Source organism: Anaeromyxobacter sp. Red801, from assembly GCF_049201065.2.
Classification (GTDB): domain Bacteria; phylum Myxococcota; class Myxococcia; order Myxococcales; family Anaeromyxobacteraceae; genus Anaeromyxobacter.
The window spans coordinates 1,009,393-1,065,338 of the sequence record NZ_CM181236.1; the positions used below are offsets into that span (position 1 = coordinate 1,009,393).

Here is a 55,946-nt window from a genome sequence, read left to right on the forward strand (position 1 = left end):
CCTCGCAGGCCGCCTCCTCCCGGCGCACCGCGTCGATGGCGCGCAGCAGCGGCAGGCCGGCGCCCGGGACGATGCCCTCGGCCACCGCCGCCTTGGTGGCGCTGATGGCGTCCTCGAACGCCTCCTTGCGGCTCTTCAGCTCCGCCTCGGTCGGCGCGCCCACGTGGATGACCGCCACCCCGCCCGCGAGCTTCGCGAGCCGCTCCTGCAGCTTCTCGCGATCGTAGTCGCCCTTCGTCTCCCGGATCTGCCGGCGCAGCTCGTCGGTGCGCGCCTGGATGCGGGCGCGGTCGCCGCCGCCGCCGATGAGCGTGGTGGTCTCGCGCGCCACCACCACGCGGCGCGCGCGGCCCAGGTCGCCGATCGCCAGGCGCTCCAGCTTGGTCCCGAGGTCCTCCGACGCCACCTTGCCGCCGGTCAGGACGGCGAGGTCCTGCAGCAGCTCCTTGCGCCGGTCGCCGAAGCCCGGGGCCTTCACCGCGGCGCACGGCAGCGCGCCGCGCATCTTGTTCACCACCAGCGTGGCGAGCGCCTCGCCCTCGACCTCCTCCGCCACCACCAGCAGCGGCCGCCCCGCCTTGACCACCTCCTCGAGCAGCGGGAGCAGGTCCTTCATCAGGCTGATGCGCCGGTCGCAGAGGAGCACGAGCGCGTCCTCGAGCACGCACTCCATCCGGTCGGCGTCGGTCACGAAGTAGGGCGACAGGTAGCCGCGGTCGAGCTGCATGCCCTCGACCACCTCCAGCGTGGTCTCGGTGCCCTTCGCCTCCTCCACCGACACCACGCCCTCGCCCCCGACGCGCTCCACCGCGTCGGCCACCAGCTCGCCCATGGCCGCGTCGTTGTGCGCGGAGATGGTCGCGACCTGCGCCTTCTCGCGGCGGGTGGTCACCGGCCGCGACAGCGCCCGCAGGCTGGCCACCGCGGCGCGGAGCCCGCGGTCGAGCCCGTGCTTCAGGTCGATCGCGCTCGCGCCCGCGGCCACGTTGCGCACGCCCTCGGCGAGGATCGCGTGGGCGAGCAGCGTGGCGGTGGTGGTCCCGTCGCCCACCGCGTCGCCGGTGCGCTCGGCCGCCTCCCGCAGCATGCGGACGCCCAGGTTCTCGGTGGGATCGTCCACCTCCAGCTCCTTCGCGATGGTCACGCCGTCGTTGCAGACGATCGGCTCCCCCCATCGGCGGTCGATGAGCACGCACTTGGACTTCGGCCCCAGGGTCACCCGGACCGCGTCGGCGAGGAGCGTGGCACCACGGAGGACGCCCTCCCGCGCGCTGTCCGCGAAGCGCAGCGCCTTCTTCATGTGAACAGCTTAGGACCCCCGGGCGACGGGGGCGTCGGCGGCAACCGGGGACCCGCCTTCGCGTGCGCACCGGTGGCCCGGCCGTCCGGCCGGGCGAGCCGGCTCGCGCGTCTTCCGGAGTCCCCCGCACGCTCGGCGCCCCGGCCGCGGGGGGCGGTCCTACAATGGGCCGGCGGCGAGGTGCGACCGGCCCTCGCGCCGGAGGCGGCCGTGGACAACGGCGAGGTCGCGCGCGTCCTCGCGGAGATCGCGGATCTCCTGGAGCTCACCGGCGGCAACGCGTTCAAGGTGCGCGCCTACCGCCGGGCGGCCCAGGTCGTGGACCTGCACCCGGTGGCGGTCGCGCGGCTGGCCCGGGAGGGCGGGCTCGCGGAGCTGCCCGGCGTCGGCGAGCGCATCGCGGAGAAGATCGCGGAGCTGGTGGAGACCGGCGGGTGCCGGGAGCACGCGCGGCTCGCCGCGCTGGTGCCGGCGGGCGTGCTGGAGCTCCTGCGCCTCGAGGGCGTCGGGCCGAAGACGGTCGAGGCGGTGTGGCACCGGCTCGGGGTCGAGGACGTGGCGGGCCTCGAGGCGGCGTGCCGGTCCGGCCGCGTCCTCGAGGTGCCGCGGATGGGCCCGGCGCGCGCGGAGGCGATCCTCGGCGCGATCGGGCGGCACCGGGCGCGGGCGGGCCGGACCCTGCTGCACCGGGCCATCGGGCACGCGGAGCCCATCCTCGAGCGGCTCCGCGCGGTGCCCGGTGTGCGCGCCGCGGAGGTGGCGGGGAGCGTGCGGCGCCGGCGGGAGACGGTCGCCGACCTGGACGTGCTGGTCTCGGCGGGCGACGCGGCGCCCGCGGTGCGCGCCTTCACCGGGCTGTCCGGCGTGGTGGCGGTGCTCGCCGAGGGTCCGACCAAGGCCTCGGTGCGGCTGCGCTGCGGCATGCAGGCCGATCTGCGCGTCCTGCCGCCGGACGCCTGGGGCGCGGCGCTCCTGTACTTCACCGGGAGCAAGGCCCACAACATCGCGCTCCGCGCCCGGGCCCTGCGGCGCGGGCTGAAGATCTCGGAGTACGGCGTCTTCGATCGCGAGGGCCGCCGGCTGGGCGGCGCGACGGAGGCGGAGGTGTACCGCGCGGTCGGGCTGCCGTTCATCCCGCCCGAGCTGCGCGAGGCGCAGGGGGAGCTGGAGGCCGCCGAGGCGGGGACGCTCCCGCGGCTGGTCGAGGAGGGCGACCTGCTCGGCGACCTGCACGTCCACTCGCGGGCCTCCGGCGACGGGCGCTCGGACCTCGAGGCGCTCGCCGCGGCCGGGCGCGCGCTGGGCCGGCGCTACCTCGCCATCACCGATCACTCCCGCTCGCGCCCGCTCGGGCTCGACCCGCAGCGCCTGGCGGCGCACGCGGGCGCCATCCGGGCGCTGGACGGCCGCCTGCGCGGGAAGCCGCACCTGCTGGCCGGCGTGGAGGTGGACATCCTGCCGACCGGCGCGCTGGACCTGCCGGAGCACGACCTGGCGCGGCTGGACTGCGTGGTGGCCGGGGTCCACGCCCGCTTCGGCGACCCGGCCGCCCGGAACACCGACCGCATCGTGCGCGCGCTCCGGTCCGGCGTGGTCCACGTGCTGGCGCACCCCACCGGCCGGGAGCTGGGCACGCGCGACGGGTACGCGCTCGAGCTGGACCGGCTCCTGGAGGCCGCGCGCGAGGAGGGCGTCGCGCTGGAGGTGAACGCGATGCCGGAGCGGCTGGATCTCGGCGCCGAGGGCTGCCGCGCCGCGCGCGCAGCGGGGGTGCCGGTGGTGATCTCGACCGACGCGCACGACGCCGCGCAGCTCGCGAACCTCCGCTACGGGGTGTGGGTGGCGCGCCGGGGGTGGCTGGAGGCGAAGGACGTGCTGAACACGCTGCCGCTGCCGGAGCTGCGACGCCGCCTGGCGCGCCGCGTGCGCGCGCCGCGGCGCGCGCACGGGTGAGCCGGGCAGGAGGTGGAGCGCCATGGTGTTCGAGGACCGGAGGCAGGCGGGGCGGCTGCTGGCGGAGCGGCTGGAGCGGCTCCGGGCGCGGCACCCGGTGGTGCTGGGCCTGGCGCGCGGCGGCGTGCCGGTCGCGGCCGAGGTGGCCCGCGCGCTCGGCGCCGAGCTGGACGTGCTGGTGGTGCGCAAGCTGGGCGCGCCCGGGTGGCCCGAGTACGCCCTCGGCGCCGTCGCCGAGGGTGGCGCGGCCTGCGTGCGCCACGAGGCGCTGGGCGAGGCCGGCGTGTCCGAGGAGGACGTGGCGGCGATCGCCGAGCGCGAGGCGGCGGAGGTGGGGCGGCGGGTCCGCCTGTACCGCGGCGACCGGCCCGCGCTCGAGCTGGCCGGCCGGACGGTCATCGTGGTGGACGACGGGGTCGCGACCGGGGCCACCGCGCGCGCGGCGGCTCGGGCCGCGCGCCAGCGCGGGGCGGCGCGGGTCATCGTGGCGGCGCCGGTGATCGCCGCCGCGACGGCGCCGGAGCTGCGGGCGGACGCGGACGAGGTGGTGGCGGTGGACCTCCCGGAGCCGTTCATGGCGGTGGGGCTCTGGTACCGGCGGTTCCCGCAGGTCTCGGACGACGAGGTCGTCGCCTGCCTGCACCGCGCCGGCGAGGAGGTCGCGGCCGATCCATGGGGCGGGGACGACTGGCTCGCCGGCGACGCGGAGCCGGCCGACCCCGAGGAGGCGCGGACGGTGGTGATCCCGTTCGACGGCTCGTCCCGCGGCCCCGGGACCCTCGACGGCGAGCTGTCCATCCCGGAGGGCGCGACGGGGCTGGTGGCGCTCGTCCACGGGAGCGGCTCGAGCCGGCGCAGCCCGCGGAACCGGCTGGTCGCGGCGGCGCTGCGCCGCGCCGGGATCGGCACGCTCCTGTTCGACCTGCTCACGCCGGCGGAGGCGATCGAGGACGAGGTCACGGGGCGGCTCCGCTTCGACGTGGGCCTGCTCGCGGGACGGACCGCCGCCGCGCTGCGGTGGCTGGGCGCGCTGCCCGGCACCCGCGCGCTGCGCCTGGGCTGCTTCGGCGCGAGCACCGGCGCCGCGGCGGCGCTGGCGGCCGCGGCCGAGCTGCCGGAGCAGGTCGCGGCGGTGGTGTCGCGGGGCGGCCGGCCCGACCTGGTCCCGGCCGCCACGCTGGAGCGGGTCCGCGCCCCGGTGCTCCTGGTCGTGGGCGCGCGGGACGAGGAGGTCCTGCGCCTGAACCGGGCCGCGCTCCGGCACCTGTCCGGCGGGCGGCTGGCGGTGGTGCCCGGCGCGACGCACCTGTTCGAGGAGCCCGGCGCGCTCGACGCGGCGGCGCGGCTCGCGACCGGCTGGTTCGCGCGCTGGCTCGCGACGGCGGCCGCGCCGGAGGCGCGCGCACCGGCGTAGGCGGACGGACACGGGGCGAGGAGGGCGAAGATGAGGACGGGCGAGACGGTGGAGGTGGTGCGGAGGCGCCTCTCGGGCGAGGCGCGGCTCGACCTGGGGCGCCACCCGGTCGCGCTCGCGTTCGACGACGGCGTGCTCACCATGGAGGGCGAGCTGGGCGACGTCGGCGCGAAGAAGCTGGCGCTGGAGCGGGCCGCGGCGGTGGCGGGCGTGCGCCACATCGTGGACCGGCTCCGGGTCGCCCCGGCACGGCGGATGACCGACGCGGAGATCCGCGACCACCTGCGCGACCTGCTGCTCGAGGCCGCCGAGCTGCAGCCGGTGGCCCGCGCCGGCCCCGCGCCGGCCGGCGGACCGGCGCCCGGCGGGCCCGACCTCCGGCTCGGGTCGCTGGGCGCGTCGGTCCGCGAGGGCGTGGTGACGCTGGACGGGGCGGTCCCGAGCCTCGCGCACAAGCGGCTCGCGGGCGTGCTCGCCTGGTGGATCCCCGGCGTGCGCGACGTGGTGAACGGGCTGGAGGTCGTCCCCCCGGAGCAGGACGGCGACGACGAGATCACCGACGCGGTCCGGCTCGCGCTGGAGAAGGACCCGCTGGTGGACGCGGACGCCATCGCGGTGTCCACCCGCGGGGCGGTCGTGACGCTCCGCGGGGCGGTGCGCTGCGAGATCGAGCGCGCGGCGGCGGAGCGCGACGCCTGGTGCGTGTTCGGGGTGGACGGGGTGCGAAACCTCGTCGAGCGATGAGGGAGGCGGCCATGGCCGGGATCGAGTGGAGGCGGATCTGCTGTCCGGTGGACTTCTCGGAGCCGGCGCGCGCGGGGCTGGCGGTCGCGGCCGACCTGAGCCGCCGCCTCGGGTGCGAGCTGGTGCTGCTGCGGACCGACGCGGGCTCGAGGGTGTCGGACGAGCTGCCGCCGGCCGCGCTGCAGGGCGCGGCGCTGGGCTCGTGGCGCGACGAGGCGGCGCGGCTCGGGGCGGCGCGGGTCACCCTGGCGCACGCCGCCGGGCCGCCCGAGGTCGGGACCGTGGAGTTCGCCGCGGCCGAGGGCGTGGACCTGATCGTGATGGGGACGCACGGCCGGGTGGACCGCGAGCACATGCTCACCGGCTCGGTGGCGGAGAGCGTGGTGCGCACCGCGCCCTGCATGGTCCTGACGGTGCGGCCCGCGGCGCCGGCGGCCGCGCGCGCGGCCGCCGGCTGACGCGGCCTCAGGCGGTGAGCCCACCGTCGATCGCCAGCGAGACGCCGGTGACGAACGCGCTCTCGTCCGACGCGAGGTACGCCACCAGGCCGGCCACGTCGTCCCCGGTGCCGTAGCGCGGCAGCGCCAGCATCGGCAGCACGGTGGAGGCGAGCGGACCGTCGGCGGGGTTCATGTCGGTGTCGATCGGGCCCGGCGACACCAGCGTGACGCTGATGCCCCGCGGGCCGAGGTCGCGCGCCAGCCCCTTGGTCAGCCCGATGAGCGCGGACTTGCTGAGCGCGTACGCGGAGACGCCTGCGAACGGGACCCGCTCGTCGTTGGCGCTGCCGACCGTGATGATGCGCCCGCCCTCGCGCAGGTGGCGCGCCGCCGCGCGCGCGCCCGCGAACACCGCCCGGACGTTGATCGCGACGATCCGGTCGAACTCCTCCAGGGTCGTCTCCTCGACGGGCTTGAACGCCGCCACGCCCGCGTTGCTCACCAGGACGTCGAGGCGCCCGTGCTCGGCGGCGACCGCGTCCACGATCCGCTCGACCGCCACCGCGTCGGCGCTGTCCACGCGGTACGCGCGGGCGCGGCCGCCGGCGCGCTCCACCGCCTCCTCGACGCGGCGGGCCGGCTCCTCCGAGCTGACGTAGGTGAACGCGACGGTGGCGCCCTCCCGCGCCAGCCGCCGCACGATGGCGGCGCCGATGCCGCGGCTGCCTCCGGTGACCAGCGCCACCTTGCCCTTCAGGTTTCCCATGGCTGCTCCAGTTATGTAGTGAACGACACAGAAAGCCTACGAGGCTTGCCAGGGAGCCGCCCATCTTTTTATGCTGTACGACACAGAAAGGGGTCCGGCATGGCCACGCGCGGGCGACCCCGCTCGTTCGACCGGGGGGAGGCGCTGCGGAAGGCGATGGAGGTGTTCTGGGATCGCGGCTACGGCGGCGCGTCCATGGCGGACCTCACCCGCGCGATGGGGATCAACTCGCCCAGCCTCTACGCGGCGTTCGGGAGCAAGGCGGCGCTGTTCCGGGAAGCGGTGGACCTGTACGCGGCCACCGAGGGGGCGGCGGGCGGCCGGTGCGCGCCCGACGAGGCCACCGCGCGCGAGGCCGTCCGCGCCATGCTGCGGGGCACGGTGCAGGCGCTCACGGCCGCCGGGAAGCCGCGCGGCTGCCTGATCGTCCTGGGCGCATGCCAGGGTGGTGCCCCGGACGCCGGCGAGGCGGCGGAGGTGGACGGGCTGCTGCGCGCGCGCCGCGCCCGGGCGGTCGACGACGTGCGCCGGCGGCTGCGCCGCGGGATCGAGCAGGGCGACGTGCCGCCGGGCGCCGACGTGGAGGCGCTCACCGCGTTCTACGCCACGGTGCTGCACGGGCTGTCGCTGCGGGCGCGCGACGGCGCGTCGCGCGCCGAGCTCCTCGGCATCGTCGAGTCCGCCCTGGCGGCGTGGGACGCGCTGGTCCGTCCGCGGGCGGGGCGCGCGGGCGCCGCCCGCGGGCGCCGCAGGGACGGCGCCGGCTGAGCGGCGGGATCACGGCCGCGCGCCGGCGGCGGCTGCCGCGAGCTCGTCCGCGAGCGCCCGGACCGCGGCGCTCAGCGCCTCGACCGAGGCGGCGGTGCCGGCCGCCCGCGGACGCTCGCGGGCCCGGGTGACGCCCCGCTCGACCACCTCGGCACCCCGGCGCAGCGTCCAGCGGGCCTCGAGCACCCCGGCGCCGTCCGGCGCGCGCTCGAACCGCAGCACCTCCACCGACGCGACCCACTCCGGCGCCGCGCCCGCCGGCCACGGCCACGCCACCACCTCGCGCGCGGGCACGGCGGCGCGAAGGTCCTCGGCCAGCGCGGCGACGAACAAGGTCTCGAGCGGCGCGGCCCAGCGCTCGTCCCCGGCCACGTCCACGCGGGCGCCCTCGCCGCGCGTGACGAGCTCGGGACGGTCCAGGTACGCCGGCAGCCGGACGGGTCCGAGCCCGAGCACGCCGAGCGGCGCCGCGCCGGCCCGGGGCGGCGCCGTGCGCGCCTCGAGCGCGTAGTAGCGGGTCCGGTCCGGGCGCGGCCCGAGCGACATGCAGCCGGGGAGCAGCGCCAGCGCCGCCGCGATCGCGATCACGGGTCTCACCGGCGCACCTCCGCGCGGCCGCGCACCAGCGCGCTGGGGTCGCGGTCGAGGTCCTCGGCCAGGTGGCGCAGCGCGCGCGCGGCGCCCTGGAGCTCGGAGAGCGTCGCACCGAGCTGCCACGCGACCGGGGACGAGGGATCCACCAGCGCGCCCACGTCGCGCAGGGCGCCGTCGGCGCGCTCCAGGGTGGCGCGGAGCTGGACCGCGGCCGCCCGCGCGTCCGCGGCGAGCGGCGGCAGGTCCGCCTCGAACGTGCGCGCCGCGTCGCCGAGGGCCGCCCCCACCGACGCGATCGCGGCCTGGGCGGTGCCGAGCGCGGGCGGCACCGCGGCCGCGGCCGCGTCCACCCGCGCCGCCGCCCGGTCGATGGTCGAGGCCGCGCGGCGCAGGTCGGCCACCAGCCCCTCGAGGTCGAGCGCGTGCAGCTTGGTGAGCAGCTTCGAGACGTCGGCCTGCAGCGCGGCCCAGCCTGGCTCGGCGTAGACCGGGATCTCGGGGTAGGGGAGCTGCATGGGCGACGGCGTGGCCGGCGGGGCTGTCGGGAGGATGTCGAGGTCCACGTACCGCCGGTTGGAGAGGAAGCTCTCCAGCGCCAGGCGGGCCCGCAGCCCGTGGCGGATGAGCGTGCGCATCGCCTGGGGATCGGCGAGGTCGATCCGCCCGCCCATCTCCTGGATGCGGGTCTGGTTGAGCTCGATCACCACCGGCATGCGCAGCTCGCGCAGCGGCTCGGTGGCCGACTCCATCGACAGGTGGATGCTCGAGACCCGCCCCACCGGCACGCCGCGGAACTTGACCGGCGCGTCGGTCTCCAGCCCGGCCAGGTCCTCGGAGAACACCGCCACGAACCGCACCCGGTGCTGGAGCAGCCGGCCGGCGCCCAGGTAGATGGCGGCCACGACGCCGAGCGCGATCGCGGAGAGCACGAACGCGCCGACCACCCTCGGATCGAACCTGCGTGCCATGCGACCTCCCTCACGGCGGGACCGCGCCGCCCCCGAAGAACGCGCGCACCTCGGGTGGACCGGTGGTGCGCAGCTCCGCCGGCGGGCCCTCGGCGACGGCCCGCCCCCGCTCGGCGTCGAGGAACAGCGCCCGGGTGCCGATGCCCAGGATGGTCGCGACGTCGTGCGTGACCACCACCGCGGTGGTCCCGAGCGCGTCGCGGAGCTGCAGGATGAGCGCGTCGAGCCGCCGCGCGGTGGGCGGGTCGAGGCTGGCCGACGGCTCGTCGATGAGCAGGATCTCGGGGTCGAGCGCGATGGCGCGGGCCAGCCCGGCGCGCTTCTGCATGCCGCCCGACAGCTCCCAGGGGTAGAGCCCCTCGAACCCGCCCAGCCCGACCAGCGCGAGCTTGAGCCGGACCACCTCGCGGATCGCGTCCGGCGGGAGCGCCGTGAACTGCTCGAGGGGCAGCGCGACGTTCTCGGCGAGCGTCATCGAGGTCCACAGCGCGGCCCCCTGGAACAGCACGCCCACGCGCCGCAGCAGCCGCTCGCGGACCTCGGGCGGCGCGGCGGTGAACGGCTCGGCCCCGTAGCGCACCTCGCCGGCGGCGGGCTCCTGCAGGCCCAGCAGGTGGCGGAGCAGGGTGGTCTTCCCGCAGCCGCTCGGGCCCATGACGACGTACACGTCGCCGCGCCGGACGGTGAAGTCGAGGTCCCGGACCACCACCCGGTCGCCGAAGCCCATCGCCAGCCCGCGCACGCTGATGACCCCGTCGTCCACGCTCACCACCCGAACAGGAAGAACACGTACTGGTAGAGCCCGCAGGCCGCGATGATCGCCACGATCCCGGTGACCACCGCCTGCGTCGCCGCCTCGCCCACGCGCTCGGCGCTGCGCTCCGCCTGCATCCCCCGGAACGCGCCGGTGAGCGCGATGAGCAGCCCGTAGGTCGCGCCCTTCACCAGGCCGCCGGCGAGGTCGCCCGGGACCAGCGCGAGCGCGGTCTGGCGCAGGTAGCCGGCCAGCGGCTGGTTGAGCATGGTGGTGCCGACCACGGCGCCGCCCAGGATCCCGCTCGCGTCGGCGAACAGGGTGAGGAGCGGCATCATGGCGGTGAGGGCCAGGACGCGCGGCACGACCAGGTACTCCACCGGCGAGATCCCGAGCGTGCGCAGCGCGTCGATCTCCTGCGTCACGTTCATGGTGGCGAGCTGCGCCGCGAAGGCGCCGCCGCTCCGCCCCGCCAGCGTGACGCCGGTGATGAGCGCGGCCATGTCGCGGACGATGGCGATGCCGACGATGTCCGCCACGAACGCCTCGGCCCCGAAGAAGCGGAGCTGGGTGATCCCCACGAACGCGAGGATGATCCCGACCAGGAAGCTGACCAGCGCGACGATGGGCAGGGCCTCCGCCCCGGAGTGCTGCACGAGCAGCCAGAGGTCCTGCGGGCGGAGGCGGGCCCGGCGCACCGCGAACCGGGCGAACGCGATGGCGGTCTCCCCCACGAACGCGACCGCCGCGCGCAGCCGCTCCTCGCGCCGGAGCGCGCGCACCCCGAGCCGGGCGATGCCGCGCGCGGCGGGGGCGGCCCGGGACGCGGGCGCGGCCGGCTCCCGGACCAGCTCGAGCAGGCGCACCAGCCCGTCCGGCAGGGCGCGCGGGTCGAGCGGCACGCCGCGCGCGCGGCAGGCCTGCCCCACCGAGTGCACGAAGACCGCCAGGGCGCTGTCCCACGCGGCGACGCCGGCGGCGTCGATGGCCACGCGCGGCGCGGGCGCCCGGTCCAGCTCGCGCTCGACGTCCGCGGCCGGCGGCAGCCCGTCCGCGAGCCGCCAGGCCCCGGCCAGCTCGACCACCAGCGCGCCGTCGTCCTCGCGGCGCAGCTCGAGCGCGGCGGCGGCCGGCGCGCGATCGCGGCGGCGGCCGGCGAGCCAGCGCGGGCGCACGCGCCCGGCCTCGGGAGCTGGAAGCTGCTGCGAGATGGCCTGCTCCCCCGCGCCGGGCACACCGCCCCGGCGTCCCCGGTGCCCGCGATCGTAGTCACTCGTCGTCGGGGCACGCGCAGGCAGCAGGGGGACTCCCTATGGCCGCGTCCGGGCGACGCAGGGGCACCCGGCGCGCCGTCCGGCGCACGCCTGCGGGCCAGCCCGGAGGAGCCGGCTCGGACGGAGCGCCGTGCGGCGTACCGTCGAGCCGACGGCGCGCGCTGGGGGGCGAGCCGATGGAGGCGCGACTGCAGCCGCGGCGCGAGGCGCCCCGAGGACCGGCCGCGGCGCCCGAGCCGCCGTGGATGCTCGAGCCGGACGTCGTGCTCGCGCAGCTCGGCTCCGGGCCGGCGGGCCTGACCTCCGCGGAGGCGGCCGGGCGCCTCCGGGCGCACGGGCCGAACGTGGTGCGGGCGCACCGCCCGCTCTCGCGCCTCCGGGTGGCGGCGCGGCAGCTGAGCAGCCCGCTCATGCTGCTGCTGGTGTTCGCCGCGCTGGCCGCCGCCGCGAGCGGCGAGTGGCTCGACGCGCTCATCGTGCTCGCGATCCTCGCGGCGAGCACCGCCATCGGCTTCGCGCGCGAGTACCAGGCGGAGCGGGCCGCCGCCGCGCTGCGCGCGCGGCTGCGCGTCCACGCGAGCGTGGTGCGCGACGGGGCGCCGCGATCCGTCGCCGCGGAGGAGCTCGTGCCCGGCGACGTGGTGATCCTCTCGGCGGGCATGCTGGTCCCGGCCGACGCCGTGCTGCTCGAGGCGACCGATCTGTTCGTGAACCAGGCCGTCCTGACCGGCGAGAGCTTCCCGGTGGAGAAGCGGGTGGGCCGGGTCCCGGCCTCGGCGCCGATGCCCGCCCGCACCGGCTCGGTGTTCCTCGGTACGAACGTCCGGAGCGGCACCGGGCGCGGCGTGGTGGTGGCGACCGGGGGCGCCACCCAGCTCGGCGCCATCGCGCACCGCCTCACGGTGCGGCCCGCGGAGGCCGAGTTCGAGCGCGGGCTGCGGCGGTTCGGCTACCTGCTGACCATCGCCATGCTGGTGATGGTCCTGGTGGTGTTCGCGGCGCACGTCCTCCGCGGACGCCCCGCCGTGGAGACGCTGCTGTTCTCGGTCGCGCTGGCGGTCGGCCTGAGCCCCGAGCTGCTGCCCGCGATCCTGACCGTGAACCTGGCGCGCGGCGCGCAGGCGATGGCCCGGCACGGCGTGCTGGTCCGCCGCCTCGGGGCCATCGAGAACCTCGGGAGCATGGACGTCCTCTGCACCGACAAGACGGGCACGCTGACCGAGGGCGTGGTGGCGCTGGAGGGCGCCTGGGACGTGGCCGGTGCCCCGTCGCCCGGGGTGCTGGAGCTCGCCGCCCGGTGCGCCGCGCTGGAGACGGGCGTCGCCAGCCCGCTCGACGAGGCCATCCTGCGGGCGCGCCAGGCCGACGTCTCGGCGCTGCAGAAGCTCGGCGAGATCCCGTTCGACTTCGTCCGCAAGCGCGTGAGCGTGGTGGCGGGCGGGCCGGACGGCGTCAGGCTGATCACCAAGGGCGCGTTCCGGACCGTGCTCGCCGCCTGCGCGCGCCTCGAGGGCGGGGCGCCGCTGGACGGGCCGGCCCGGGCGGCGCTGGAGGCGCGCTTCGCGCGCTGGAGCGCGGACGGGGTGCGGGTGCTGGCGGTGGCCACCCGCGCGCTCGCGCCCGGGCGCGCCCACGGCCGCGAGGACGAGCGCGAGCTGGAGCTGGCCGGGTTCCTCACGTTCGGCGACCGGCCCAAGGCGGGCGCGGCGGAGGCGGTCGCGGACCTGGCCGCGCTGGGCGTCACCGTGAAGCTGATCACGGGCGACGCCGAGCTGGTCGCCCGCCACGTCGCGCCGAGGGTGGGCCTGCGCGCCGGCGGCGTCCTCACCGGTCAGCAGCTCGACGCGCTGCACGGCGACGCGCTCTGGCACGCCGCCGAGCGGACCGACCTGTTCGTCGAGGTCGACCCCAACCAGAAGGAGCGGATCATCCTCGCCCTGAAGCGCGCCGGGCACGTGGTGGGGTTCCTGGGGGACGGCGTGAACGACGCGCCGGCGATGCACGCCGCCGACACGAGCCTCTCGGTGGCGGACGCGGTGGACGTCGCGCGCGAGGCGGCCGACTTCGTGCTGCTCGAGCGCGAGCTGGACGTGATCCGCCGCGGCATCGAGGAGGGCCGCCGGACCTTCGCCAACACGCTCAAGTACCTGCTCACCACCATGAGCGCGAACCTCGGCAACATGGTGAGCATGGCCGCGGCCTCGCTGGTGCTGCCGTTCCTGCCCATGCTCGCCGGCCAGATCCTCCTCGACAACTTCCTCTCCGACGTGCCGGCGGTGGGCCTCGCGGGCGACGCGGTCGACCCCGAGCTGGTGGACCGGCCGCGCCGCTGGGACCTGCGCTTCGTCGCGCGCTTCATGGTCGAGTTCGGCCTGCTGAGCTCCGCGTTCGACCTGCTCACCTTCGCGGCGCTGCTCGGGCCGTTCCACGCGGTCCCGGAGCGCTTCCGGACCGCGTGGTTCGTGGAGTCGCTGCTCACCGAGCTGGCCATCGCGCTGGTGGTCCGCACCCGGCGCCGGTTCTTCCGCAGCCGGCCGGGGCCCCTGCTGCTGGGGACGACGATCGCGCTGGTCCCGCTCGCGCTCGCCATCCCGTACCTGCCGCACGCGGGGGTGCTCGGCTTCGTCCCGCTGCCCCCCGCGCTGCTCGCGTCGCTCTGCGCGATCACCGCCCTGTACGTGGCCGCGGCGGAGCTCGCCAAGGGCTGGTTCTACCGGACCGAGCCATGACCGTGCTCATCGGGCTCGCGAGCGGCTGGCGGCGCAGGCGGCGGTGGTGGGGTGACCGGCGCCCGTGCGCGCGCGGGGTGACCCGGCTCGACGCGGCGCCCCGGCGCAGCCCCGCGATGGCCGGGCCGCCGGGGTCCGTCCCGGCCACATACGCAGCAGGAGGGCTCGAGGATGGCGAGCGCGCGCGAGAGGCTGCACTCGGTGGCGGTGGACGCGGTGATGACGCGGTCGCCGGTGACGCTGGAGCTGGACGCCACGCTGTCGGACGCGGCGGAGGCGCTGCTCGAGGGGGGCTTCCGCCACCTGCCGGTGGTGACGGCGGAGGGCCGGCTGGCCGGCATGCTGTCCGAGCGCGACCTGCGCAGCCGGCTCGGGACCGACGCCGCGTCCTTCCTCGACGCGACGCTGGAGGCGCTGCAGGAACCGGTGTCCGAGGCGATGACCCCCGATCCCATCTACGTGCGCGCTGGGGCCCCGCTCGCGGACGTGCTCCCGATCTTCGCCGACGAGGGGGTGGGCGCGGTCCCGGTCCTCGACGCGGGCGATCGGGTGGTCGGGATCGTCTCCTACGTGGACCTGCTCCGCGCGCTCGCGCGCCGGGCCGTGGCCGGCCGCGGCGGGGCCGCCGCCGCTCACCCGCGCGGCTTGCCCTCGCCGTAGCCGCCGGCGGTCTGCACGCCCACCACTGCCTTGCGGTGGAACTCGGGCACCGACGCCGCGCCGGCGTACGTGAAGGCCGACTGCACGCCGGTGATCACGTCCACCAGGATGGCGCCCACGCTCTCGCGGCCCTCGCGGATGTAGATGCGCGACGTGGAGATGCCCTCGCGGAAGAAGCCCTTCTTCGCGCGCTCGAACGGGTCGATGCCGGCGGTGCGGTCGCTCACCGCGCGCGCGCTCGCCATCCCGTAGTTCTCCTTGTACGGCCGCCCCTCGCGATCCTCCTTCACGTCCCCGGGGCTCTCGTAGGTCCCGGCCAGCGCCGTGCCGATCATGACGCGCGACGCGCCGGCCGCGAGGTAGAGCGCCACGTCGCGCGGATCGCGCACGCCGCCGTCCGCCCAGACGTGGCGGCCGCGCCGGTGGGCCTCGCGGGCGCAGGCGAGCACCGAGGTGAACGTCGGCCGCCCGGCGCCGGTCTGCATGCGGGTGGTGCACATCGCGCCGGGGCCCACGTTCACCTTGACCACGTCCGCGCCCGCCTCGAGCAGGTCGCGCGTGCCCTCCGGCGTGCACACGTTGCCGGCCACCAGCGGCAGGCGGTCGCCGACGGCCCGCCGCACCTCGCGGATCGCCTCGATCATCCGGCGCTGGTGCCCGTGCGCCGTGTCGAGCACGATGGCCGCGACGCCCAGCTCGGCGAGGCGCGCGGCCGAGGTGGCGGCGTCGGCGGAGATCCCCACCGCGGCCGCGATCATGAGCCGGCCGGCCGGATCGAGCGCGGGGGCGAGCAGCTCGAGGCGCACGGCGTCGTCGCGGGTGAGGACCCCGACCAGCCGGCCCGCCGCGTCCACCACTGGCGCGGCCTTCACCCGCTGCTCCTCCATGCGGAGGAACGCCTCGCGGTTCGGCGTGCCCACCGGGATCGTCACGAGGCGCGACGACATGAACGATGCGGCCGGCGAGTACTGGTCCTGGTCGCGCAGGTCGGCGTGCGTGACGATGCCGACCGGGCGCCGCTCGTCGTCCACCACCACCACCATGTCGTGCGCGCGCTTCCGGATGATGCCCTGCACGTCGCGCAGCGTGGCGCGCGGCGAGACGGAGAGGGGCGTGTCGTGGCGCGGGTCCGCGGAGCGGATGTGCTGGATGATGCGCGCCGCCGTCTCGAGGCTCATGTCCTGCGGCAGGACGCCGATCCCGCCCAGCCGCGCCATGGTCTCGGCCATCCGCTTGCCGGTGACCGCGTTCATGTTCGCCGAGACGACCGGGTGCGAGCCGCCCGGGAAGTCCACCGGCCGGAGGTCCACCTCCAGCCGGGAGCCGCCGTCGAAGTAGCTGGGGACGAGGAACACGTCCTCGAGCGACAGCTCGAGCGTCTCGTCGTGCTCCGGGTGCAGGAAGCGCATGCCCACCGGATAAGCCGGACGGCCAGGACGTGCCCATCCCAGGAGGACGGGGCGGGGCGCCATCCGGTCGCACCCTCGCGCGTGGCCGCCGAGGCGCGCGGCGGGCTCGCGCGCCCGGCCGTCACGGGCCTGACGCGCCTCCTCCCGTCCGCAGGGGCCGGGCGGTCCCACGCCCGGCCGACGCGGCGCGGGACTCGCGAGTGCCGGCGGACCCGCCGCGCGCGGGGGCCGGCGGGGCGGCGTGCGACGGATCGCGAACTTCACGGCCGGCGCGGGTTTCCGCGTCGATGGGGGGGCGGGTGAGCCCGCACGCCGGGTGCAGCGCGCAGCGCGGGTGGGGCGCGGCGACCCGGGTGCGGCCGCGAAACCGGCGTCATTCCGGGCCCGGCGCGGCGGTGCGATCCGTGCTTCGGGGCGCGTCGATGACCGCACGATTCCTCGTCCTCGGGCCGGCGGCCGCCTGCCTGCTCGCCGGCCTGGCGGCCTGCTCGGCGCCGGGCGCCTCCGTCCGCGCCAGCGCCGTGGCGGCCCAGGGCGCCGAGGCCGAGCCCGAGCCCGCCGCCGACGTCGGCCGCCCGCGCGTGGAGCTGCTCGCGCCCTGCGAGGACGCCGCCCGCGCCGGCGTCCCCTGTCCCCACCGTCACCCTGTGCTGGAGGTGAGCTTCTGATGTCCGAGTCCATCGTCGTGAGCTTCGGCCACCTGCACGGCAACCGCGCCCGCGAGGTGATGGGCGCGCTGGCCACGCTGCTCTCGCTGGTGCGCGACGGGCTGGAGGGCTGCGAGGCGGGCTTCCGCCGCGACTCGCAGGGCCTGCTGGCCGTGGTGCGCCTCGGCCCGTCGGCGCCTGCCGCGCACGTGTCGCGCCTCGCGTTCTGGTGCGCGCGGGCCGGGGGCCTCGCGCTGCCGCTCTCGCACGCCACCGCCTCCACGCGCGCGAACGTGGCCGAGGCGCTCCGCGCCAGCGACGCGCGCACCTCCATCGCGCCGGACCGCATCCCCGAGGGCGTGGCGGCGCTCGCGGCGGCGGCCGGCCTGGAGGCGCCGCCCGAGCCGCCCGGGCCGCGGCCGGTGCTGGCGCTGGCGATGGGCGGTCCGGGGTGGGAGGCGACGACCTACGATCCCGTGAAGCGCCGCCTGTTCGTGCCGAGCCCGCTGTCGCCGCCGCCCGGCGATCGGTTCGCGCTGGCGCTGGAGGGCGAGCCGGGCGAGGGGGCGCCGGTCGCGGGCACCGTCCGTACCGTGGCGGTGCGCGATCCCTTCGATCCGTCGGCGCCGTCGCCGGCGGGGTTCGTCGTGGCGGTGGAGGAGGGCCGCGGGCTGCACGCGCTCCTGGCCGAGACGTGTGGCGCCGGCGGCCCGGCGAACGGCCGGACCGCCGCGCGCGCGAGGCCGCCCGCGCAGGCCGCCGCCGTCCACGGGGGCGCCGGCGGGGCGGAGGTCGCGCCCGGCGAGGGCAAAGCGGCCCGCGCCGAGCTGGACGCGGGCGCCGCCGCGGGGGCGGCCGCGCGCCGTCGCGTGCTGCTGGTGGACGACGACGCGCTCGCGCGCGCGCTCATCTCGGACGCGCTCGCCGGCCGCGGGTTCGGCGTGGTGGCGGAGCGCGACGCGCTGGCCGGCCTGCTCCGCCTCGCGGAGGAGATCTTCTCGCTGGACGTGCTCGTCACGGACGTGGTGATGCCCGAGGTGGACGGCGAGGAGCTGGTGCGGCGCGTCCGCGAGGTGGGCGGCGAGCGCGACCTGCCCATCGTCGCCGTCACCGCCAGCGAGGATCCTGCGCTCGCCGCGCGCCTCCGCGCGTGCGGCGTCGACGCGGTGCTCGCGAAGCGGCTCGGCCCGGAGGGGATCGCCGACGCGGTGGTGAAGGTGCACCGGGCTGCGCGCGCCGCGCCCGGGCGGCGGAGCCCGCCCGCGACCGCCGCGGAGCGGCGCGGCGCCCGGCCGCGCCCCTCGTGGTTGACGCCGGCCCGTGGCTGCGCCTAGAACTGCGTCGTGACCGATCGTGTCCTCTAGCCCGAGTCGTCGCGCGCCGCGCTCCCGCGAGCGCCCGCGCGACCCGTGCGCCGCCGACGCGTCCGCCCCTGCGGCGCGGCGCCGGCGCGTCCGTCCGCTCGTGCCTTCGAGGTCCACCCGTGTCCACCCTCGCAGATCTCGGCTGGGGTCCGTACTTCTCAGCGCAGCTCTCCTCCGAAGAAGCCTCCACCCTCCTCGTCGGCCGCGTCGTCGCGGACCGCGGCCGCCGGCTGCGCGTCCGCTTCGAGGCGGGCGATCGCCTGACGATCGTCCCCGGCCACCTCCTCGGCGCCGAGCCGGCCCCGGTCGCGGGAGACTTCGTCGTCGCCGTACCCGGCGAGCCGCCGGTGGTCGCGCGCGTGCTGGAGCGCCGCTCGGCGCTGTCGCGCAACGCCGCCGGCCGCGCGACCGTCGAGCAGGTGCTCGCGGCGAACGTCGATCTCGTGGTCCTGGTCCAGGGCCTGGACGAGGGCGCCCACCCGCGCCGCCTGGAGCGGACGCTCGCGGCCGTGTACGCGAGCGGCGCCGAGCCCGCGGTGGTCCTCACCAAGGCCGACCTGTTCCCCGACGTCGGGGCGGCGCTCGCCGAGGCGCGGTCGGCCGCCGCCGGCGCCCCGGTGCTGCTCGCGTCCGGCGTGAGCGGGGAGGGCGTGGACGGGCTGGCCGGCCTGGTGGGGCCGGGGCGGACGGCGGTGTTCGTCGGCCCCTCCGGCGCGGGGAAGTCCACCCTCGTGAACGCGCTGCTCGGGCGCGCCGAGCAGCCGGTCGCCGCGGTCCGGGCGCGCGACGCGCGCGGGCGCCACACCACCACCGCGCGGCGCCTGTTCGAGCTGCCCGGGGGCGGCTGCGTGATCGACGGTCCCGGGATCCGCGAGCTCCGGCTGTGGGACGCCGGAGGGCTCGCCGCGGCGTTCGACGACGTCGCCGCGCTCGCCGCCGGGTGCCGGTTCCGCGACTGCCGCCACGCCGGCGAGCCCGGCTGCGCGGTGGCCGAGGCGGTGGAGGCGGGCCGGCTCGACGCCGGGCGGCTCGAGAGCCTGCGCAAGCTGGAGCACGAGGCGGCGCTCCAGGAGGCCCGCCGCGGCGGCGCGGCCGCGCGCGCCGAGAAGCTGCGCTGGCGGCCCATCGCGAAGGCGCTGCGCCGCATGTACCGCGACCGCGATCGCGGGTGACCCGGGCGCCCCGGCCGGCCCGCGACGGGCGCGGCCGGGGCGCTCACTTCGTGAGGATGAGCTTGCCCTTGCTGGTGAGGCGGAGCCGGTAGACCTCCCCGGCGTGCTCGATGACGAGCTCGCGGGCGTCGCCCAGGAGCGCGGCGGTGCTGGTGCGCCGGGCCCCCGCCGGCGCGCGGGCGGCCGCGCCGCCACCCGGCGCGCCCGCGGGCGGCGCCGGGCGGCCGGCGTTTCCGCCGCCGATATTGCGAATCACTTTCAAGATACGCGGCACGCTAGCCGAGCCGGCGCGAGGCTGTCAACGGCGCCGGGCTAGATCAGCGGATGCCCCCCGTCCACCCGGAGGACGCTGCCCGTGGTGAAGCCGTTCTCCATCAGGAACGCCGCGGCGTGCGCGACGTCCTCGGGCCGCCCGATGCGGCGGGCGGGGAGCCGCTCGGCCATCGCGGCGAACGTCGCCGCCTTGCCCTCGCCCGCGACGGCGTCCCAGATCTCCGTGTCCACCCAGCCCGGCGAGAGCGCGTTCACGCGCAGCGGGGCGAGCTCGAGCGCCGCGGCCCGCACGAACGCCGCGAGCGCGCCGTTCACCGCGGCGATCATCGAGCCCCGCGGCATGGGGCGATCCGCGGCGATCCCGGTGGTGAACGTGAGCGAGCCGCCCGGCCGGAGCGCCGGCGCCCCGTGCTTCGCGAGCAGCAGCGCGCCGAGCAGCTTCGAGTCCACCACCGCGCGGGCCGCCTCGAGGTCGAAGGCGGCGATGGGCTGGTAGGCGGGGACCACCGCGGTCGCGACCACGTGGTCGGCGGCCGGGACCTCCCGGAACAGCCGCACCACCTCGTCCTCGCGCCGGACGTCGGCCGCGACCGCCCGCGCCCTCGGGCCGGCGCCGAGCCCTCCCAGCGCCCGCGCCAGGCGCTCCGGGGAGCGGCCCGCCAGCACCACCTCGGCGCCGCGCGCCAGCGCCTCCCGCGCGACGGCGAGCCCGATCCCCGAGCCGCCGCCCACCACCACCACCGTCCGGTCCTTCAGCCCAGCAGGTGTCGTCGTCATGCGCGCATCCATGCGCGCCGCCGCCGCCCGACGCAACGGGACGATCCGGTACGCTTCGTCCCATGGACGAGATGATCGATCCGGGGGACCTGCGGCTGTTCGTGGCGGTGGCCCGGCACGCGAGCTTCGTGGGGGCCTCCCGGCGCACCGGCGTCCCCACCAGCACGGTGAGCCGGGCGGTGGCGCGGCTGGAGGAACGGCTCGGGGTCCGCCTGCTGCACCGCACCTCGCGGCGGGTCTCCGCGACCGACGAGGGCGCGCGGCTGCTCGCGCGCGCGGCGCCGGTGCTGGATCAGCTCCGGGACGTGCTCGAGGACGCGGCCGGGCGCGACGAGGAGCCCTCCGGCCGGCTGCGGGTGACCGCGCCCGTGGTCACCGGCGCGGAGCGGGTCGGCCGGGCGCTCATCGCGTACGCGGCCGCCCACCCGCGCGTCACGGTGGACCTGCGGCTCACCAACTCGGTGCTGAGCCTGGTGGAGGAGGCGCTCGACCTCGCGTTCCGGGTCGGGCCGGTGGCCGAGGCCGACGTGGTGGCGCGGCGGCTCTGGGCGATCCCGTATGCGCTGGCCGCGTCGCCGGCGGTGGTCGCGCGCGCGCTCGGCGGCCGCCGGAGGGTGGACGCGGCGGCGCTGGCGCGGGCGCCGGCGGTGGTGACGCACCCGGGCCGGCCGTGGCGGTTCCGGGGCGCGGACGGGACGCAGCGCGAGCTGAGGCCGAACGAGCGCTTCGCGGCGAGCGACCCGCGCGTCGCGGTCGAGGCGGCGCTGGCGGGGCTCGGCGTGGTGCGCGCGCCGGCCGAGATGATCGCGCGCGCGGGCGGGCTGGTGCCGCTGGAGTGCGCGCTCGGGGAGCCGGAGGGGCGGGAGCTGTTCGCGGTCTACCCGTCGCGGCGCCTCGTGCCGCGGCGCGTGCGCGAGGCCATCGACTGGGTGCGGCGGGCGGAGCCCGGCGGGGCGGACGGGCCGCGGCGCCCGCGCCGGCACGGCTGACCGGCTCAGGCGTCGCGGCGCTGCTCGACCCGGCGCAGCTTGTCCGGGTTGAGCACCGCGTAGAACGCGGTCACGCGCCCGCCGTCGGTGGCGATCGAGGTGGTCGAGAACGGCCGTCCGTCGAGGTAGGTGAGCATGGCCGGCTCGCCGTTGATCCAGACCAGCTCGCGCCGCATCCGGCCGCCGGCCTTGCGCGCGACGTTCAGCAGGAAGCGCACGATGCGCGCGCTGCCGCGGAGCCCGCGGGCGACGTGGACCTTCCCGCCGCCGTCGGAGGTCCAGGTGGCGTCGTCCGACACGAGCGCGAGCAGGGCCTGCTCGTCCGCCGCCGCGAGCCGGTCCAGGAGGCGGGCCACGAGCTGGTGCCGGGCCTCGAGCGGCACCTCGAACCGCGGGCGCCCCTCGCGCACCCGCAGCCGCGCCCGGTGGAGCACCTGCCGGCAGGCCTCCTCGCTCCGGTCGAGCACCCGGGCGATCTCCCCGTAGCCGGCGCCGAAGACGTCGCGGAGCAGGAGCGCGGCGCGCTCGTCCGGCGAGAGCCGCTCGAGCAGCACCAGGAACGCCATGGACAGATCGGAGGCCAGCTCGGAGCGCGCGTCGGCGGGCGGCGCGGCGCCGGTGAGGAGCGGCTCCGGCAGCCAGTCGCCCACGTAGCGCTTCCGCTCGCCGCTCGCCTGTCGCAGCCGATCGACCGCGAGCCGGCTCGTCACCGAGACCAGCCAGGCCTCCGGGTTCTGGACGTCCGAGCCGCCCGCCTCGTGCCAGCGGAGGTAGGCGGTCTGCAGCACGTCCTCCGCGTCCGGGACGGTGCCGAGCATGCGGTAGGCGATGCCGAACAGGCGAGGGCGGAGGCGCTCGAACGCGGCGGCGCGGTCGCTCGGATCTGCGCCGGCGGGGGTGGAGGCGAAGGCGGTGGACATGCGTGGAAGACGATCGAGGGGAGGGTGGCGTGACCGCGGTCGCGTCGCTCGAACCGAACGGGGCGTCCGCGCGCCGCCGGTCACGGCGACGTGGCGGCGCCGTCTTCCGGGCATGAACCACGAACACCGAGGAGAGGCCATGCAGCCGAGGATCGATCACTGGAAGGTGGCGCCGGGTGCGCTGCGGGCGATGTACGCGCTCGAGCAGTACGTGCGGGGCTCGGGCCTGGACCTGACGCTCTACCACCTGGTCAAGCTGCGCGCGTCGTACATCAACGGCTGCGCGTTCTGCGTGGACATGCACACGAAGGAGGCCCGCGCCCACGGGGAGACCGAGCAGCGGCTCTACGCGGTGCCGGTCTGGCGGGAGACCCCGTTCTTCACCCCGCGCGAGCGCGCCGCGCTCGCCTGGACGGAGAGCGTCACGCTCATCGGCCAGACCGGCGTGCCGGACGAGGCGTTCGAGGCGGCGCGCGAGGAGTTCGAGGAGGCGGAGCTGGTCGACCTCACGATGGCGATCGTCGCCATCAACGGGTGGAACCGGCTGGCGGTCTCGTTCCGCGCGCCCGTCGGCACGTACCAGGTCGGCGCGAACCGCGCCCCGGCGGAGCCCGCCGCGCAGCGGGCCTAGGCATCGCCGCTAGCGCTCCGGCCGGGCCCCGGGCCGCGCAGGCCCGGGGCTCGCGCCGTCCACGCGCTCGGCGCGCGCCCGCGCGGCCCGCAGGATCATCCTGCGGATCCACGCGCTGAAGGGCCCGATCGCGAGCCAGTACGCGCCGAACGCGAGCCCGGCGCGCCGTCCGCGCGTCCGCACCCACGTCTCCGTCCAGAGCAGCGCGCCGCCGTCCCGCGGCTCGGCGCGGAAGTTGCCGACGGCCGCGAACTCCGCCGCCGCGAGCGCGCCTGCGAACGCGGCCGGCCCGTGCCGCGCCGCGGCCGGGCGCTGGACGCCGAACACCCACTCGCGGCCGGGCTCGTCCGCGAGCATGGCGAACGGGGCCGCGGAGAAGAAGTCCCGCAGCGCCTGGTCGGGAGCGTGCCCCAGCCGGCGCAGCGTGAACAGCGCCCGGACCGCCGGCAGGTCGCTCAGCCGGAGCGCGAGCGCGGCGGAGAGCGCGACCTCCGGCGGCGAGGCCACCGCGAGCGCGTGCCGCTCGAGCAAGGTCCAGCCCTCGCCGGCCCAGCCGTCCAGCGCGCAGCGGGCGCGCGGGGCGCGCCGGTTCGAGTACGGTCTCAGCACGTGCGGCTCCGGCGGCGCGGCGGCGCCCGATGTCCCCCCGCGGCCGCGCGTGATACGCCGCCGGGCGAGGCGCGCGCAAGCGGGCCGCGCCGGCGGCCCCGACCGGGTGGGTGCACCGTGGGTGCGGCCAGCGCGGGCCCGCGCGACGAGCCGTCAGGGCGCCAGCTCGACCGCGATCCCGTCGTCCCCCTGCGGCACGAGCGTGTCCTCGCCCACCACGATGGTGCCGCCGAACGTGCCGCCCATGGTGACCTCGTGGTCGGCGCCGTACGAGAGCGCCTGCGCGCGCGTCGAGCTGCACTGGCCGTTCGTCGGCACGGTGCGCGTCCAGAGCGGCGTGTTCGCGAGATCGAACGCGCGGACGGTCACCGCCATGCAGCTGCTCGAGTTGCCCGCCACCGCCGCCCGGCCGGTGGGGTCCACGCCCAGCAGCGCGGGCCAGAGCCGCTCCACGCCGCGCGCCCAGCGCGGCGTCCCGTCGGCCTCCAGCACCGCCAGCACCAGCGCGCCGTTGTCCACGGTCGAGTCGCCCCAGGTGACCGTGCCGGCGCGATCCGCCAGCAGCACCAGCGTCCCCTTGCTGGTGGCCCCGAGCCCGCTGAAGTAGCCGAGCGTGTCGTTGCGGACCGACCACTGGACCTTGCCGTCGGTGCCGAGCTTCACCACCTGCGCGGTCCACGCGGCCGGCGAGGGCGCCGGCGCGCCGTCCACGAGGCCGTTGTACGAGTAGCCGGCCACGTAGGCCTCGCCGGTGGGCGCGAGCGTGAGCGCGTCGAGCCACTGCGACGACCTCGACCAGAGCAGCTTGCCCTCCCAGGAGTACTTCTCGACCACCGGGGCGTACGTCTGGCGGGGGGCGCGGAACACCAGCGCCGACCCGGAGTCGTCGGTCGCGAGCTGGTTGACGCTCGACCCGGCCAGCGAGACCGTCCAGACGTGGCGGCCGTCGGGGCCGAGCTTCACCAGCGCCGAGTCCTCGATGGCCCCGCCGCCGAGATCGAGCCCGGGGCGCCCGCTGCAGTCGCCCCAGCACTGCGCGTCGACCGTCAGCAGCACGTTCCCGAGCCGGGTGACCGCCATGCGGAACACCGGCCAGCCGGTGTACGTGAAGCGCTTCGACCACACCACCTCGCCGTCGTGATCCCGCTTCTCGAGGCGCAGCGTGCCGCCGCCCGGGCCCGCCTCGTCCATGGTGGTGGAGAGCAGCACGCGCGATCCCTCCGCGTCCACGCCGACCGCGACGTAGGCGTCGGGCCCGGGGGTGCTCACGGTCGCGTACCAGCGCACCTGCGGGGCCGGCGCGGGCGCGGCGCAGACGTTCTGGTTGCCGCCGCCGCCGCAGGTCTGGCCCTCGGGGCAGGCGCCGCAGTCGAGCGTGCCGCCGCAGGCGTCGTCGATGCGGCCGCAGTCCTTCCCCTGGGCGGCGCAGGTGGTCGGCGTGCACGGCGCGGCCCCGCAGGTGTTCGAGGCCGTGCAGACCTTCCCGCTCCCGCAGGCGCCGCAGTCGAGCGTGCCGCCGCAGCGGTCCGGGATCGTGCCGCAGGTCTTGCCCTCCTTCGCGCAGGTGGTGCGGGTGCAGCCCGCCGACGGCGTCCCGCACACGTTCGGCGTGCCGGCGCCGCCGCAGGTCTGGCCCTGGGGGCAGCTCCCGCAGTCCAGCTTGCCGCCGCAGCCGTCGTCCACCTGGCCGCAGCTCTTCCCGAGCGACTGGCAGGTGGCGGGGTGGCACGCCGGCGCCCCGCAGGCGTTCGCCGTGCCGCCGCCGCCGCAGGTCTGGCCGTCGGGGCACCCGCCGCACTGGAGGAAGCCGCCGCAGCCGTCGCTCACCTGTCCGCACGACGCGCCCGCCGCGGCGCAGTCCGCCGGCGTGCAGGAGTCCCGCTTGCCGCCGCCGCTCGAGCCGCAGCCCAGCCACGCCACCACCCCGACGACGATCCACGCCGCCCGCCAGCCCGCGCGTCCCACGGCCGCCTCCCCGATCGCGCGTGAGACGCGATCGCCCCGGCGTCAAGGTGCCGTCTCGGGGAGCGCCGGGGCGACGCCCCGCGAGGCCCACACCCTGCTCGGTGGCGCGGAGACCCGTTTACGCCCCGTGGAGGACGCTTCGCGCGACGCCCCGTTCACGCCCCGATGAGATCTCCCTCCTGATCGTGTCGATCCGGCGAGGCGTCGATCGTCGTCGGAGGAGCCGGCGGGATGGACGCCGCCACGAAACCCCTCGGGCGCGAGCCCGGACCTGACGGACGGGAGCACGACATGGAGCTGACGACGGACATCGGTGGGCGGAGCGCGGCGGGCGTGGACCGGACGCGGGCGGGCGCGACGTCGAGGAGGGCGCTGTGGACCGGGCGCGTGCTGAGCGGCCTCGCCATCGTGTTCCTCGCCTTCGACGCGCTCGGGAAGCTGATGCGGGCGGCGCCGGTCCTGGAGGGCTCGCAGCAGCTCGGCTACCCGCTCGACACGGTGGTCGGGATCGGCGCGACGCTGCTCGCCTGCGTCGCGCTCTACGCGATCCCGCGCACGGCGGCGCTCGGGGCCATCCTGCTCACCGGCTACCTGGGCGGCGCGGTCGCCACGCACGTGCGGGTGGGGAACCCGCTCTTCAGCCACGTGCTGTTCCCCACCTACGTCGCCGCGCTGATCTGGGGCGGCCTGGTGCTGCGCGACCGGCGGCTGCTGGCGGCGCTGCTGCGCGGGCGCGCCGGCGCGGCGGACGAGGAGGCCTGATGGAGCGGGTGATCTCAAGGGACGGGACCGCCATCGCGTTCGAGCGGCACGGCGCCGGCCCCGCGCTCGTCGTGGTGGACGGGGCGCTGTGCAGCCGGGCGTTCGGCCCGGTGCCACGGCTCGCGCCGCTCCTCGCGCGCCGCTTCACCGTCATCGCGTACGACCGGCGCGGGCGCGGCGGGAGCGGCGACACGGCGCCGTACGCGGTGGCGCGCGAGGTGGAGGACCTGGCCGCGCTGGTCGAGGCGGCCGGCGGGTCGGCGGCCGCCCTCGGCTTCTCCTCCGGCGCGGCGCTCGCGCTGGAGGCGGCCGCGAGCGGCGTCCGCCTGACCGAGGTCGCGGCGTACGAGCCGCCCTGGGTGGACGACGGCGGCGGCGCGAACGCGGGCCACGACGTGGAGCTCCGGCGCCTGCTCGCCGCCGGGCGGCGCGGGGCGACGGTCCGCTACTTCATGCGCCGGATGGTCGGCGTGCCGGCGATGGCGGTCTGGGCGATGCGGCTGCTCCCGATGTGGCGGAAGCTGGAGGCGGTGGCGCACACGCTCCCGTACGACGCGGCGATCATGGGCGACTGGGCCGTCCCGGCGGCGCGCCTGTCGGCGCTGCGGGTGCCGGTCCTGCTGATGAACGGCGGGAAGACCGCGCCGGCGCTCGCCCGGGCGGCTCGCGGCGCCGCGGCGGCGATCCCCGGCGCGCGCCACCTGGAGCTCCCGGGGCAGACGCACGCGGTCGAGCCGGAGCTGCTGGCCGAGACGCTGGAGGAGGTCGCCTTCGGGCTGCAGGCCGCCGGGCGGCCGGGAGCGCCCGGGGCGGACCTGTGGGCCGCCGGGCCCGCCTGAGCGCTAGGACCGCAGCTCGGCCGGCAGGCCGAACCGGGGGAACAGGGTGGCCGTGTCGAGGAACGCGGTCCAGGCGGCGATCCCGCCGGCGGACGGCTCCAGCACGAGGAGCGCCCAGGGGCGGTGGAGGCCGGGCCCCGCGGCCCGGTACTGCGCGAACGCGGGGTGGCCGCTCGCGGCGGTGGGCACCAGGCGCGAGCCGCGGCACTCGGCGCCGGGCCCGGTGAGCCAGGCCGCCACCGCGTCCCGCCCCCGCAGCCAGAGCGAGAACGGCGGCATGGAGAAGCACGCGTCCTCGCGCAGCGTCGCGGTGAGCGCCGCCACGTCGAAGCGCTCGAAGGCCTCCACGTAGCGCTCGAGCAGCGCGGCCTCGGCCTCCGACAGCGCGGCGCCGGGCGCGGAGGGATCCCGCGCCGGCAAGGTTGCGCGGGCCCGCTGCAGCATGCTGTTCACGGCCGCGACGGACGTGTCGAGGTCGCCCGCGATCTCGGCGGACGACCAGCCCAGCACGTCCGCCAGCAGCAGCGCGGCCCGCTGGCGCGGCGGCAGCTGCTGGAGCGCGGCCACGAACGCGAGCCGGATGCTCTCGCGCAGCAGGGCCCGCTCGGCCGGATCGGCGTCGGACGGGAGCGCCTGCGCGTCCGGGATGGGCTCGATCCAGCGCTCCCCGGGGAGCGCCTCCAGCGGGTCCGCCACCGTGCCGGCCGGCCCGAGGTCCATCGGGCGGGCCCGCCGCGCCCGGTCCTCGAGCGCGTCGAGGCACACCCGGGTGGCGATCCGGTAGAGCCAGGTGCGGACCGACGAGCGCCCCTCGAACCGATCCAGGCTGCGCCAGGCGCGCACCAGCGTCTCCTGGACCGCGTCGTCCGCCTCGGCGGCGGAGCCCAGCATCCGGTAGCAGTGGCCGGTGAGCGCCGCCCGGTGCGTCTCCAGCTGATCGACCGTGACCATGCGAGCGAGGTCATAGCGGAGGACCGCCCCCGTGCGAAGCGCCACCGCCGGCCCCCGCGCGGGGCGGGGCGCGGCGGCCGGGCGCCCGTCACTTCACCGCGCCGACCGTGAAGCCGGCGATGAAGCGGTCGAGGAACACGTTGTAGACGATCGCGATGGGCAGGCTCGCCAGCAGGCAGGCGGCCATGAGCGAGCCCCAGTAGTAGACGTCGCCGCGCACCAGGTAGATCGGCACGCCCACGCTCACCGTCTGGTGCTCGGCCGACGAGATGAACGTGAGCGCGTACACGAACTCCTGCGTCACCAGGGTGAACGAGAAGATCACGACCGTCAGGATCCCCGAGACGGAGATCGGGATGACGAGCTTCACGAACGCGCCGAACCGGGTCAGCCCGTCCACCAGCGCCGCCTCCTCCAGATCCTTGGGGATGGCCTTGAAGAACCCCATGAGCAGCCAGATGGAGAACGGGACCGTGAACGTCGGGTAGGTGACGATGATCGCCCAGAGCGTGTCCTGCAGCCCGAGCTCCGCGACGACCCGGGACATGGGGATGAAGAGCAGGGTGGGCGGGATGAGGTAGGTGAGGAAGATGCCGATGCCGAGCTGCTGCCCCGCCGCGCCGGTGAGGCGCGCCAGCGCGTAGGCGGCGGGCAGCGCCAGCACGAGCGTGATGACCACCACCGCCGCGCCGGCCAGGGTGGTGTTCCAGAACCAGCGCAGGAACAGCGTCTGCTCGAACAGGAAGCGGAGGTGCTCGAGCGTGGGCCTCGCGTTGAAGATGAACGGGTTGTGCTCGACGTCGTACAGGTCCGACGTCTGCTTGAACGAGGTGATCGCCATCCAGTAGAACGGGAACGCGAGCAGCGCCGCGAACCCGGCCACGATCGCCCACCGGCCGATGCGCGTCGCGAGCGTCGCCTGGGTCCGGATCACGCGCGCCCCCTCACGCCACCTCGGCCCGGTGCGCGACCCGCAGCATCAGGACCGCCACCGCGACCAGGATCGGCACCAGGAACACCGAGATGGCGGCGCCCTCGGCCAGGTCCGAGCCGAGCACGCCGGTGAAGAACGCCAGCGACGGCAGCACCTGGGTGGTGTCGTACGGGCCGCCGCGGGTCAGGATGTAGACCACCGTCATGTCGGTGAAGGTGAAGACCACCCCGAACAGCACCGCCACGTTGATGATCGGCCGCATCATGGGGAGGGTGATCTCGAAGTGCGTGCGCCAGAACCCCGCGCCGTCCACCGCGGCGGCCTCCGGGATCTCCTTGGGGATGGAGGTCAGGCCGGCCAGCATGATCACGGTCGCGAACGGGATCATGCGCCAGGCGTGCACGGCGATGACCGAGCCCATGGCGAGCGCGGGCTCGCCCAGCCACATGGGCGGGTCGAACCGGTTCACCAGGTGCAGCTGGGCGAGCACCCAGCTCACCACCGAGTAGATGGAGTCGAGGATCCACTTCCAGCCGATGGCGCCGAGGCTGATCGGCGCGACCCACGGCAGCAGGATCAGGAACCGGACCGCCGCCCGGCCGCGGAAGCGCTCGCGCAGCGCGAGCGACAGCGCGGTGGCGCAGACCAGCACGATCACCTGCGTGGAGACGGTGAAGACGAAGGAGTCGAGCAGCGCCCGGCGGAAGGTGGGGCTGCCGAGCACGCTGCGGAAGTTCTCGAGGCCGACGAACGACCAGCCCTCCGAGCCCACCGTGACGTCGCTGACGCTGTACAGGAACGCGAGCGCCAGCGGCAGGCCCACCAGCGCCAGGATGTAGACCACCGCCGGCGTGAAGAGCGCCACGCCGAGCCAGGTGGCGGGGGACGGCCCGCGGCGGCGCGGGACGTCGCGGAGCGCGCCGGCGGCCGGGCGCCGCGCCGCGTCGGCCGGGGTCATCGCCACGCCAGCTCCCGCGTCGGCACGCGCCGCTTCGTGCCCGGGTCGAACAGCCGGAGGTCCCGCTCCGCCACCGCCAGCGGGTGGACGGCGCCCTCGTCGAGGCCGGCGCTCGCGCCCAGCGTCATGCGCGAGACGACCTTGCGGCCGGCGAAGCGCCCGCCCTCCACCGCGCCGTGCAGGATGCGCTCCGAGCCGAGGTACTCGACCGCGTCCACCCGCACGTCGAGCGGCACCGCCGGGCCCGCCACCGTGGCGCGCGGCAGCAGGCTCTCCGGCCGGAAGCCGGCGATGACGTCGCCGCCGTCGAGCAGGTTCATGGGCGGCGAGCCCAGGAACGTCGCCACGAACGTGTCGGCCGGCTCGTCGTAGACCTCCTTCGGCGTGCCCACCTGCCGCACCACGCCCCTGTCCAGCACCACGATCCGGTCGCCCATGCTCATGGCCTCGACCTGGTCGTGCGTGACGTAGATGGTCGTGGTGCCCACCCGCGCGTGGAACTGGATCAGCTCGGCGCGCGCGGACGCGCGCAGCTTCGCGTCCAGGTTGGAGAGCGGCTCGTCCAGCAGGAACACGGTGGGCTCGCGCACCAGCGCCCGGGCCAGCGCCACCCGCTGCCGCTCGCCGCCGGACAGCTCGCGCGGCTTGCGCGCCAGCAGGTGGCCGATCCCGAGCAGCTCCGCGGCCCAGCGCACCCGCTCGCGGCGCCGGTCGCGCGGGACCCCGTGCGCCTTGAGCGGGAAGCCGATGTTCTGCTCCACCGAGAGGTGCGGGTAGAGCGCGTAGCTCTGGAACACCATGGCGATGCCGCGCGCGCGGGGAGGGAGCCCGGTGACCACGCGGCCGCCGATGAGCACGTCGCCGCGGGTGGGCTCCTCCAGCCCGGCGATCATCCGCAGGAGCGTGGACTTCCCCGAGCCCGAGGGCCCGAGGAAGACCAGGAACTCGCCGTCGCGGGTGGCGAGGTCCACCTCGTTCACCGCGGCGCCCTGGTCGGCCTTCCGGAAGATCTTGGTGAGCCTCCGCGTCTCGACGACCGCCACGCGCCCCTCCGGCTCACTTCCACTTGTCGAAGATGCGCTTCACCGCGGCCTCGGCCGCCTTCGCGGCCTCGCGCGCCGGCAGCTCGTCCCGCGCGACCTTCGCGAACATCGTCGGGATGACGAAGGTGTTGAACACCTCGTCGATGGCGGCGGTGGCGTAGCCGGGGTAGCCGACGTTGGTGGCCCACTCGGTGACGCCGGAGAGCACCTTGTACTTGTCCGGCGGCACGCCCTTGGGGTCGTTCGACACCTGCTGCGCGAGGTCCGGCACCGTCTTCGGGAAGCAGGGGAAGTTGTAGAACTCGCTCGCCTTGAACGCGTCGCCGAACGCGTCCATGTAGTCCACCAGGAACTGCTTCGCGCCGTCCTTGTTCTCGGCGAACTTCCAGATGACGTAGCAGTCCATCACGTGCTCGGCGGCCATCCGGCGCACCGGCCCCTTCAGCGCGGGCACGATCTGGATCTTCTTCGACATCTCCGGGTTCTCCTTCTCGGCGGTGCGCGTCACCGAGATCGCGTTCAGCACGAAGGAGAGCTTGCCGGCCAGGATGCCCCGGTTGTTCGAGGAGGGATCCCAGGTGAACACCTCCCCGGTCTGCGCCTCCTTCTGCAGCGCGCGCATGAACTCGAGCGCCTGGACGGTCTGCGGCGAGTTGATGACCACCCGGCCCTCGGCGTCCTGCACCGAGCCGCCGAAGGACCAGAGCAGCGCGCGCATGGCCATGTTGGTGTCGAGCTCCTGCGAGAGCCCGACGCCGCAGGGGTTGCCGATCTTCTGCTTGATGGCCGCCGCGCCCTTGCGCAGGTCCTCCCAGGTGTCCGGGCCGTGCGGGAACCCGACCTGGGACCAGAGGTCCTGGCGGTAGTTGCCGGGATCCGGGACGTAGCTGTCGGCGAACGCGAAGTACTTCTTCGTCTTCGGGTTGAAGGTGGACTTGTGCCCGAGGTCGTTCACCTTGCCCCAGCGCTTCTCCACCTGCTGGTAGATCTCGGTATGGTCGAGGACCTGCTTCTCGTACGCGGCGGGCGGCGAGAGGAACATGAACAGGTCGTGGCCCTTCTGCGCCGAGACCTCGGCGGCGGCGCGCGCGTTGATCTCCGGGATGGAGATGTGGTCCACGATCACGCGCGTGCCGTGCCGGTCGCCCCACTGCTTGCAGAAGGTGCCGTCGAACCACTTGTCGTAGCCCGGGACGAAGTGGCTCCACTGGATGATCTTGAGCGTCTTGCCCTGCGCGCGCGCGCGGCGCGGCAGCCCGGTGGCGGCCGCCAGCGCGCCCACGCCCGCCGCCTTCACGAACTGCCGCCGGCTCCACCTCGAGGACCCGCGATCGCCTGCCATGCCGACCACCTCCGGCGCGCGAACGCTCGCGCGCGATACCGTGACCACCTGCATCGGTAAGGACGCCCGCGGCTAGCGGCCGTGCGCCTGACGGGTCCGGCGCCCCGTCGCTTGGGGCCGCCCGCGCGTGATCCCTCCATGGCGACGGCCCGCGCGTGGGGGCCGCGCGCTCGGGGACGGCGCTGCCGGCCCGGGCTGGTGCTTGCCGCCCGGCCCGGGCGCAAGGTTGAATCGCACGGATGCCCGACGCGCTCGCCCCGCCCCGGAAGGCCGCCCGATGAGCGCGTCCGCTCCCCTGCCGGTGCGGCTCGATCGGCCGGTGGACCCGGCGCGGGACCACGTGCTCGGCGACCCCGGCGCGGACCTGACGCTGGTCGAGTACGGCAGCTACGCGTGCCCGCACTGCCACGCCGCCCATGAGGTCGTCGCCGAGCTGCGCGACCGCCTGGGGGCTCGCCTCCGCTACGTGTTCCGCCAGCGCCCCATCCGCGCCGAGGCGGCCCGGCCGGCGGCCGAGCTGGCCGAGGCGGCCGGGCTCGCCGGCGATCGCTTCTGGCAGGCGCACGACCTGCTCATGCGCCGGGGGCCGTCGTTCGCCCCCGGCGAGCTGGACGCGATCGCGCGCGAGCTGGGGCTGCCGCCGCGCGAGGGCGGCGCCGGCCCGTGGGAGGCGGCGGCGGCGCGGGTGCGCGAGGACGTGGAGAGCGCGCGCCGGAGCGGCGTCCACCTCACGCCGACGTTCTTCATCGGCGGCCGCCGCTACGAGGGGCCGTGGGACGCGAGCTCGCTCACGGAGGCGCTGCTCGGCTCGCTCGGCCACCGGCTGCACGCGGCGACGGTGGACTTCGCGCGCTGGGCGCCCTCCACCGGCCTGCTGCTGCTGGCCGCGACCGCGCTCGCGGTCGCCATCGCGAGCTCGCCGGCGGGCGCCGCGTTCACCGCCGGGTGGCAGGCGCCGCTCGGGCTGTCGCTGGGCGGCCACGCGTTCGCGCTGCCGCTGGTGCAATGGGTGAACGACGGCCTGCTCACGCTCTTCTTCCTGGTGGTGGGGCTCGAGATCAAGCGCGAGCTGACCGTGGGCCGCCTGGCGCGCTGGCGCGCCGCCGCCCTGCCCATGGCGGCGGCGATCGGCGGGATGGCCGCGCCCGCCGCGCTGTACCTGCTCGTGGTCCCGGCCGGCCCGCTCGCGGCGGGGTGGGGCACGACCATCTCGACCGACACCGCCTTCGCGGTCGCGATCCTGGTGCTGCTCGGCGATCGCGTGCCGGTGGACCTCCGGGTGTTCCTCACCGCGGCGGTGATCGTGGACGACCTGGTCGCGATCGCGGTGGTGGCGCTGTTCTACTCCGGCGCGGTCTCCGTGCCGTGGTTGCTCGCGGCGGCGGTGGTGACCGCGCTGCTCGCCGGGCTGAACCGCGCGTCGATCTCGGCGGCGCCGCCCTACGCCGGGCTCGGCGTGCTGCTGTGGGCCTGCCTCCACGCGGCGGGGCTGCACCCCACGCTCGCCGGGGTGATCCTGGCGGTGGTGACGCCGACCCGGCCGCCGCCCGACCTCCGCGCGCTCACGGGGCAGGCGCAGGCGGTGCTCGAGGCGGAGCTGCGCCGGGCGCGCGAGGGCGTGCTGCGCCACGGGCCCTCCGAGCCGGCGCTGCGCGCGCTCGACGCCATCCACGATCGCATCGAGTCGCCCGCGAGCAAGCTGCTCCGGACCCTCGACCCGTGGGCGAGCTACGCGGTGCTGCCGGTGTTCGCGCTCGCGAACGCCGGCGTGGCCTGGGTGCCGGGCGCGCTGGACGGGCGCGGGCGGCTGGTGGCGGCCATCGTGCTCGGCCTGGTGGCCGGGAAGCCGCTCGGCATGGTGGTGGCGGCGCGGCTGGCGGTGCGCGCCGGGCTGGCGGTGAAGCCGGCGTCCTACGCGTGGCGGCAGCTCGCCGGCGCCGGGGCGCTCGCCGGCATCGGGTTCACCATGTCGCTGTTCATCGCCGGCCAGGCCTTCCCGGACCCGGCCGACTTCCGCGCCGCCAAGATCGCCATCTTCGCGGCGTCGCTGCTCGCCGGCGTCCTCGGCGCGCTCGTGCTCTGGCCGCGGCGCGCGGCCGAGGCCGCCGCCGACGAGGTCCCGGCGCCCGAGGGCTCCGAGGTGGACGCGGCGAGCGGCTAGCGGGGCGCCAGGCGCCCGCCGGGCCAGGTCCAGCCCGCGTCCTCCGGCGCGTCCACGCCGTGCTCGTGCGCGTACATGCGCGCCGCGAGCTGCCGGTTGCGCAGCCGCTCCTTGGCGTGCGCGCCGGTGGCGCGGAGGCGCGGCACGCGGTCGATGACGTCCATGGCCAGGCTGAACCGGTCGATCTGGTTGTCGATGGCGAGCTCGAGCGGCGTGTCGATGCTGCCCTTCTCCTTGTAGCCGCGCACGTGCAGGTTCGGGTGGTTGCGGCGGCGGTAGGCGAGCCGGTGGATGAGCCAGGGGTAGCCGTGGAAGTTGAAGATGATGGGCCGGTCGGTGGTGAACAGCGAGTCGAAGTCGCGGTCGGAGAGGCCGTGCGGGTGCTCGGTGTCCGGCTGCAGCGTGAACAGGTCCACCACGTTGACGAAGCGCAGCTCGAGGTCCGGGAACGCCTCGCGCAGCAGCGCGGTGGCGGCCAGCGCCTCCAGCGTGGCGACGTCGCCGGCGCAGGCCATCACCACGTCGGGCTCGGCGCCCTCGTCGCTGCTGGCCCAGTCCCAGATCCCGATCCCCTTGGCGCAGTGGGTGACGGCCGCGTCCATGGGCAGGTACTGCAGGTGCGCCTGCTTGTCGGCCACGATCACGTTCACGTAGTCCTCGCTGCGCAGGCAGTGGTCGGCCACCGAGAGCAGGCAGTTCGCGTCGGGCGGCAGGTAGATGCGGGTCACCGCGGCGCTCTTGTTCACCACCACGTCCAGGAAGCCCGGGTCCTGGTGGGTGAAGCCGTTGTGGTCCTGCCGCCAGACGGTGGAGGTGACGAGCAGGTTCAGGGAGGCGATCTCCTCGCGCCAGGAGAGCTGGTTGCAGATGGAGAGCCACTTCGCGTGCTGGTTGAACATCGAGTCGATGATGTGGACGAACGCCTCGTAGGTGGAGAGCAGGCCGTGGCGGCCGGTGAGGAGGTAGCCCTCCAGCATCCCCTCCAGCGTGTGCTCCGAGAGCATCTCCACCACGCGCCCGTCCGGCGCGAGCCGCCCGCCGTCCTCGTCCTCGGGGAAGCGCTCGGCGAGCCACAGCTTCCGCGAGGCCTCGTAGACCGCGTCGAGCCGGTTGGAGCTGGTCTCGTCCGGCCCGAACAGCCGGAAGCGGGTCGGGTTCTGCCGCATCACGTCGCGCAGGAACGCGCCCAGCGGGCGCGTGTTCTCGGCCCGCGACTCGCCCGGCGCGGGCACCGGCACCGCGTACCCGCGGAAGTCCGGGAGCAGGAGCGCCTTCTTCAGCACGCCGCCGTTCGCGTGCGGGCTCGCGCCCATGCGGCGCTCGCCCCGCGGCGCGGCCTCCCGCACCAGCGGCACCGGCGCGCCGGACGCGTCGAACAGCTCCTCCGGCCGGTAGCTGCGCAGCCAGCGCTCGAGCAGCGCCAGGCGCGCCGGGTCGTCCTTCACGCGCGGGGTGGGGACCTGGTGCGCGCGCCACGAGCCCTCCAGCCGGTGGCCGTCCAGCTCCGCCGGCGCGGTCCAGCCCTTCGGCGTGCGGAGCACGATGGCGGGCCAGCGCGGGCGCGCCGCGATCCCGGTGCGGCGCGCCTCGAGCTGGGCGCCCCGGATCAGCTCGACGCACCGGTCGAGCGTGGCGGCCATGGCCTGGTGCATCGACTCCGGCTCGGAGCCCTCCACGAAGAACGGCGTCCAGCCGGCGCCGCGCAGCAGCGCGTCCAGCTCGTCGTGGCCGATGCGGGCGAGCAGGGTGGGGTTGTCGATCTTGTAGCCGTTCAGCGACAGGATCGGCAGCACCGCGCCGTCGCGGATCGGGTTCAGGAACTTGCTCACGTGCCAGGAGGTCGCGAGCGGCCCGGTCTCCGCCTCGCCGTCGCCCACCACCGCGGCCACGATCAGGTCCGGGTTGTCGAACGCGGCGCCGCAGGCGTGCGAGAGCACGTACCCCAGCTCGCCGCCCTCGTGGATGGAGCCCGGGGTCTCGGGCGTGCAGTGGCTCCCGACGCCGCCGGGGAACGAGAACTGGCGGAAGAACCGGCGCAGCCCCTCCTCGTCCAGGCTGCGGTCCGGGTAGACCTCGGAGTAGGTGCCCTCGAGGTAGACCGGGCCGAGGACGCCGGGCGCGCCGTGGCCGGGTCCGGCCATGAAGAGGAGCTCGGTGCCGCGCAGCCGGATGAGCCGGTTCAGGTGCGCGTACGCGAACGACAGCGCCGGGCTCGCGCCCCAGTGGCCGAGCAGCCGGTGCTTCACGTGCTCGGGCCGCAGCGGCTCGCGGAGCAGCGGGTTGTCGCGCAGGTAGATCATGCCGGCCGCGAGGTAGTTGCAGGCGCGCCAGAACGCGTCGATGCGCCGGACCTCCTCGGGCGCGAGCGGCCGCTCGGTGACGGTGGCGCGGGCGGGGCCGTACGCGGACAGCGCGGCGGCGCCCGCCGGGACGGCGGGGTTCGAGGTCACGTGGCTACCCTCCCTGTCGCGCGGCGGCGCGCGCTCGAGCAGCGCCCGGGCCTGGCGCGCGATGGTCAGCTCCTCGTCGGCCCGGACCACCCAGGCCGAGGCGCGGCTGCCGGCGGCCGAGACGCGCGGGCCGCCGGCCGCGTTCGCGTCCGGATCGAGCTCCACGCCCAGCCAGGCGGCGTCGCGGCAGACGCGCGCGCGGATCTCCGGCGCGTTCTCGCCGATGCCGCCGGTGAACACGAGCGCGTCGAGTCCGCCCAGCGCGGCCGCGGCGGCGCCCACCTCGCGGCGGATCCGGTACACGAACAGGTCCACCGCCAGCCGGGCGCGCGGGTCGGGCGAGGCGAGCAGCGTGCGCATGTCGGCGGAGAGGCCGGACACGCCGAGCAGGCCTGAGCGGTCGTAGAGCAGCGCCTCGATCTCCCGCGCCCGCAGCCCGCGCTCGGCGGAGAGCCACAGCAGCGCGCCCGGGTCGATCGCGCCGCAGCGCGTGCCCATCACCAGGCCGTCCAGCACGCTGAAGCCCATGGTGGCGCCGAGGCTGCGCCCCGCCTGCAGCGCGCACAGGCTCGCGCCGTTCCCGAGGTGCAGCGCCACGGCGCGCCCGGAGGCGGCCGCGGGGTCGAGCGCCGGGAGCGCCTCGGCCACGTGCTGGTAGGAGAGCCCGTGGAACCCGTACCGGCGCAGGCCCGCCTCGTGCAGCGCCTCGGGGATGGCGAACCGCTGGTACAGCGGCGGCGCGGTGCGGTGGAACGCGGTGTCGAAGCACGCCACCTGCGGCACGTCCGGCAGCAGCTCGCGCACGGCGCGGATGGGCGAGAGGTTGTGCGGCTGGTGGAGCGGCGCGAGCGGGACGAACGTCTGCAGCCGGGCGAGCACCTCGTCGGTCACCCGCGCCGGCCCGTCGAACACGGTGCCGCCGTGCACCACCCGGTGCCCCACGCCCGCGAGCCTGCGCCCCCCGAGCGCGCCGTTCACGAGCTCGAGCACGGCCCGCAGCGCCGACGCGTGGTCGACGTGCGCGCTCGCCGGCCAGGTGCGCTCGGCGGCCAGCTCGCCGCCCGGGCCGCGCGCCAGCAGGTGCGGCTCGCCCTCGCCGCCCAGCCGCTCCACCTTGCCCCGCAGCTCGGCGGCGAGCGCGCCGTCCGCCCGCCCGGCGAAGAGCGCGAACTTGATCGAGGACGACCCGGCGTTGAGGACGAGGATCCGCTCGGACATGGCGCGCCGCCGGTGCTCATACTGCGCCCCGCCGCCGCGGCGGTCAGCGGAAGTCGGGTCGCACCCCGCGCGGTAGGCCGGGCCCTCCTGCCCGGCTAGCCCAGGGTCTTGCGGAAGCGGAGCGCGGACAGGACGAAGATGGTCGAGCCGATCACGGCGAGGGCCGTGAGGGGCACCGCCAGGTCGACGAGCCCCGCGCCCCGCAGCAGCGAGCCGCGCATCACGGTGGCGAAGTGGCGCACCGGGTTCACGAAGGTGATGGCCCGCAGCCAGGCGGGCATCGCCGCCACCGGCGTCATGACGCCGGAGAGCAGCAGCGCCGGGACCAGGAACAGGAAGCCGCCCAGGAAGGACTGCTGCTGGTTCTTCGAGATGGTCGAGATGAACAGGCCGACCCCGAGCGTGGTGAGCAGGTAGAGCAGGGTGCCGAGCGCCAGCACCGGGAGCGGCCCGCGGATGGGCACGCCGAAGATGGCGGTGGCGGCCCCGACCAGCAGCGCCAGGTTGAGGAAGCCGATGATCACGTACGGCGCGATCTTGCCGGCGAGCAGCACCGCCGGGCGGATGGGCGTGACCAGCACCTGCTCCAGCGTGCCCATCTCGCGCTCGCGCGCGAGCCCCATCGCGCTCACGATGGTGGTCACCACCACCAGCAGCAGCGCGGCGATGCCCGGGACCATGTAGGGCGGCGAGTCGAGGCCGGGGTTGTAGAAGAGCCGCGGCACCAGCGCGAGCTGGCCGGGCGCCGTGGCGCCGCGCGCCGCGAGCGCCTCCCGCGCCAGGCGCTCCCCCTCGCCGGCGAAGTAGCGCGCCACCGCGTCGGCCGCGACGGTGGAGCGGTTCGGGTCGGCGCCGTCGATGAGCACCTGCACCTCGGCCGGGCGGCCGGCGGCGAGGTCGGCGGCGAGCCGCTCCGGGAACATCACCGCCGCGGCGGCCTCGCCGCGGTGCACCCGCCGCTCGGCCTCGATCGCGGACGCGGTGTCGCCGGCGCGGATCAGCGTCCCGTCGGCGAGCAGCCGGCGCGCGTGCTCGCGCGAGACGTCGGTGCGGTCGCGGTCCAGCACCACGGTGCGCACCCGGTCCACGTCGAAGTTGGCCGCGAACCCGAACACCACCGTCTGCAGCAGCGGCGCGACCACCAGCACCGCCATCATGCGCTTGTCGCGCGCGGTCTGGCGGACCTCCTTGCGGAACACCGCCAGGAACTGCACGCGGGCCGAGGGCCGGGGGCGAGGGGCGGTCACGCGAGCCTCCGCTTGAAGCGGGCGGTGGAGAGCGCGATCACCAGCAGCGCGAACACCACCACCGCGAGCAGGTCCGGCCAGAGCACGTCGAGGCCGTTGCCCTTCAGCAGTATCTCGCGGAGCGCGTGCACCATGTAGCGGGCCGGGATCACGCGGGAGAGGAGCTGCAGCGGCAGGGGCATGTTCTCGATGGGGAACACCATGCCGGAGAGGAGCAGCGAGGGCAGCAGCGCGGAGATGAGCCCCACCTGCGTGGCGAGGAGCTGGTTCTTGGTGACCACCGACACGAGCAGCCCCTGGCCCAGCATGCCCACCACGAAGAAGAACCCCATGGCGATGAGGAGCGGCGGCTTGCCCATGACCGGCACGTCGAACACCGCCGCCCCGAACGCGATGACGAGCAGCAGCTCGAGCATGGCCAGCACCAGGTACGGCAGGAGCTTCCCGAGCACGATCTCCAGCCGGCCCACCGGCGAGGCGAAGAGCTGCTCCATCGAGCCGCGCTCCCACTCGCCGGCCACCGTGAGCGTGGTGAGCAGGATGGCGGTGATCGCGAGGATGTACGCGGCCAGGCCGGGCACGAGGAACAGGGCCGAGCGCGCGGCGGGGTTGTAGAGCGTCCGGACCTTCACCGAGAGCGGCGGCGCCGCGGGCGCCAGCGCCGCGGCGGAGAGCCGGCGGGACTCGGCGCGCACCAGCGCGTCGGCCTTGGAGAGGAGCTGGTTCGCCGAGCTGACGTCCGAGGCGTCGGCGAGCAGCTGCAGCTCCACCGGCTCGCGCCGGGCCAGCCGCTCCTCGTAGTCCTCCGGGATCACCAGCACCGCGGCGGCGTGGCCCCGCCGGAACAGCCGGTCCGCGTCGGCGGGCGCGACCTCGCCCGCGAGCGCCAGCTCGCCGCTCTCGGTGAGCGTCCGGACCAGCGCGCGAGAGGCCTCGCTCCGGTCGGCGTCGGCGACCGCCAGCGGGATCCGCTCCAGGTCGGTGGTCACGCCGTAGCCGAACAGGAACAGCATCACCACCGGCATGACCAGCGCCAGGTACAGCGTACGCGGGTCGCGCAGGACGTGGATGGTCTCCTTCTGCGCCATGGCGCCGATGCGCACCAGCGACCGGCGCACCCGCTCCCTCGACCCGGTCACGGCGAGCCCTCCTCGCCGCGCCCGCCGGCGCCGACCACCGCCAGGAACACGTCCTCGAGCGTCGGCTCGGCGGCCTCCACCACGACCTCCGAGGCGCCGCCGGCCCGCAGCGCGGCGGCCGCGTCCTGCTCGGAGAGCGCGCCCGGCTCGACGCGCAGGTGCAGCGCCGCGCCGAAGCGCATCACGTTCTTCACGCCGGGGAGGTCCCGCGCCCGCTCGATCGCGCGCGCCAGGTCCCGGCCGCGCGCCACGAGCAGCCGCTCCGGCACCCACCGCGCCTTGAGGCCGGCCGGGGTGTCCAGCGCCACCAGCTTCCCGTCCACCATGAGGCCGATGCGCCGGCAGTACTCGGCCTCGTCGAGGTAGTGGGTGGTGACGAACACGGTGGTCCCCTCGCGCGCGAGATCGCGGATCACGCGCCAGAACGTCCTGCGGGCGACCGGATCGACGCCGGCGGTGGGCTCGTCCAGGAACAGCACCTGCGGCCGCTGGAGGATGGCGGACGCGAGCGCCAGGCGCTGCCGGACGCCGCCGGGCAGGTCGCCGGTGATGACGTCGCCCGCGTCGCCCAGGTCGGCGAGCGCCAGCACCTCGTCGGCGCGCCGCTCCAGCGCCTTGCCCCACAGCCCGTACGCACCGCCGAAGAAGATCAGGTTCTCGCGCACCGGCAGGTCGAGGTAGAGCGAGAACTTCTGCGACATGTAGCCGATGGAGGCCTTCACCCCCTCCGGCTCGGTGGCGAGGTCGTGGCCGGCCACACGGCCGGCGCCGGACGTGGGCGCGAGCAGCCCGGTGAGCATGCGGATGGTGGTGGACTTCCCCGCGCCGTTCGCGCCCAGGTAGCCGAAGATCTCGCCGCGCTCGACCTCGAAGCTGACGCGGTCCACAGCCAGGAACGCGCCGAAGCGGCGCGTCAGCTCGCGCGCCTCGACGGTCGGCGCGGCCGTGGCCGTGGCCGGGGTCACGCGGCCTCCCGGATGCGGGCCAGGAACAGGTCCTCGAAGTCGGGGTGGGTCGGCTCCAGCCCGGCGCCGAGCGGCGCGACGGCCCGCGCCACCTCGTCGCGCGCCCCGCGCGCGATCACCACCCGCAGGCGCGCGCCCGCGGGCGAGGCGGCCAGCACCGCCGGGTGCGCCGCCAGCGCCGCGTCGAGCCGCTCGCGGTCGCCGCCGTGGACCTCGTACGCCTCGTCCTCGAACCGGGCGATGAGCGCGCCCGGCTCGCCGTCGAGCAGGGCGCGCCCGCGGTGCACCAGGGCGACGCGGCTGCAGCGCTCGGCCTCGTCCATGTACGGGGTGGACACCAGGACGGTCATGCCGCCGTGCACGAACTCGTGGAGCAGCGCCCACAGCTCGCGGCGCGAGACCGGGTCCACGCCGTTGGTCGGCTCGTCGAGGAGCAGCACCTCGGGCTGGTGGAGCAGCGCGCAGGCGAGCGCGAGCTTCTTGTACATGCCGCCGGAGAGCGCGTCGGCGCGGCGGTCCGTGAAGCGGTCGAGGCGGGTGATGGCGAGGAGGCGCTCCTTGCGCTCCCGGTACACCGCGCGCGGCAGCACGTACAGCCGCGCGAAGAAGTGCAGGTTCTCCTCCACGGTGAGGTCGCGGTAGAGCGAGTACTGCTGCGGCATGAGCCCGAGCCGCTCGCGGTTCGCACCGGAGAGCGGGTCCGCCCCCAGCACCTGCGCCTCCCCGCCGTCGAGCGCGAGCAGGCCGGCCAGCGCGCGGATGGCGGTGGTCTTCCCGGCGCCGTCCGGGCCGACCAGGCCCAGCAGCTCGCCGCGCGCGAGCTCGAACGACAGGCCGTCGAGCGCGGCGGTGGCGCCGAAGCGCCGGACCATCCCGCGCGCGATCACCGCGGGCCCGGCGCCGGGGGAGGGGAAGGGCTCGTGCGTCATGGCGCGCGCCTCAGCGGCCCGTCCCGAGCAGCGTCACCTGCACCGGCATGCCGGCCCGGAGCTTCGCGTCCCGGTTCACCACCACCACCTCCACCGGGTAGACCAGGCGGTCGCGGTCGGTGCGGGTCTGGATGTTCCTGGGGGTGAACTCGGCCTCCAGCGAGACCGTGCGCACCGTCGCCTGGAACCGCTCGCCCGGCCACGCGTCCGCCACCACCTCCGCCTTCTGCCCCGGCTTCACCGCGCCGATCTCGGCGTTCGGCAGGTAGAAGGTGGCGGTCACCTCGGACAGGTCCACCAGGCGCGCCAGCACCGCGCCGGGCGGCACCAGCTCGCCGGCCTCGTGCGGCAGCGTCTGCACCTCGGCGTCGCGCGGCGCGCGGAGCTCGCACTCGCCGGCCAGGATCCGGGCGCGCTCCACCGCCGCCTCGGCCGCGCGCACCTGCGCCAGCGCCGCCTGCGCCTGCGAGGCGGTGGCGCCGGTGGTCACCGCGGCGGCCCGCGCCTGCTCGGCGCTGGCGGACGCCTGCGCGCGCGCCGCGAGCGTCTGCTGCGACAGCTGCGCGGCGCTCGCCTGGGTCAGGTCGATGTTCGAGGCCGCCACGTCCTGCGGGAGGTTCGCGAGCCGGCGCGCCTGGCGCTCCGCCGCCTCCGCCTGGGCGGCCACCGCGGCGGCCTGCGCCCGCGCCGCCTCCTCCGCGGCGCGCGCCGCCACCCGCGATCGCTCCGAGGCCTTCACCTGGGCCATGGCCGCGGACGCCTGCGCCCGCGCCGCCGCCAGGCGGGCCTCGGCCTCGGCGAGCGCCGCCTGCGGGTCGGCGCAGTCGAGGCGCACCAGCAGCTCGCCCGCCTTCACCGCCTGGCCCTCGCGCACCTTCAGCTCCAGGACGCGCGCGCCCACGCGCGACGAGAGCTCGACCACGGTCCCCTCCACCTCGCCCGAGCCGCCCGACGGCGCCGACAGGGCGCGCGCCTGGCTCCACAGGCGATAGCCGATGAGGCTGCCCAGCACGAGGGTGAGCACCACCAGGACCGCGACGACTCGTCTCATGTCTGCTCCCTCCGCGGTGGATTCCGCGGGCTGCGCCCGGTCCCTTCGCAAGACGCGTGCCGCCCCACGGCGGGCGCCCGCAAGCCGCCTGGACGCGGCGTTGCGCCCCGCGCGTCGGCCCTCCGGCGTAGGAGAACCGACGCGGCGTAAGGGAATCCGAACGCGGCCGCCCGGGCCGCGCGCCGAAACCTCAGCCGCGCAGCGGTTCCCCGCGCCGGCACCGTCCTTGCTCTCCTCCGCGCCCGGCGGCGCCACCCCCGCGCCGCGCCGGAGAACGCACCGTGAACACGTCGATCCTCCTCGCGCTCCTCCTGTCCGTGCCGGCCACCGCCCCGGCGGCGACGCCGGCGGCCCCGCCGGACGCCGCCCCCGAGCTGACGCTCGAGGCCGCGCTCCGCGAGCTGGACGCGCAGAGCCTGACCCTGGTGCAGGCGCGCAGCCGCGCCGGCGAGGCGGGCGCGCTGGTCCGCCAGTCCGCGGCCGCGCTCCTGCCGACGCTCTCGGCCCAGGGCACCTACTTGAAGAACAGCGAGGGCGTCACGCTGGCGCTGCCGGGCGGGCCCGAGCGCGTCATCCAGCCGGACGAGTCGCTGAGCGTGACCGCGACCGCGCGCGTCCCGCTGGTGGTCCCCACCGCCTGGTTCGACCTCGCGGCCGCGCGCGACGCGGCGCGCTCCGCGGAGCTGGGGGCCGAGGCGACCCGGCGCACGCTCCGCACCGGGTTCGCGCAGTCGGCGCACGGCGCCGCCTCGGCGGAGGAGGTGGTGGCCGCGTCGGAGCGCGCCGTCGAGAGCGCGGCCGAGCTGGTGCGGAGCGCGGAGCGCCGGGTGGCGGTAGGGACCGCCGCGCCGCTCGACGTGCTGAAGTCGCGCACCGAGCAGGTGAAGCGCGAGGGCGATCTCGTGGCGGCGCGCGCGAACCTGGAGCGGGCGCGGCTCGCGCTCGGGATCCTGCTCGGGCGGAAGGAGCCGGTGCGGGTGGTGGTGCCGGACGGCGCCGCCGCGCCCGCGCCGGAGCTGGACGTGCCCGCGGAGGCGCTGGCCGGCGAGGCGCTCGAGCGCCGGCCCGAGATCGCGGCCCAGGACGCGCAGGTCGCGGCGGCCGAGGCGGGCGTCCGCTCGGCGTGGGCGCGGCTCGTGCCGCAGCTCTCCGCCTCCGGCGCGGCGTTCGCCGCGGACACGCCCTACGTCACCGGCGAGAAGGACGGCTGGCGCGTCACGCTCGACCTCACCTGGCAGCTCTACGACGGCGGCTTCCGGTACGGGAAGCGGCGCCAGGCGGAGGCCCAGGTCACCGGCGCGCGCGCGGGCGCCGAGGCGCAGCGGCTGGCGGTGCGCCAGGAGGTGGAGGACGGGCGCCGCGACCTGCGCGTCGCGCGCGAGCGGCTCCGGCTCGCGCAGACGCAGTCCCAGCTCGCCGGCGAGACGGCCGCCTCGGCGCGCCGCTCGTTCGAGGCGGGGATCGCGTCGAGCCTCGACGTGATCGACGCGAACGACCGCCAGTACCTGGCCGAGATCGGCCTGGCCGACGCGCGCGCGCGGCTCGCGCAGGCGCGGCTCGCGCTCGGGCGCGCGCTGGGGCGGGACCTGTAGCGCCGGGGCGGCCATGCGCGCGGCGGCGATCACGGCGCGGCGGCGGGCGGGCTCGGGCCCGCCGCTGCCCGAGCGGATCCAGCGGGAGGAGTTCTCGAGGCTGTTCGGGCGGCTGCTCACGTTTCGGGTGTGGGTGCTGCTGCCGGTGCTGCTGCTGGTCGGCTGGGTGGTGTGGATCGACCCGTCGCCCTGGCGCCGCGCGGTGCTGCTCGGCGCGCTGGTGGCGGTGTCGACCTTCTTCGTCCGGGAGCTGCTCGCGTTCCGGGCGGGCGGGGCGGGGCAGCGGTCGGTGAACCGCAACGTGCTGCTCGCGACGTTCGGGCAGCTGGTGGTCTCCTTCGCGACGGGCGGCATCGACAGCCCGTTCCTGCCCGCCGCGCTGATGCTGGCGGTGATCCCGGCGATGCTGGTGGAGGGGCCGGTGCGCTGGCTCGTCCCCGCCATGCAGCTCTCGGGCGTGCTGACCCTGGCGGCGCTGGGGGCGAGCGGCGCCATCCCCGATCTCAACCTGGCGGCGTTCGGCGGCGGCGCGCGCGTCGGCGCGGGGACCGCCTACCTGTGGGCCGACGCGGCCCTGCTCTGCCTCATGCTGGCCGGCGTCCACGCCCTCGGGAACGGGCTGCGCCACGCGTACCAGGCCGTCCTCCGGCGCCAGCTCGCCGCGCAGGAGGACGCCCTGCGCGCGCACCAGGAGCGCGCCGCCGAGCTGGTCGAGCTGTCCGGCGAGATCGCCCACGAGCTGAAGAACCCGCTCGCCAGCGTGAAGGCGCTCGCGGCGCTGCTGCGCCAGCAGCTGCCGGACGGCAAGGGCGCCGAGCGGCTGGAGGTCCTCCGGCACGAGGTGGACCGGATGCAGGCGGTGCTGGAGGACTTCCTCAACTTCTCGCGCCCGCTCGTGCCGCTCTCGCTCGCGCCGTGCGATCTCGGCGCGCTCTGCCAGGAGGTCGCGGCGCTGCACGAGGGCGTCGCCTCCGAGCGCGGCCTGGCGCTGTCCGCCGACGGCGACGGCGTGGCCGTGCACGCGGATCGCCGCAAGCTGAAGCAGGTGCTCATCAACCTGGTGCAGAACGCGCTGGACGCGAGCCCGCCGGGCGGGGAGGTGGTGCTCGAGGTCGCGCCCGCCGCCGGCGGGGGTGCGCGCGTGCGCGTGCTGGACCGCGGCGCCGGCGTGGACCCGTCGCTCGGCGACGCCGTGTTCGAGCCCGGCGTGACCAGCAAGGCCAAGGGGTCCGGCCTGGGCCTCACCGTGGCGCGCGCCATCGCCCGCCAGCACGGCGGCGAGGTCTCGCTCGCGCCCCGGCCCGACGGCGGGACCGCCGCGGAGCTGGTCCTGCCGGCGCGCCCGGCCGCGCCCGGGCCGTAGCCGGCGCGATCCGCGATCCCGGGAGGAGGATCGCGGATCGCGCGCCGGAGGCGGCTACCGCGGCCCGGCGGCGGGCTGCGCCGGCGGCACCGGGAACCCGCGCTTGCGCATGAGCGCGCCGATCCCGGGGTCGCGCCCGCGGAACGCGCGGTACGCGTCGGCGGGATCCACCGTGTTCCCGGCGGAGAACACGTGCTCGCGCAGGCGGGCCGCGACGGCCCGGTCGTACGGGCCCTTCGCCTCGGTGAACGCCTCCCAGGCGTCGGTGCTGAGCGTGTCGGCCCAGAGGTAGCTGTAGTAGCCGGCGGAGTAGCCGTCGCCGGAGAACACGTGGAGGAAGTGCGGCGGGCGGTGGCGCATCACCACCTCGCGCGGCATGCCGAGCGCGCCGAGCGTCTCCTTCTCGAACGCGGCCGGGTCGATCTCGGCCGGGCCGGCGAGGTGCATCTTCAGGTCCACCAGCGCGGCCGAGAGGTACTCCACGGTCGCGAAGCCCTGGTTGAAGGTGGACGCCTTCTGGATCTTCGCCACCAGCGCGCGCGGCAGCGGCTTGCCGGTCTTCACGTGGCGCGCGAAGCGGTCCAGCACCTCCGGCGTCTCGAGCCAGCGCTCCAGGAGCTGCGAGGGGAACTCCACGTAGTCGCGCGCCACCGCGGTGCCGGAGAGCGACGGGTAGACGACGCTCGAGGCCAGGCCGTGGACGGCGTGCCCGAACTCGTGGAACAGGGTCTGGGCGTCGGTCCAGCTCACCAGCACCGGCTCGCCCGGCTTCCCCTTCACGAAGTTCGCGTTGTTCGAGACGATGGTCGGGATCTCGCCGTCGAACCGCTCCTGCGCGCGGTACGCGTTCATCCACGCGCCCGAGCGCTTCCCGTCGCGCGCGTACGGGTCGAAGTACCAGCGGCCCACGTGGCGGCCCTTGCCGTCCTTCACCTCCCAGACGCGCACGTCGGGGTGGTACACGGGCACGCCCTTCGCCGGCGTGAAGTGCAGGTCGAACAGCCGGCCCGCCACCCAGAACATCGCCTCGCGCAGCTTCTCGAGCTGCAGGTAGGGCTTCACCTCGTTCTCGTCGAGGTCGTACTTCGCCTTGCGCACCTTCTCCGCGTAGAAGCGGTAGTCCCAGGGCTCGATGGTGATGCCCGCGCCCTCGCGGTCGGCCACCGCCTGCATGTCGGCGACCTCCTCGCGGACGCGCGCCACCGCCGCCGGCCACACCGCCTCCATCAGCGCCATGGCGCGCTCGGGCGTCTTCGCCATGGAGTCCTCGAGCCGCCAGTGCGCGTGCGTCGGGTAGCCGAGCAGCTTCGCGCGCTCGGCGCGGAGCTTCAGGATCTCGGTGATGGCCGCCTTGGTGTCGTGCGCGTCGCCGTGGTCGCCGCGGCTGGTGAAGTCGCGCCAGACCCGCTCGCGCAGGTCGCGGCGCTCCGAGTAGGCGAGGAAGGGCTCGACGCTGGAGCGCGTGTTGAGCACCGCCCACTTGCCGGGCTTGCCGCGGGTCGCCGCCGCGGCCGCCATCCCGGCGCGCACGCTCGCCGGGAGGCCCGCCAGCGCCGCCTCGTCCTCGAGGACCAGGGTGTACCCGGACTCGTCGGCGAGCACGTCCTGCGAGAACTTCGTGTACAGCGTGGCGAGCCGCTCGTTGACGGCCGCCACGCGCTGCTTCGCGGCCGGATCGAGCTTCGCGCCGGCGCGGACGAACGTCGTGTAGTAGAGCCACGCGAGCCGCTTCTGCTCGGGCGTCTTGCAGGACGTCTCGCGCGCGTCGTAGACCGCCGCGATCCGCGCGAACAGCTTCTCGTCCTGGGTGATGCGGTCGTCGAACGCGGCCAGCTTCGGCGCCAGGTCGCGCTCGACGGCCTGGAACTCCGGCGTGCTCATCGCGCTGGAGAACACGCCGAACACGGTCATGGCCCGGTCGAGCGCCCGGCCGGAGCGCTCCATCGCGGCGAGCGTGTTGTCGAAGGTGGGCGCGGCCGGGTCGGCGGCGATCGCCTCGACCGCGGCGAGCTTCGCGGCCATGCCGGCCTCGATGGCCGGGGCGAGCTGCTCGACGCGCGCGACGTCGAACGGCGGGACGCCGCCGTGCGGGCCCGCCCAGGGGACGAGCAGCGGGTTGTTCACGGGGACCTCCGCGCGCGCGGGGGCCGCGGGCGGGCTGGAGAGCAGGACGAGCTGTGCGAGCGCGCTCGCGACGAGTGCCGACATGGACGACCTCCGCGCCGAATGGCGTCGAGGTTGTCTCTCGCGGGGCCGCGGGCGGGTCAAGTCCCTCGTCGCGGCCCCGGGGCGAGGCGGCGCCCCGGGGTCCGCGGCCGGCGGGTCAGCGGTTCGGGCCGCGCGCGGCGAGGTCGCGGACCCGGTTCTCGCCCGAGGACTCGAACGTTCCGAGCGCGACCACGTGGTCGCGCAGCGCCAGGAACTCGAAGTCGTCGAGCACCTGGCCCGTGCCGGGGACGAGCTCGATCCCGAGGGACGGGAGCAGCTGGTAGACGAACGCGTTCATGGCGATGGAGTACGTCGCCGCCGGGGCCACCGGGACGCCGCCGACCTCGAGCGACCGGATCCGGGGCGGCGCGGCCAGGCTGGAGTCGTAGACCAGGCGCGCCCCCGAGAGCTGCGGGACGTAGTCGTCGTCCGCGGTCGAGATCCCGATGGCGAGCTCCAGCGCGGCCAGCAGGACGTCCCCGCGGATGCGCCCGGTCGCGATGCGCGTCCCGAAGTACGTGACCGGATCGAAGGAGACCCCCACCATCCGGAACAGGTCCTCCTGCACCACCGGCCCCTCCGCGATGCCCTGCGGCGTCTGGCCCGCCACGGTGAAGGCGAGGTCGGTGCCCGGCCTGCGGAGGCGCAGCGCGTCGGTGATCAGGTTCCCGGTCCCGGTGTCGCGCTTCGGCGCGTCGAAGCGGATCGCGTTCGTGACGTTCCCGGCCGCGTACGCGATGGGCGTGTGGAACGGGTCCTCGAACGGCGGCGGGAAGAACGGCGCGAAGATCACCGGGATCGCCGCCTGCAGCTGCGCCACCGCGAGCGCGACGGTGCCGGGCACGGAGGTCGGCGAGGGCGCCGGCCGCGCGACGGTCCGGTCCACCGGCACGAGGTCTACGGAGACGGCCGAGACGCCGGTCGGCTCGACGTCGAGCCGCACGCGGCCGACCTTCCGGTAGTACGCCCCGGCGTGCACGACCGGCACCGGCCGGCCGCTCGCGCCGGGGACGAGCTCGGCGAGCTCGTAGTGGTCGTGGCCGCCCACCACCGCGTCCACCCCGATCACGTTCGCGGCGATGGCCTCGTCCAGCGCCTGGCCCAGGTGCGAGAGCACGATCACGGCCTGCGCGTCCGGGACGCCGTCGCCGTCCTCGTCCACCGCCCGCGCGGCCGCCACGGCGGCCTGCGCCGCCGCGAGCATGCCGAGCGGCGGGTCGTCACCTCCCGTGAAGGCGGCGTTCGCTTGCGACGGCAGGTCGAACGGCGTCGTCAGGCCGACCACCGCGATCTTCAGGTCGCCCACGCCGATTAGCGCGTGCGGCGCGACCATCCCGGCGCACTCGAAGGGCGTCGCGTTCGCGGCGAGCAGCGGGAACGAGCCGCCGGCCGCGAGGTACGAGCCCGCGAGCACGCAGCCGGGGAACCAGAGCTCGTGGTTGCCCACGGCCATGGCGTCGAGCCCGAGCAGGCCGAGCAGCTGCAGCTCCACCGAGCCGAAGGTGGCGTTGAAGTAGAGGTCGCCCATGAACAGGTCGCCCGCGTGGAGGAAGACCGTGTTCGGCTCCTCCGCCCGCAGCCGGGCGATCACGGCGGACGCCTTCACGAGCCCGCCGACGGTGCCGTCCAGGCTGGCGTCCTTCGGCCCGGCGGCGTCGAGGCTGGAGTGCGTGTCGTTGACGCTCAGGATGGTGAGCGCCGTCGCCTCGGCCGGCCCCGGCCCGGCGGCCAGCGCGGTCGCCAGCAGGGCGCAGGCGAGCCTGCGAGTCGCGTGTGACATGGAGTCCCCCGGCCGGCGGGCGACGCGAGCTCCTCGCCCGCCGGCTGGTGCCATGGTCGCGCGCCGGGTGAACGGCGTCTCCGGGTGCTGTCGGGGGCGGAGGAAGGAGGGCGGCGCGACGGGTTGCGGCGGCGCGCCGCACCGCCAGGCCCGCGCAGGCTCGGCAGTCGTGTCGGCCCGGCTCCCACCTTCCGGTGCGATCCCTGGTTGACACGGCGCGCGAAGGCGGGTTGAACGTCCGTGCGCCGGCGCTCGCCGGCGCGCCACGGGCGCCGCGGCAGCCGGGCCGCCGCGCGCCGCCCCTCACCCACCCACGGAGCGATCACACATGAAGCGGATGCTCATCTCCGTCCTCGCGGCCCTCGCGCTGGCCCCCTTCGCCGCGCAGGCCCGCAACCTGTCCCCGGGCACGCTCGAGCTCTCCGGCTCGACGCAGCTCGGGTTCTCGACCACCTCGACCGAGGTGGACGGCGATCCGAACGACTTCGACCAGGACATCTGGACCGTCCACGGCTCGGGGCTCGTCTACATCGCCCCGAACCTCGGCATCGGCCTCGTCCTCGGGCACCAGAACGTCGAGACCACCTACGGCCTCGACAAGACCGAGTCCAGCACCACCACCTTCGGCCCGGCGATCGGCTTCAACGTGAGCCTGGCCCAGCAGCTCTCGCTCAAGCTCAACGGCAACCTCGTGTTCGCGCGGGGCTCGCAGGACGACCTCGACATGGACGGGTTCGGCTGGGGCGTCGGCGCGGGGCTGAGCTTCTTCCCGGTCTCGTACCTCTCGATCGACGCCGGGCTCGGGTACCAGGCGCTGTACCTCGAGGACGACGTGAACCGCGACTGGGACATCTCCGGCCTGAACGTCGGCGTGGGCCTCAGCGTCTACTTCGGCGGCCGGTAGCCGTCCGCCCGCCCCGCGGCCCCGCGGGGCGGGCGTCTCGCGCCCGCGGCGCGTTCCCGGAAGGGGCGCGCCGCGGTGCGCGCCCGCGCGTCGCCGTCACGGCGGGCGCGGGCCGGCCGGGTTAAGGTTCCGGCCATGTTCGCGCCCATCGTGCTCGCGGCCGGCGGCTCGTCGCGGATGGGCCGCAGCAAGCTGCTGCTCGAGCTCGGGGGCGTGTCGCTGCTCCGGCGCGCCGTGCAGGCCGCCGTGGACGCGGCGGTGGGGCCGGTGGTGGTGGTGCTGGGCGACGCCGCGGCGCGCGCCCGCGCCGAGCTCGACGGCCTCCCCTGCAGCATCGTCGCGGATCCCTCCCTGCCGTCGCGCGGGATGAACGCGTCGCTCGCGGCCGGCCTGGCCGCGGTGCCCGCCCCGGCGGCGGGCGCGCTGGTGCTCCTCGCGGACATGCCGCTGGTGGACGCCGCCGCGATCCGCGCGCTGGTGGAGCGCCACCGGTCCACCGCCGCGCCGCTGGTCGCGACCCGATATGGCGACGCGCTCGCGCCGCCGGTGCTCTACGCTCGCGCGCGGTTCGCCGAGCTGGCCGCGGGCGGCGCGGGGGACGGGATCGGCCGAACGCTGCTGCGGCGCTACCGGGCGCAGGTGGAGGCGGTGGACGCGCCGCCCGGCGCGCTCGCCGACGTGGACGGGCCCGCCGACCTGGAGCGCCTGCGCGCACGGCTCGGCGACGGAGGCACGCGGTGACGGATCGCGAGATCCTGGAGCGCGCGGCGGGGTGGAGCGCGGCGGGCCGGCGCGTGGCGCTCGCGACCGTGGTCGCGACCTGGGGCTCGTCGCCGCGCCCGCCGGGCAGCCAGCTCGCGGTGAGCGAGCGGGGGGAGCTGGCGGGCTCGGTGTCCGGCGGCTGCGTGGAGTCGGCGGTGGCGCAGGAGGCGCTGGAGGTGCTGCGCGCCGGGGCGCCCCGCACGCTCGAGTACGGCGTGACCGCAGAGCGCGCCTGGGAGGTGGGGCTCCCCTGCGGCGGGCGGGTGCGCGTGTTCGTGGAGCCGGCCCGCGCCGACGCGCTGGCGCGCGACGCCGGCGCGCTCCGGGCGCGCGAGCGGGTGGAGCGGGTGCTCGAGCTCGGCGGGGGCGAGACGTTCCGCCTGGTGCTCGAGGCGCCCGTGCGCCTGGTGATCGTCGGGGCGGTGCACCTCGCGCAGCCGCTCGCGCGGATGGCGGAGGTGGCGGGCTACGAGGTCCGGCTGGTGGACCCGCGCCCGGTGTACGCCACCGAGGCGCGGTTCCCCGGCGTCCCCGTCGAGCGCGCCTGGCCGGAGGAGGCGCTCGCCCGGATCGGGCTCGACGCGCGCACCGCCGTGGTGACGCTGAGTCACGACCGCAAGCTCGACGACCCGGCGCTCGCCGCGGCGCTCCGGTCCCCGGCGTTCTACGTCGGCGCGCTGGGGAGCCGGCGCACGCAGGCCGCCATCCGCAGCCGCCTCCTCGAGGAGGGGCTCGGCGAGGCCGAGCTGGCGCGCCTGCACGGGCCGGTGGGGCTCGACCTCGGCGGCGAGGCGCCCGCGGAGCTCGCGGTGGAGATCCTGGCCCAGCTGGTGGCGACGCTGCGGCGCGCGCCCGCGCCCGCCCTCGCGCCCGGCGCCGCCGCCGGCGCGACCGACCCCTGACCTCGAGACGCACCGCGGAGGAGACGAGATGGCCAGCCTGAGCTTGCTCGTGAACGATCGGCAGCGCACCGTGGACGTCGCGCCGGACACCCCGCTGCTCTGGGTGCTCCGCGACACCCTCGGCCTCACCGGCACCAAGTTCGGCTGCGGCATGTCGCTGTGCGGCGCGTGCACGGTGCTGCTCGACGGCGAGGCGGTGCGGAGCTGCCAGACGCCGGTGAAGGACGCGGTCGGCCGCCGCATCACCACCATCGAAGGGCTCGCCGCCGCCGGCAACCCGGTGCCGGCCGCGTGGGTGGAGGAGCAGGTCCCGCAGTGCGGCTACTGCCAGTCCGGGCAGATCATGCAGGCGGCGGCCCTGCTCTCGAAGACCCCCGATCCCACCGACGCGCAGATCGACGCCGCCATGGACGGGGTGATCTGCCGGTGCGGGACGTACCAGCGGATCCGCCGCGCCATCCACCGCGCGGCGCAGGTGAAGGGAGGTGCGCGATGAGCGCGGGCGCGCTGGGGCGAAGGGACTTCCTGAAGCTCTCCGCGGGCGCCGGCCTTTGGCTGGCCGTGTCCGGGCCGGGGCGCGTGCTGGCGGCGGGGCCGGCCGCCTCGACGGACGGCTTCGAGCCGTCGGTCTGGCTGCACCTCGCGCCGGACGGGACCACCACGATCTTCCTGGGCCGCTCGGAGATGGGGCAGGGGAGCTACACCGGCATGGCGGTGCTGGTGGCCGAGGAGCTGGAGGCGGACTGGACGAAGGTCAAGATCGTCCAGGGCGACGCGGATCCGAAGTTCGGCGACATGGTCACCGGCGGCTCGCGCTCGGTGCGCGGCGGCTTCGTCCCGCTCCGCAAGGCCGGCGCCGCGGCGCGCGAGGTGCTGCTGAAGGCGGGCGCGAAGCGGCTCGGGGTGCCGGTGCGCGCCTGCCGCGCCCAGGAGGGCGCGGTGGTGCACGCCGCCAGCGGGCGCCGCCTCGGGTACGGCGAGCTCGTCGCCGACGCGGCGAAGCTGCCGGTCCCGGCGAACCCGCCGCTCAAGGATCCGAGGAAGTTCCGCCTCATCGGCAAGCGCGTGCCGCGCCTCGACACGCCGCCCAAGGTGCGCGGCGAGGCGGTGTTCGGGCTCGACGTGCGCGTCCCGGGCATGCTCCACGCCACGGTGGCGCGGCCGCCGGTGCGTGGCGGGAAGGTGAAGGGGTTCGACGCGGCCGCCGCGGGGAAGGTGCCCGGCGTGCGCAAGGTGGTGGAGGTCCCGAGCGGCGTGGCGGTGATCGCCGACTCGACCTGGGCCGCCATCCAGGGGCGCGAGGCGCTGAAGGCGACCTTCGAGGCGGGCCCGAACGGCGCGCTCGACGGCGCGGCGATCGCGCGGCTGCTGGCGGAGGCGAAGGTGGACCCGGTCCCGTCGCGGAGCGAGGGCGGCGACGTGGAGCAGGCGCTCGCCCGCGCGGCGCAGCGCGTGCAGGCGGTGTACGAGCTGCCGCTGCTCGCCCACGCCACCATGGAGCCGATGAACTGCACGGCCCACGTCCGCGATGGGAAGGCGGAGCTGTGGGCGCCCACGCAGGCGCCGCTGTGGGCGCGCGCCGAGGTGGCGAAGGCGCTCGGCATCCCCGAGGCCGCAGTGACGGTGCACGTCACCTTCCTCGGCGGCGGCTTCGGCCGGCGGGCGCTGCCGGACTTCGCGGTGGAGGCGGCGCACGTCTCGCGGGCGGCGGGCGCGCCGGTCCAGGTGACCTGGACGCGCGAGGACGACATGCGCCACGACTTCTACCGCCCGCCGGGGCGGAACGAGCTGCGGGGCGGCCTCGACGCGAAGGGCCGGCTGGTGGCCTGGCACCACGTCGTGCGCAACCCGTCGATTGGGCAGCAGCTGTTCGGCGAGGCGCGCCGCCGCGGCGACCGGCCCGACACGGTGGAGGGCGCCGCCGACGTGCCGTACACCGCGGCGGTCGTCCGGGTGGAGCACGCGCTGCCCGAGATCGGCGTGCCGCTCGGCTGGTGGCGGTCGGTCTACTCGTCCCAGAACGCGTTCGCGGAGGAGGTCTTCGTGGACGAGCTGGCGCGCGCGGCCGGCCAGGACCCGCTCGCGTTCCGCCTCGCCAACCTCCCGCGCGACAGCCGGCTGCGCGGCGTGCTCCGGCTGGCGGCGGCGAAGGCGGGCTGGGGCAAGGCGCCGCCGGCGGGACGGGGCCTCGGCCTCGCCTGCCACGCGTCCTTCGGGAGCTACGTCGCCCAGGTCGCGGAGGTGTCGGTGCGCGAGGGCCGGATCACCGTGCACCGGGTGGTGTGCGCGGTGGACTGCGGCACCGCGCTCAACCCGGACAGCGTGGAGGCGCAGGCGGAGGGCTCGGTGGTGTACGGGCTGTCGGCGGCGCTGCGCGGCGAGATCACGGTGAAGGGCGGCGCGGTGGAGCAGGGCAACTTCGATGCGTACGAGCCGCTCCGGATGAGCGAGATGCCGGTGGTCGAGGTGCACCTCGTCCCGAGCAACGCCGAGCCCGGCGGCATGGGCGAGCCCGCGCTGCCGCCCATCGCGCCGGCCGTCGCGAACGCGGTCTTCGCCGCCACCGGCGAGCGGCTGCGCGCGCTGCCGCTCCGGCCCGCGAAGCGCGCCGGGTAGGACGCCGGTCCTGCCCCGGCCGCGGGCAGCTGGCTGCCCGGACCGGGGCAGGACGCGCTCCAGCCCGCAGAAAGCCCGCTGGATCGGGCCGGCGGCCGTGGCACGCGCCCTGCTACCGGTGGGCGGGATGGACGCGCGGCGCGCCGAGCTCGAGGCGGAGACGCTGTACGAGATCGGCAAGGTCCTCTCGCTCTCGACCGACCTGAACAAGGCCTTCACCTCGGCGCTCAACCTCCTCGCGCTGTACCTCGGGATGGAGAACGGGACCCTGTCGCTGTTCGATCCCGTCACCGGGGAGGTGTTCATCGAGGCGGCGCCCGAGATGCGCGACGCGGAGCGCATCCTCGGCCGCTTCCGCCCCGGGGAAGGGCTGGTCGGGCGCATCTTCGCCACCGGCATGCCCGTCGCGATCCCGGACATCGCGCGGGAGCCGGTGTTCCTGAACCGCACCGGCAGCTGGCGCGATCTGGAGCGGGATCCCCGCGCGTTCGTGGGCGTGCCGGTCCAGGACGCCCGCGCCATCCTGGGCGTGCTCACGGTGGACCGGCCGCACCGGGCCGGCCCGCTGCGGCTCGGGCGCGACGTCCGGCTCCTCACCTCGGTCGCGCACCTCATGGGCGCCCGCGTGCGGCTCATGCAGCTCGAGAGCCCGCAGCGCCGCGCCGCGCAGGATCTCCCGCCGGTCGCCCCGGAGCTCGAGCGCTTCCCGG

48 protein-coding genes (2 of these 48 only partly in view) are annotated in these 55,946 nt (G+C 76.3%); 23 read left to right on the forward strand and 25 right to left on the reverse strand.

Annotated elements, in window-relative coordinates; genetic code table 11:
- A protein-coding gene (groL, locus tag ACOQFB_RS04670; protein ID WP_421608797.1) for a chaperonin GroEL crosses the window boundary here: on the reverse strand, nt 1–1,300 show its 5' portion. 314 nt of this gene lie to the left of the window's left edge; only the first 1,300 of its 1,614 coding nucleotides appear in the window; its start codon is at nt 1,298–1,300; the stop codon falls past the left edge of the window.
- 180 nt (nt 1,301–1,480) lie between these two features.
- On the opposite strand from groL, the gene polX reads away from it, so the two are divergent.
- The 4 genes from polX to ACOQFB_RS04690 are packed head-to-tail and all read left to right on the forward strand — an operon-like array spanning nt 1,481 to nt 5,869.
- On the forward strand, nt 1,481–3,253 hold the full coding sequence (gene polX, locus ACOQFB_RS04675; protein ID WP_421608798.1) for a DNA polymerase/3'-5' exonuclease PolX: 1,773 nt from the start codon (nt 1,481–1,483) through the stop codon (nt 3,251–3,253).
- A 22-nt stretch (nt 3,254–3,275) separates the two neighbouring features.
- Nucleotides 3,276–4,667: a phosphoribosyltransferase family protein gene (locus ACOQFB_RS04680; RefSeq protein WP_421608799.1), complete on the forward strand. Its 1,392-nt coding sequence runs from the start codon at nt 3,276–3,278 to the stop codon at nt 4,665–4,667.
- 30 nt (nt 4,668–4,697) lie between these two features.
- Nucleotides 4,698–5,411 (forward strand): BON domain-containing protein, encoded by a 714-nt coding sequence (locus ACOQFB_RS04685; protein ID WP_421608800.1) that lies wholly within the window; start codon nt 4,698–4,700, stop codon nt 5,409–5,411.
- An 11-nt stretch (nt 5,412–5,422) separates the two neighbouring features.
- The gene (locus tag ACOQFB_RS04690; protein WP_421608801.1) at nt 5,423–5,869 is read left to right on the forward strand and encodes a universal stress protein; all 447 of its coding nucleotides are present in this window, start codon (nt 5,423–5,425) and stop codon (nt 5,867–5,869) included.
- Between the two features lie 7 nt (nt 5,870–5,876).
- On the opposite strand, the gene ACOQFB_RS04695 is transcribed toward ACOQFB_RS04690, so the two are convergent.
- Nucleotides 5,877–6,617 carry an SDR family oxidoreductase gene (locus ACOQFB_RS04695; RefSeq protein ID WP_421608802.1) on the reverse strand — a complete coding sequence of 247 codons (741 nt, stop codon included), beginning with the start codon at nt 6,615–6,617 and terminating at the stop codon, nt 5,877–5,879.
- Nucleotides 6,618–6,716: 99 nt separating this feature from the next.
- On the opposite strand from ACOQFB_RS04695, the gene ACOQFB_RS04700 reads away from it, so the two are divergent.
- The gene (locus ACOQFB_RS04700) at nt 6,717–7,385 is read left to right on the forward strand and encodes a TetR/AcrR family transcriptional regulator (RefSeq protein ID WP_421608803.1); all 669 of its coding nucleotides are present in this window, start codon (nt 6,717–6,719) and stop codon (nt 7,383–7,385) included.
- A 9-nt stretch (nt 7,386–7,394) separates the two neighbouring features.
- Here ACOQFB_RS04700 and ACOQFB_RS04705 read toward each other — a convergent pair whose 3' ends face one another.
- Genes ACOQFB_RS04705 through ACOQFB_RS04720 form a run of 4 tightly spaced genes read right to left on the reverse strand, consistent with a single transcriptional unit; the run spans nt 7,395 to nt 10,876 of the window.
- Nucleotides 7,395–7,982 carry a PqiC family protein gene (locus ACOQFB_RS04705; protein ID WP_421608804.1) on the reverse strand — a complete coding sequence of 196 codons (588 nt, stop codon included), beginning with the start codon at nt 7,980–7,982 and terminating at the stop codon, nt 7,395–7,397.
- The gene (locus ACOQFB_RS04710; RefSeq protein WP_082100330.1) at nt 7,979–8,947 is read right to left on the reverse strand and encodes an MlaD family protein; all 969 of its coding nucleotides are present in this window, start codon (nt 8,945–8,947) and stop codon (nt 7,979–7,981) included. Before ACOQFB_RS04710 ends, ACOQFB_RS04705 begins: the two co-directional genes overlap by 4 nt.
- A 10-nt stretch (nt 8,948–8,957) precedes the next feature.
- Nucleotides 8,958–9,710, reverse strand: coding sequence for an ABC transporter ATP-binding protein (locus ACOQFB_RS04715; protein ID WP_237758178.1), 753 nt, complete (start codon nt 9,708–9,710; stop codon nt 8,958–8,960).
- 2 nt (nt 9,711–9,712) lie between these two features.
- Complete coding sequence (locus ACOQFB_RS04720; RefSeq protein WP_421608805.1) at nt 9,713–10,876, reverse strand: ABC transporter permease; 1,164 nt, start codon at nt 10,874–10,876, stop codon at nt 9,713–9,715.
- 275 nt (nt 10,877–11,151) lie between these two features.
- Here ACOQFB_RS04720 and mgtA point away from each other — a divergent pair, with 275 nt between their 5' ends.
- A complete protein-coding gene (gene mgtA / locus ACOQFB_RS04725; protein ID WP_082100332.1) occupies nt 11,152–13,704 on the forward strand; it encodes a magnesium-translocating P-type ATPase in 2,553 nt (850 codons plus the stop codon).
- A gap of 171 nt (nt 13,705–13,875) precedes the next feature.
- Nucleotides 13,876–14,364 (forward strand): CBS domain-containing protein, encoded by a 489-nt coding sequence (locus ACOQFB_RS04730; protein WP_421608806.1) that lies wholly within the window; start codon nt 13,876–13,878, stop codon nt 14,362–14,364.
- On the opposite strand, the gene ACOQFB_RS04735 is transcribed toward ACOQFB_RS04730, so the two are convergent.
- A complete protein-coding gene (locus ACOQFB_RS04735; protein ID WP_059439302.1) occupies nt 14,337–15,773 on the reverse strand; it encodes a GuaB1 family IMP dehydrogenase-related protein in 1,437 nt (478 codons plus the stop codon). The genes ACOQFB_RS04730 and ACOQFB_RS04735 overlap by 28 nt on opposite strands.
- A 422-nt stretch (nt 15,774–16,195) precedes the next feature.
- Here ACOQFB_RS04735 and ACOQFB_RS04740 point away from each other — a divergent pair, with 422 nt between their 5' ends.
- From ACOQFB_RS04740 to rsgA, 3 genes are all read left to right on the forward strand, one after another.
- On the forward strand, nt 16,196–16,441 hold the full coding sequence (locus ACOQFB_RS04740; protein ID WP_059439303.1) for a hypothetical protein: 246 nt from the start codon (nt 16,196–16,198) through the stop codon (nt 16,439–16,441).
- Nucleotides 16,441–17,754: a response regulator gene (locus ACOQFB_RS04745; protein ID WP_421608807.1), complete on the forward strand. Its 1,314-nt coding sequence runs from the start codon at nt 16,441–16,443 to the stop codon at nt 17,752–17,754. Before ACOQFB_RS04740 ends, ACOQFB_RS04745 begins: the two co-directional genes overlap by 1 nt.
- Before the next feature lie 149 nt (nt 17,755–17,903).
- Complete coding sequence (gene rsgA / locus ACOQFB_RS04750) at nt 17,904–18,956, forward strand: ribosome small subunit-dependent GTPase A (protein WP_421608808.1); 1,053 nt, start codon at nt 17,904–17,906, stop codon at nt 18,954–18,956.
- Nucleotides 18,957–18,999: 43 nt separating this feature from the next.
- Here the strand turns inward: rsgA and hemP are convergent, their stop codons facing one another.
- Together hemP and ACOQFB_RS04760 are read right to left on the reverse strand one after the other, a co-directional pair.
- Nucleotides 19,000–19,212 (reverse strand): hemin uptake protein HemP, encoded by a 213-nt coding sequence (hemP, locus tag ACOQFB_RS04755; RefSeq protein ID WP_421608809.1) that lies wholly within the window; start codon nt 19,210–19,212, stop codon nt 19,000–19,002.
- Between the two features lie 56 nt (nt 19,213–19,268).
- Nucleotides 19,269–20,006, reverse strand: coding sequence for an SDR family oxidoreductase (locus tag ACOQFB_RS04760; RefSeq protein ID WP_421608810.1), 738 nt, complete (start codon nt 20,004–20,006; stop codon nt 19,269–19,271).
- Between the two features lie 62 nt (nt 20,007–20,068).
- Between ACOQFB_RS04760 and ACOQFB_RS04765 the strand changes: the two genes are divergently transcribed.
- Nucleotides 20,069–20,995 (forward strand): LysR family transcriptional regulator, encoded by a 927-nt coding sequence (locus ACOQFB_RS04765; RefSeq protein ID WP_421608811.1) that lies wholly within the window; start codon nt 20,069–20,071, stop codon nt 20,993–20,995.
- A gap of 5 nt (nt 20,996–21,000) precedes the next feature.
- Here the strand turns inward: ACOQFB_RS04765 and sigJ are convergent, their stop codons facing one another.
- On the reverse strand, nt 21,001–21,915 hold the full coding sequence (sigJ, locus tag ACOQFB_RS04770; protein ID WP_421608812.1) for an RNA polymerase sigma factor SigJ: 915 nt from the start codon (nt 21,913–21,915) through the stop codon (nt 21,001–21,003).
- Between the two features lie 139 nt (nt 21,916–22,054).
- Here sigJ and ACOQFB_RS04775 point away from each other — a divergent pair, with 139 nt between their 5' ends.
- Nucleotides 22,055–22,546 (forward strand): carboxymuconolactone decarboxylase family protein, encoded by a 492-nt coding sequence (locus ACOQFB_RS04775; protein WP_059436451.1) that lies wholly within the window; start codon nt 22,055–22,057, stop codon nt 22,544–22,546.
- Between the two features lie 9 nt (nt 22,547–22,555).
- Here ACOQFB_RS04775 and ACOQFB_RS04780 read toward each other — a convergent pair whose 3' ends face one another.
- Together ACOQFB_RS04780 and ACOQFB_RS04785 are read right to left on the reverse strand one after the other, a co-directional pair.
- A complete protein-coding gene (locus ACOQFB_RS04780) occupies nt 22,556–23,155 on the reverse strand; it encodes a hypothetical protein (protein ID WP_059436452.1) in 600 nt (199 codons plus the stop codon).
- Between the two features lie 153 nt (nt 23,156–23,308).
- Nucleotides 23,309–25,120 carry a hypothetical protein gene (locus tag ACOQFB_RS04785; RefSeq protein WP_421608813.1) on the reverse strand — a complete coding sequence of 604 codons (1,812 nt, stop codon included), beginning with the start codon at nt 25,118–25,120 and terminating at the stop codon, nt 23,309–23,311.
- Between the two features lie 291 nt (nt 25,121–25,411).
- Between ACOQFB_RS04785 and ACOQFB_RS04790 the strand changes: the two genes are divergently transcribed.
- A complete protein-coding gene (locus ACOQFB_RS04790; protein WP_059436454.1) occupies nt 25,412–25,882 on the forward strand; it encodes a DoxX family protein in 471 nt (156 codons plus the stop codon).
- Nucleotides 25,882–26,721: an alpha/beta fold hydrolase gene (locus tag ACOQFB_RS04795; protein WP_421608814.1), complete on the forward strand. Its 840-nt coding sequence runs from the start codon at nt 25,882–25,884 to the stop codon at nt 26,719–26,721. Before ACOQFB_RS04790 ends, ACOQFB_RS04795 begins: the two co-directional genes overlap by 1 nt.
- Nucleotides 26,722–26,724: 3 nt before the next feature.
- On the opposite strand, the gene ACOQFB_RS04800 is transcribed toward ACOQFB_RS04795, so the two are convergent.
- The 5 genes from ACOQFB_RS04800 to ACOQFB_RS04820 all read right to left on the reverse strand — a co-directional run bounded on the left by ACOQFB_RS04800 (nt 26,725) and on the right by ACOQFB_RS04820 (nt 31,949).
- Nucleotides 26,725–27,672 (reverse strand): sigma-70 family RNA polymerase sigma factor, encoded by a 948-nt coding sequence (locus tag ACOQFB_RS04800; protein WP_421608815.1) that lies wholly within the window; start codon nt 27,670–27,672, stop codon nt 26,725–26,727.
- An 88-nt stretch (nt 27,673–27,760) separates the two neighbouring features.
- A complete protein-coding gene (locus ACOQFB_RS04805; protein ID WP_059436456.1) occupies nt 27,761–28,606 on the reverse strand; it encodes a carbohydrate ABC transporter permease in 846 nt (281 codons plus the stop codon).
- A 10-nt stretch (nt 28,607–28,616) separates the two neighbouring features.
- Nucleotides 28,617–29,564, reverse strand: coding sequence for a carbohydrate ABC transporter permease (locus tag ACOQFB_RS04810; protein ID WP_059436457.1), 948 nt, complete (start codon nt 29,562–29,564; stop codon nt 28,617–28,619).
- Nucleotides 29,561–30,607, reverse strand: coding sequence for an ABC transporter ATP-binding protein (locus tag ACOQFB_RS04815; protein ID WP_421608816.1), 1,047 nt, complete (start codon nt 30,605–30,607; stop codon nt 29,561–29,563). The genes ACOQFB_RS04810 and ACOQFB_RS04815 overlap by 4 nt, the downstream gene beginning before the upstream one ends.
- Before the next feature lie 13 nt (nt 30,608–30,620).
- Complete coding sequence (locus tag ACOQFB_RS04820) at nt 30,621–31,949, reverse strand: ABC transporter substrate-binding protein (RefSeq protein WP_421608817.1); 1,329 nt, start codon at nt 31,947–31,949, stop codon at nt 30,621–30,623.
- A 277-nt stretch (nt 31,950–32,226) separates the two neighbouring features.
- On the opposite strand from ACOQFB_RS04820, the gene nhaA reads away from it, so the two are divergent.
- Entirely contained in the window at nt 32,227–34,110 is a 1,884-nt protein-coding gene (nhaA, locus tag ACOQFB_RS04825) for a Na+/H+ antiporter NhaA (protein WP_421608818.1), read from the forward strand.
- Here the strand turns inward: nhaA and ACOQFB_RS04830 are convergent.
- The 6 genes from ACOQFB_RS04830 to ACOQFB_RS04855 form a co-directional block, all read right to left on the reverse strand.
- Nucleotides 34,107–37,778: a phosphoketolase gene (locus tag ACOQFB_RS04830; RefSeq protein ID WP_494492478.1), complete on the reverse strand. Its 3,672-nt coding sequence runs from the start codon at nt 37,776–37,778 to the stop codon at nt 34,107–34,109. The genes nhaA and ACOQFB_RS04830 overlap by 4 nt on opposite strands.
- Nucleotides 37,779–37,873: 95 nt before the next feature.
- Nucleotides 37,874–39,025: an ABC transporter permease gene (locus ACOQFB_RS04835; protein WP_059436460.1), complete on the reverse strand. Its 1,152-nt coding sequence runs from the start codon at nt 39,023–39,025 to the stop codon at nt 37,874–37,876.
- Nucleotides 39,022–40,164, reverse strand: a complete 1,143-nt coding sequence (locus ACOQFB_RS04840; protein WP_059436461.1) for an ABC transporter permease — start codon at nt 40,162–40,164, stop codon at nt 39,022–39,024. The genes ACOQFB_RS04835 and ACOQFB_RS04840 overlap by 4 nt, the downstream gene beginning before the upstream one ends.
- On the reverse strand, nt 40,161–41,129 hold the full coding sequence (locus ACOQFB_RS04845; RefSeq protein ID WP_421608820.1) for an ABC transporter ATP-binding protein: 969 nt from the start codon (nt 41,127–41,129) through the stop codon (nt 40,161–40,163). The genes ACOQFB_RS04840 and ACOQFB_RS04845 overlap by 4 nt, the downstream gene beginning before the upstream one ends.
- On the reverse strand, nt 41,126–42,058 hold the full coding sequence (locus ACOQFB_RS04850; protein ID WP_421608821.1) for an ABC transporter ATP-binding protein: 933 nt from the start codon (nt 42,056–42,058) through the stop codon (nt 41,126–41,128). Before ACOQFB_RS04850 ends, ACOQFB_RS04845 begins: the two co-directional genes overlap by 4 nt.
- A 10-nt stretch (nt 42,059–42,068) precedes the next feature.
- Nucleotides 42,069–43,109, reverse strand: a complete 1,041-nt coding sequence (locus tag ACOQFB_RS04855) for an HlyD family secretion protein (protein ID WP_421608822.1) — start codon at nt 43,107–43,109, stop codon at nt 42,069–42,071.
- A gap of 281 nt (nt 43,110–43,390) precedes the next feature.
- On the opposite strand from ACOQFB_RS04855, the gene ACOQFB_RS04860 reads away from it, so the two are divergent.
- Nucleotides 43,391–44,701, forward strand: coding sequence for a TolC family protein (locus ACOQFB_RS04860; RefSeq protein ID WP_421608823.1), 1,311 nt, complete (start codon nt 43,391–43,393; stop codon nt 44,699–44,701).
- Nucleotides 44,702–44,714: 13 nt separating this feature from the next.
- The gene (locus ACOQFB_RS04865; RefSeq protein WP_059436466.1) at nt 44,715–46,064 is read left to right on the forward strand and encodes a sensor histidine kinase; all 1,350 of its coding nucleotides are present in this window, start codon (nt 44,715–44,717) and stop codon (nt 46,062–46,064) included.
- Nucleotides 46,065–46,118: 54 nt separating this feature from the next.
- On the opposite strand, the gene ACOQFB_RS04870 is transcribed toward ACOQFB_RS04865, so the two are convergent.
- Both ACOQFB_RS04870 and ACOQFB_RS04875 read right to left on the reverse strand, forming a co-directional pair.
- Nucleotides 46,119–48,272 carry a M3 family metallopeptidase gene (locus tag ACOQFB_RS04870; protein WP_421608824.1) on the reverse strand — a complete coding sequence of 718 codons (2,154 nt, stop codon included), beginning with the start codon at nt 48,270–48,272 and terminating at the stop codon, nt 46,119–46,121.
- 115 nt (nt 48,273–48,387) lie between these two features.
- The gene (locus tag ACOQFB_RS04875; RefSeq protein WP_421608825.1) at nt 48,388–50,052 is read right to left on the reverse strand and encodes a bifunctional metallophosphatase/5'-nucleotidase; all 1,665 of its coding nucleotides are present in this window, start codon (nt 50,050–50,052) and stop codon (nt 48,388–48,390) included.
- Between the two features lie 328 nt (nt 50,053–50,380).
- Between ACOQFB_RS04875 and ACOQFB_RS04880 the strand changes: the two genes are divergently transcribed.
- The 6 genes from ACOQFB_RS04880 to nifA all read left to right on the forward strand — a co-directional run.
- A complete protein-coding gene (locus ACOQFB_RS04880; protein WP_421608826.1) occupies nt 50,381–50,956 on the forward strand; it encodes an outer membrane beta-barrel protein in 576 nt (191 codons plus the stop codon).
- A gap of 135 nt (nt 50,957–51,091) precedes the next feature.
- Nucleotides 51,092–51,697: a nucleotidyltransferase family protein gene (locus ACOQFB_RS04885; RefSeq protein ID WP_421608827.1), complete on the forward strand. Its 606-nt coding sequence runs from the start codon at nt 51,092–51,094 to the stop codon at nt 51,695–51,697.
- Nucleotides 51,694–52,620, forward strand: a complete 927-nt coding sequence (locus tag ACOQFB_RS04890; protein ID WP_421608828.1) for an XdhC family protein — start codon at nt 51,694–51,696, stop codon at nt 52,618–52,620. Before ACOQFB_RS04885 ends, ACOQFB_RS04890 begins: the two co-directional genes overlap by 4 nt.
- A gap of 28 nt (nt 52,621–52,648) precedes the next feature.
- A complete protein-coding gene (locus ACOQFB_RS04895; RefSeq protein ID WP_059436472.1) occupies nt 52,649–53,116 on the forward strand; it encodes a (2Fe-2S)-binding protein in 468 nt (155 codons plus the stop codon).
- A complete protein-coding gene (locus ACOQFB_RS04900; RefSeq protein WP_421608829.1) occupies nt 53,113–55,236 on the forward strand; it encodes a xanthine dehydrogenase family protein molybdopterin-binding subunit in 2,124 nt (707 codons plus the stop codon). The genes ACOQFB_RS04895 and ACOQFB_RS04900 overlap by 4 nt, the downstream gene beginning before the upstream one ends.
- Before the next feature lie 127 nt (nt 55,237–55,363).
- Nucleotides 55,364–55,946 carry the 5' end (the start) of a nif-specific transcriptional activator NifA gene (nifA, locus tag ACOQFB_RS04905; RefSeq protein WP_059436474.1) on the forward strand. 1,022 nt of this gene lie beyond the right edge of the window, so the window shows 583 of its 1,605 coding nt (coding positions 1–583); it begins with the start codon at nt 55,364–55,366; its stop codon lies beyond the right edge, outside the window.

What these genes read in the sequence shown, in the direction of transcription:
- ACOQFB_RS04690 (WP_421608801.1), top strand. Translation starts at nt 5,423, where the DNA reads ATGGCCGGGATCGAGTGGAGGCGGATCTGCTGTCCGGTGGACTTCTCG.
- ACOQFB_RS04865 (WP_059436466.1), top strand. Translation starts at nt 44,715, where the DNA reads ATGCGCGCGGCGGCGATCACGGCGCGGCGGCGGGCGGGCTCGGGCCCG.
- ACOQFB_RS04895 (WP_059436472.1), top strand. Translation starts at nt 52,649, where the DNA reads ATGGCCAGCCTGAGCTTGCTCGTGAACGATCGGCAGCGCACCGTGGAC.
- ACOQFB_RS04820 (WP_421608817.1), bottom strand. Translation starts at nt 31,949, where the DNA reads ATGGCAGGCGATCGCGGGTCCTCGAGGTGGAGCCGGCGGCAGTTCGTG.
- ACOQFB_RS04710 (WP_082100330.1), bottom strand. Translation starts at nt 8,947, where the DNA reads ATGGCACGCAGGTTCGATCCGAGGGTGGTCGGCGCGTTCGTGCTCTCC.
- ACOQFB_RS04850 (WP_421608821.1), bottom strand. Translation starts at nt 42,058, where the DNA reads ATGACGCACGAGCCCTTCCCCTCCCCCGGCGCCGGGCCCGCGGTGATC.
- ACOQFB_RS04875 (WP_421608825.1), bottom strand. Translation starts at nt 50,052, where the DNA reads ATGTCACACGCGACTCGCAGGCTCGCCTGCGCCCTGCTGGCGACCGCG.
- ACOQFB_RS04775 (WP_059436451.1), top strand. Translation starts at nt 22,055, where the DNA reads ATGCAGCCGAGGATCGATCACTGGAAGGTGGCGCCGGGTGCGCTGCGG.
- sigJ (WP_421608812.1), bottom strand. Translation starts at nt 21,915, where the DNA reads ATGTCCACCGCCTTCGCCTCCACCCCCGCCGGCGCAGATCCGAGCGAC.
- ACOQFB_RS04885 (WP_421608827.1), top strand. Translation starts at nt 51,092, where the DNA reads ATGTTCGCGCCCATCGTGCTCGCGGCCGGCGGCTCGTCGCGGATGGGC.
- mgtA (WP_082100332.1), top strand. Translation starts at nt 11,152, where the DNA reads ATGGAGGCGCGACTGCAGCCGCGGCGCGAGGCGCCCCGAGGACCGGCC.
- ACOQFB_RS04880 (WP_421608826.1), top strand. Translation starts at nt 50,381, where the DNA reads ATGAAGCGGATGCTCATCTCCGTCCTCGCGGCCCTCGCGCTGGCCCCC.
- ACOQFB_RS04680 (WP_421608799.1), top strand. Translation starts at nt 3,276, where the DNA reads ATGGTGTTCGAGGACCGGAGGCAGGCGGGGCGGCTGCTGGCGGAGCGG.
- ACOQFB_RS04765 (WP_421608811.1), top strand. Translation starts at nt 20,069, where the DNA reads ATGGACGAGATGATCGATCCGGGGGACCTGCGGCTGTTCGTGGCGGTG.
- ACOQFB_RS04745 (WP_421608807.1), top strand. Translation starts at nt 16,441, where the DNA reads ATGTCCGAGTCCATCGTCGTGAGCTTCGGCCACCTGCACGGCAACCGC.
- ACOQFB_RS04855 (WP_421608822.1), bottom strand. Translation starts at nt 43,109, where the DNA reads ATGAGACGAGTCGTCGCGGTCCTGGTGGTGCTCACCCTCGTGCTGGGC.
- ACOQFB_RS04735 (WP_059439302.1), bottom strand. Translation starts at nt 15,773, where the DNA reads ATGCGCTTCCTGCACCCGGAGCACGACGAGACGCTCGAGCTGTCGCTC.
- ACOQFB_RS04900 (WP_421608829.1), top strand. Translation starts at nt 53,113, where the DNA reads ATGAGCGCGGGCGCGCTGGGGCGAAGGGACTTCCTGAAGCTCTCCGCG.
- ACOQFB_RS04795 (WP_421608814.1), top strand. Translation starts at nt 25,882, where the DNA reads ATGGAGCGGGTGATCTCAAGGGACGGGACCGCCATCGCGTTCGAGCGG.
- ACOQFB_RS04810 (WP_059436457.1), bottom strand. Translation starts at nt 29,564, where the DNA reads ATGACCCCGGCCGACGCGGCGCGGCGCCCGGCCGCCGGCGCGCTCCGC.
- ACOQFB_RS04800 (WP_421608815.1), bottom strand. Translation starts at nt 27,672, where the DNA reads ATGGTCACGGTCGATCAGCTGGAGACGCACCGGGCGGCGCTCACCGGC.
- nhaA (WP_421608818.1), top strand. Translation starts at nt 32,227, where the DNA reads ATGAGCGCGTCCGCTCCCCTGCCGGTGCGGCTCGATCGGCCGGTGGAC.
- ACOQFB_RS04695 (WP_421608802.1), bottom strand. Translation starts at nt 6,617, where the DNA reads ATGGGAAACCTGAAGGGCAAGGTGGCGCTGGTCACCGGAGGCAGCCGC.
- ACOQFB_RS04870 (WP_421608824.1), bottom strand. Translation starts at nt 48,272, where the DNA reads ATGTCGGCACTCGTCGCGAGCGCGCTCGCACAGCTCGTCCTGCTCTCC.
- ACOQFB_RS04700 (WP_421608803.1), top strand. Translation starts at nt 6,717, where the DNA reads ATGGCCACGCGCGGGCGACCCCGCTCGTTCGACCGGGGGGAGGCGCTG.
- ACOQFB_RS04830 (WP_494492478.1), bottom strand. Translation starts at nt 37,778, where the DNA reads ATGTCCGAGCGGATCCTCGTCCTCAACGCCGGGTCGTCCTCGATCAAG.
- ACOQFB_RS04740 (WP_059439303.1), top strand. Translation starts at nt 16,196, where the DNA reads ATGACCGCACGATTCCTCGTCCTCGGGCCGGCGGCCGCCTGCCTGCTC.
- ACOQFB_RS04730 (WP_421608806.1), top strand. Translation starts at nt 13,876, where the DNA reads ATGGCGAGCGCGCGCGAGAGGCTGCACTCGGTGGCGGTGGACGCGGTG.
- ACOQFB_RS04790 (WP_059436454.1), top strand. Translation starts at nt 25,412, where the DNA reads ATGGAGCTGACGACGGACATCGGTGGGCGGAGCGCGGCGGGCGTGGAC.
- ACOQFB_RS04685 (WP_421608800.1), top strand. Translation starts at nt 4,698, where the DNA reads ATGAGGACGGGCGAGACGGTGGAGGTGGTGCGGAGGCGCCTCTCGGGC.
- ACOQFB_RS04760 (WP_421608810.1), bottom strand. Translation starts at nt 20,006, where the DNA reads ATGACGACGACACCTGCTGGGCTGAAGGACCGGACGGTGGTGGTGGTG.